The sequence below is a fragment of the Brevundimonas sp. FV1ye28 genome, from assembly GCF_058681135.1.
Window position 1 is genome coordinate 2144715 of sequence record NZ_CM178731.1, and the last position, 55837, is coordinate 2200551.

At 66.2% G+C, this 55837-nt stretch carries 53 protein-coding genes and 3 tRNA genes (2 of these 56 only partly in view); 34 read left to right on the forward strand and 22 right to left on the reverse strand.

Annotated elements, in window-relative coordinates; translation table 11 throughout:
* Together ACW171_RS10500 and ACW171_RS10505 are read right to left on the reverse strand one after the other, a co-directional pair.
* Positions 1-752: the 5' portion of a glycosyltransferase family 4 protein gene (locus ACW171_RS10500; RefSeq protein ID WP_492093128.1), read on the reverse strand. Its footprint begins 604 nt before the window's first position; the window shows 752 of its 1356 coding nt (coding positions 1-752); its start codon is at positions 750-752; its stop codon lies beyond the left edge, outside the window.
* 162 nt (positions 753-914) lie between these two features.
* Positions 915-1910 (reverse strand): KpsF/GutQ family sugar-phosphate isomerase, encoded by a 996-nt coding sequence (locus tag ACW171_RS10505; protein ID WP_492093129.1) that lies wholly within the window; start codon positions 1908-1910, stop codon positions 915-917.
* A 210-nt stretch (positions 1911-2120) separates the two neighbouring features.
* Between ACW171_RS10505 and otsB the strand changes: the two genes are divergently transcribed.
* The 4 genes from otsB to ACW171_RS10525 all read left to right on the forward strand — a co-directional run bounded on the left by otsB (position 2121) and on the right by ACW171_RS10525 (position 6393).
* Positions 2121-2888 carry a trehalose-phosphatase gene (otsB, locus tag ACW171_RS10510; RefSeq protein WP_492093130.1) on the forward strand — a complete coding sequence of 256 codons (768 nt, stop codon included), beginning with the start codon at positions 2121-2123 and terminating at the stop codon, positions 2886-2888.
* Positions 2885-4684 carry a glycoside hydrolase family 15 protein gene (locus ACW171_RS10515; RefSeq protein WP_492093131.1) on the forward strand — a complete coding sequence of 600 codons (1800 nt, stop codon included), beginning with the start codon at positions 2885-2887 and terminating at the stop codon, positions 4682-4684. The genes otsB and ACW171_RS10515 overlap by 4 nt, the downstream gene beginning before the upstream one ends.
* A gap of 93 nt (positions 4685-4777) precedes the next feature.
* The gene (locus ACW171_RS10520; protein WP_492093132.1) at positions 4778-6205 is read left to right on the forward strand and encodes an alpha,alpha-trehalose-phosphate synthase (UDP-forming); all 1428 of its coding nucleotides are present in this window, start codon (positions 4778-4780) and stop codon (positions 6203-6205) included.
* A gap of 113 nt (positions 6206-6318) precedes the next feature.
* Positions 6319-6393: transfer RNA gene (locus ACW171_RS10525), tRNA-Val, on the forward strand.
* Between the two features lie 125 nt (positions 6394-6518).
* On the opposite strand, the gene galE is transcribed toward ACW171_RS10525, so the two are convergent.
* Positions 6519-7508, reverse strand: coding sequence for a UDP-glucose 4-epimerase GalE (galE, locus tag ACW171_RS10530; RefSeq protein WP_492093133.1), 990 nt, complete (start codon positions 7506-7508; stop codon positions 6519-6521).
* A 187-nt stretch (positions 7509-7695) separates the two neighbouring features.
* On the opposite strand from galE, the gene ACW171_RS10535 reads away from it, so the two are divergent.
* The 12 genes from ACW171_RS10535 to ACW171_RS10590 all read left to right on the forward strand — a co-directional run bounded on the left by ACW171_RS10535 (position 7696) and on the right by ACW171_RS10590 (position 21372).
* Positions 7696-8118 (forward strand): TadE/TadG family type IV pilus assembly protein, encoded by a 423-nt coding sequence (locus tag ACW171_RS10535; protein WP_492093134.1) that lies wholly within the window; start codon positions 7696-7698, stop codon positions 8116-8118.
* Position 8119: 1 nt separating this feature from the next.
* On the forward strand, positions 8120-9751 hold the full coding sequence (locus ACW171_RS10540; RefSeq protein WP_492093135.1) for a TadG family pilus assembly protein: 1632 nt from the start codon (positions 8120-8122) through the stop codon (positions 9749-9751).
* A gap of 37 nt (positions 9752-9788) precedes the next feature.
* Positions 9789-10592 (forward strand): tryptophan 2,3-dioxygenase, encoded by an 804-nt coding sequence (locus tag ACW171_RS10545; RefSeq protein ID WP_492093136.1) that lies wholly within the window; start codon positions 9789-9791, stop codon positions 10590-10592.
* Between the two features lie 79 nt (positions 10593-10671).
* Entirely contained in the window at positions 10672-12087 is a 1416-nt protein-coding gene (gene uxaC / locus ACW171_RS10550) for a glucuronate isomerase (protein WP_492093137.1), read from the forward strand.
* Complete coding sequence (locus ACW171_RS10555; RefSeq protein ID WP_492093138.1) at positions 12084-13550, forward strand: mannitol dehydrogenase family protein; 1467 nt, start codon at positions 12084-12086, stop codon at positions 13548-13550. The genes uxaC and ACW171_RS10555 overlap by 4 nt, the downstream gene beginning before the upstream one ends.
* Positions 13551-13971: 421 nt before the next feature.
* A complete protein-coding gene (gmd, locus tag ACW171_RS10560) occupies positions 13972-15048 on the forward strand; it encodes a GDP-mannose 4,6-dehydratase (protein WP_492093139.1) in 1077 nt (358 codons plus the stop codon).
* On the forward strand, positions 15038-15802 hold the full coding sequence (locus ACW171_RS10565) for a class I SAM-dependent methyltransferase (protein WP_492093141.1): 765 nt from the start codon (positions 15038-15040) through the stop codon (positions 15800-15802). Before gmd ends, ACW171_RS10565 begins: the two co-directional genes overlap by 11 nt.
* Positions 15799-16755, forward strand: a complete 957-nt coding sequence (fcl, locus tag ACW171_RS10570) for a GDP-L-fucose synthase (protein WP_492093142.1) — start codon at positions 15799-15801, stop codon at positions 16753-16755. The genes ACW171_RS10565 and fcl overlap by 4 nt, the downstream gene beginning before the upstream one ends.
* 5 nt (positions 16756-16760) lie before the next feature.
* Entirely contained in the window at positions 16761-18068 is a 1308-nt protein-coding gene (locus ACW171_RS10575; RefSeq protein WP_492093144.1) for a hypothetical protein, read from the forward strand.
* Entirely contained in the window at positions 18065-19318 is a 1254-nt protein-coding gene (locus tag ACW171_RS10580) for a lipopolysaccharide biosynthesis protein (RefSeq protein ID WP_492093145.1), read from the forward strand. Before ACW171_RS10575 ends, ACW171_RS10580 begins: the two co-directional genes overlap by 4 nt.
* 37 nt (positions 19319-19355) lie before the next feature.
* Positions 19356-20285, forward strand: coding sequence for a glycosyltransferase family protein (locus tag ACW171_RS10585; RefSeq protein WP_492093146.1), 930 nt, complete (start codon positions 19356-19358; stop codon positions 20283-20285).
* 4 nt (positions 20286-20289) lie between these two features.
* Positions 20290-21372 carry a glycosyltransferase family 4 protein gene (locus tag ACW171_RS10590; protein ID WP_492093147.1) on the forward strand — a complete coding sequence of 361 codons (1083 nt, stop codon included), beginning with the start codon at positions 20290-20292 and terminating at the stop codon, positions 21370-21372.
* Between the two features lie 100 nt (positions 21373-21472).
* On the opposite strand, the gene ACW171_RS10595 is transcribed toward ACW171_RS10590, so the two are convergent.
* The 3 genes from ACW171_RS10595 to ACW171_RS10605 form a co-directional block, all read right to left on the reverse strand.
* Complete coding sequence (locus ACW171_RS10595) at positions 21473-22195, reverse strand: FkbM family methyltransferase (RefSeq protein WP_492093148.1); 723 nt, start codon at positions 22193-22195, stop codon at positions 21473-21475.
* Complete coding sequence (locus tag ACW171_RS10600) at positions 22192-23505, reverse strand: WcaI family glycosyltransferase (protein ID WP_492093150.1); 1314 nt, start codon at positions 23503-23505, stop codon at positions 22192-22194. The genes ACW171_RS10595 and ACW171_RS10600 overlap by 4 nt, the downstream gene beginning before the upstream one ends.
* 362 nt (positions 23506-23867) lie before the next feature.
* A tRNA-Arg gene (locus ACW171_RS10605) sits at positions 23868-23944 on the reverse strand.
* Between the two features lie 155 nt (positions 23945-24099).
* Between ACW171_RS10605 and ACW171_RS10610 the strand changes: the two genes are divergently transcribed.
* Positions 24100-25854: a gamma-glutamyltransferase family protein gene (locus ACW171_RS10610; protein WP_492093152.1), complete on the forward strand. Its 1755-nt coding sequence runs from the start codon at positions 24100-24102 to the stop codon at positions 25852-25854.
* Positions 25855-25914: 60 nt separating this feature from the next.
* Here the strand turns inward: ACW171_RS10610 and ACW171_RS10615 are convergent, their stop codons facing one another.
* Together ACW171_RS10615 and ACW171_RS10620 are read right to left on the reverse strand one after the other, a co-directional pair.
* Positions 25915-27372 carry a sensor histidine kinase gene (locus tag ACW171_RS10615; protein WP_492096620.1) on the reverse strand — a complete coding sequence of 486 codons (1458 nt, stop codon included), beginning with the start codon at positions 27370-27372 and terminating at the stop codon, positions 25915-25917.
* 5 nt (positions 27373-27377) lie between these two features.
* The gene (locus ACW171_RS10620; protein ID WP_492093154.1) at positions 27378-28100 is read right to left on the reverse strand and encodes a TVP38/TMEM64 family protein; all 723 of its coding nucleotides are present in this window, start codon (positions 28098-28100) and stop codon (positions 27378-27380) included.
* Between the two features lie 152 nt (positions 28101-28252).
* Here ACW171_RS10620 and rpmH point away from each other — a divergent pair, with 152 nt between their 5' ends.
* The 6 genes from rpmH to ACW171_RS10650 are packed head-to-tail and all read left to right on the forward strand — an operon-like array spanning position 28253 to position 34216.
* The gene (gene rpmH / locus ACW171_RS10625) at positions 28253-28387 is read left to right on the forward strand and encodes a 50S ribosomal protein L34 (RefSeq protein WP_013268133.1); all 135 of its coding nucleotides are present in this window, start codon (positions 28253-28255) and stop codon (positions 28385-28387) included.
* Between the two features lie 31 nt (positions 28388-28418).
* Positions 28419-28844 (forward strand): ribonuclease P protein component, encoded by a 426-nt coding sequence (rnpA, locus tag ACW171_RS10630; RefSeq protein WP_492093156.1) that lies wholly within the window; start codon positions 28419-28421, stop codon positions 28842-28844.
* Positions 28845-28849: 5 nt separating this feature from the next.
* Positions 28850-30679: a membrane protein insertase YidC gene (yidC, locus tag ACW171_RS10635; protein WP_492093158.1), complete on the forward strand. Its 1830-nt coding sequence runs from the start codon at positions 28850-28852 to the stop codon at positions 30677-30679.
* Positions 30676-31341: a ribosome biogenesis GTP-binding protein YihA/YsxC gene (gene yihA / locus ACW171_RS10640; RefSeq protein WP_492093159.1), complete on the forward strand. Its 666-nt coding sequence runs from the start codon at positions 30676-30678 to the stop codon at positions 31339-31341. The genes yidC and yihA overlap by 4 nt, the downstream gene beginning before the upstream one ends.
* A gap of 32 nt (positions 31342-31373) precedes the next feature.
* A complete protein-coding gene (gene cobT / locus ACW171_RS10645; protein ID WP_492093160.1) occupies positions 31374-33257 on the forward strand; it encodes a cobaltochelatase subunit CobT in 1884 nt (627 codons plus the stop codon).
* Positions 33257-34216, forward strand: coding sequence for an esterase-like activity of phytase family protein (locus ACW171_RS10650; RefSeq protein WP_492093161.1), 960 nt, complete (start codon positions 33257-33259; stop codon positions 34214-34216). The genes cobT and ACW171_RS10650 overlap by 1 nt, the downstream gene beginning before the upstream one ends.
* Positions 34217-34224: 8 nt before the next feature.
* On the opposite strand, the gene ACW171_RS10655 is transcribed toward ACW171_RS10650, so the two are convergent.
* Positions 34225-35460 carry a PQQ-dependent sugar dehydrogenase gene (locus ACW171_RS10655; RefSeq protein WP_492093162.1) on the reverse strand — a complete coding sequence of 412 codons (1236 nt, stop codon included), beginning with the start codon at positions 35458-35460 and terminating at the stop codon, positions 34225-34227.
* 224 nt (positions 35461-35684) lie between these two features.
* Between ACW171_RS10655 and ACW171_RS10660 the strand changes: the two genes are divergently transcribed.
* Positions 35685-35761 (forward strand) — tRNA-Met (locus tag ACW171_RS10660).
* Positions 35762-35771: 10 nt separating this feature from the next.
* Here the strand turns inward: ACW171_RS10660 and ACW171_RS10665 are convergent.
* The 3 genes from ACW171_RS10665 to ACW171_RS10675 all read right to left on the reverse strand — a co-directional run bounded on the left by ACW171_RS10665 (position 35772) and on the right by ACW171_RS10675 (position 36794).
* Positions 35772-36176 carry a MarR family transcriptional regulator gene (locus ACW171_RS10665; protein ID WP_492093164.1) on the reverse strand — a complete coding sequence of 135 codons (405 nt, stop codon included), beginning with the start codon at positions 36174-36176 and terminating at the stop codon, positions 35772-35774.
* Positions 36163-36507, reverse strand: coding sequence for a hypothetical protein (locus tag ACW171_RS10670; protein ID WP_492093165.1), 345 nt, complete (start codon positions 36505-36507; stop codon positions 36163-36165). The genes ACW171_RS10665 and ACW171_RS10670 overlap by 14 nt, the downstream gene beginning before the upstream one ends.
* A 146-nt stretch (positions 36508-36653) precedes the next feature.
* The gene (locus ACW171_RS10675) at positions 36654-36794 is read right to left on the reverse strand and encodes a hypothetical protein (RefSeq protein ID WP_492093166.1); all 141 of its coding nucleotides are present in this window, start codon (positions 36792-36794) and stop codon (positions 36654-36656) included.
* A gap of 122 nt (positions 36795-36916) precedes the next feature.
* Between ACW171_RS10675 and ACW171_RS10680 the strand changes: the two genes are divergently transcribed.
* A complete protein-coding gene (locus tag ACW171_RS10680) occupies positions 36917-37267 on the forward strand; it encodes a hypothetical protein (protein WP_492093167.1) in 351 nt (116 codons plus the stop codon).
* An 11-nt stretch (positions 37268-37278) separates the two neighbouring features.
* On the opposite strand, the gene ACW171_RS10685 is transcribed toward ACW171_RS10680, so the two are convergent.
* Complete coding sequence (locus ACW171_RS10685) at positions 37279-37917, reverse strand: TlpA family protein disulfide reductase (RefSeq protein ID WP_492093169.1); 639 nt, start codon at positions 37915-37917, stop codon at positions 37279-37281.
* Between ACW171_RS10685 and argH the strand changes: the two genes are divergently transcribed.
* From argH to lysA, 3 genes are read left to right on the forward strand one after another with little or no spacing between them, the layout of a single operon-like run.
* A complete protein-coding gene (gene argH / locus ACW171_RS10690; protein WP_492093170.1) occupies positions 37916-39340 on the forward strand; it encodes an argininosuccinate lyase in 1425 nt (474 codons plus the stop codon). The two genes, ACW171_RS10685 and argH, sit on opposite strands and share 2 nt — an antisense overlap.
* Positions 39337-39576, forward strand: a complete 240-nt coding sequence (locus tag ACW171_RS10695) for a hypothetical protein (RefSeq protein ID WP_492093171.1) — start codon at positions 39337-39339, stop codon at positions 39574-39576. The genes argH and ACW171_RS10695 overlap by 4 nt, the downstream gene beginning before the upstream one ends.
* A 3-nt stretch (positions 39577-39579) precedes the next feature.
* A complete protein-coding gene (lysA, locus tag ACW171_RS10700) occupies positions 39580-40857 on the forward strand; it encodes a diaminopimelate decarboxylase (RefSeq protein WP_492093172.1) in 1278 nt (425 codons plus the stop codon).
* Here the strand turns inward: lysA and ACW171_RS10705 are convergent.
* The gene (locus ACW171_RS10705) at positions 40849-41736 is read right to left on the reverse strand and encodes an alpha/beta fold hydrolase (protein ID WP_492093173.1); all 888 of its coding nucleotides are present in this window, start codon (positions 41734-41736) and stop codon (positions 40849-40851) included. The two genes, lysA and ACW171_RS10705, sit on opposite strands and share 9 nt — an antisense overlap.
* Before the next feature lie 106 nt (positions 41737-41842).
* Here ACW171_RS10705 and ACW171_RS10710 point away from each other — a divergent pair, with 106 nt between their 5' ends.
* Positions 41843-42349, forward strand: coding sequence for a surface-adhesin E family protein (locus tag ACW171_RS10710; protein WP_492093174.1), 507 nt, complete (start codon positions 41843-41845; stop codon positions 42347-42349).
* 57 nt (positions 42350-42406) lie between these two features.
* Here ACW171_RS10710 and gyrB read toward each other — a convergent pair whose 3' ends face one another.
* On the reverse strand, positions 42407-44854 hold the full coding sequence (gyrB, locus tag ACW171_RS10715) for a DNA topoisomerase (ATP-hydrolyzing) subunit B (RefSeq protein ID WP_492093175.1): 2448 nt from the start codon (positions 44852-44854) through the stop codon (positions 42407-42409).
* Between the two features lie 232 nt (positions 44855-45086).
* Here gyrB and ACW171_RS10720 point away from each other — a divergent pair, with 232 nt between their 5' ends.
* On the forward strand, positions 45087-46310 hold the full coding sequence (locus ACW171_RS10720) for a cation:proton antiporter domain-containing protein (protein WP_492093176.1): 1224 nt from the start codon (positions 45087-45089) through the stop codon (positions 46308-46310).
* 224 nt (positions 46311-46534) lie between these two features.
* On the opposite strand, the gene recF is transcribed toward ACW171_RS10720, so the two are convergent.
* From recF to ACW171_RS10750, 6 genes are all read right to left on the reverse strand, one after another.
* Positions 46535-47668: a DNA replication/repair protein RecF gene (gene recF / locus ACW171_RS10725; protein ID WP_492093177.1), complete on the reverse strand. Its 1134-nt coding sequence runs from the start codon at positions 47666-47668 to the stop codon at positions 46535-46537.
* Positions 47669-47693: 25 nt separating this feature from the next.
* Positions 47694-48812, reverse strand: coding sequence for a DNA polymerase III subunit beta (gene dnaN / locus ACW171_RS10730; RefSeq protein WP_492093178.1), 1119 nt, complete (start codon positions 48810-48812; stop codon positions 47694-47696).
* Between the two features lie 93 nt (positions 48813-48905).
* Complete coding sequence (locus ACW171_RS10735; protein WP_492096621.1) at positions 48906-49703, reverse strand: enoyl-ACP reductase FabI; 798 nt, start codon at positions 49701-49703, stop codon at positions 48906-48908.
* A gap of 85 nt (positions 49704-49788) precedes the next feature.
* Complete coding sequence (gene fabB / locus ACW171_RS10740; RefSeq protein WP_492093179.1) at positions 49789-51018, reverse strand: beta-ketoacyl-ACP synthase I; 1230 nt, start codon at positions 51016-51018, stop codon at positions 49789-49791.
* Positions 51019-51078: 60 nt separating this feature from the next.
* Complete coding sequence (gene fabA, locus ACW171_RS10745) at positions 51079-51621, reverse strand: 3-hydroxyacyl-[acyl-carrier-protein] dehydratase FabA (protein ID WP_492093180.1); 543 nt, start codon at positions 51619-51621, stop codon at positions 51079-51081.
* A gap of 539 nt (positions 51622-52160) precedes the next feature.
* On the reverse strand, positions 52161-52730 hold the full coding sequence (locus ACW171_RS10750; RefSeq protein WP_492093181.1) for an SH3 domain-containing protein: 570 nt from the start codon (positions 52728-52730) through the stop codon (positions 52161-52163).
* 59 nt (positions 52731-52789) lie between these two features.
* Between ACW171_RS10750 and ACW171_RS10755 the strand changes: the two genes are divergently transcribed.
* Both ACW171_RS10755 and ACW171_RS10760 read left to right on the forward strand, forming a co-directional pair.
* Positions 52790-53776, forward strand: coding sequence for a 2-hydroxyacid dehydrogenase (locus tag ACW171_RS10755; protein ID WP_492093182.1), 987 nt, complete (start codon positions 52790-52792; stop codon positions 53774-53776).
* Between the two features lie 135 nt (positions 53777-53911).
* Complete coding sequence (locus tag ACW171_RS10760; protein WP_492093184.1) at positions 53912-54406, forward strand: superoxide dismutase; 495 nt, start codon at positions 53912-53914, stop codon at positions 54404-54406.
* Positions 54407-54479: 73 nt separating this feature from the next.
* Here ACW171_RS10760 and ACW171_RS10765 read toward each other — a convergent pair whose 3' ends face one another.
* A complete protein-coding gene (locus ACW171_RS10765; protein ID WP_492093185.1) occupies positions 54480-54734 on the reverse strand; it encodes a GlsB/YeaQ/YmgE family stress response membrane protein in 255 nt (84 codons plus the stop codon).
* 192 nt (positions 54735-54926) lie between these two features.
* Between ACW171_RS10765 and ACW171_RS10770 the strand changes: the two genes are divergently transcribed.
* Together ACW171_RS10770 and hisN are read left to right on the forward strand one after the other, a co-directional pair.
* A complete protein-coding gene (locus ACW171_RS10770; protein ID WP_492093186.1) occupies positions 54927-55313 on the forward strand; it encodes a helix-turn-helix domain-containing protein in 387 nt (128 codons plus the stop codon).
* A gap of 101 nt (positions 55314-55414) precedes the next feature.
* On the forward strand, positions 55415-55837 hold the 5' portion of the coding sequence (gene hisN / locus ACW171_RS10775) for a histidinol-phosphatase (protein WP_492093187.1). 363 nt of this gene lie beyond the right edge of the window; the window shows 423 of its 786 coding nt (coding positions 1-423); its start codon is at positions 55415-55417; its stop codon lies beyond the right edge, outside the window.

Below are 55837 nucleotides of genomic sequence, written 5' to 3' on the forward strand. Positions count from 1 at the left end.
GTCAGGGTCTCAGGCAGGTTGACGGCCTGATAGGTGTTGGTGACCCGATCCTCCGATACGCCCAGAAGGCGGATCACGTCCTGACGCGTCGTCTCCGACACCACGGCGATGTGGTCGGCGCGATCAGCGAGCGCCTTGCACATCGCCATATAGATCGCCTTGTCGTCCATGGTCGTGTGCGGCAGGCGCAACGGGATCAGGTCGTGGATGGTGTAGATATTGGGCACGTCCCGCGCGTAGAGCGGCAGGGTCGCGGTCCAGTGCATGGCATCGGGTTTGGGGACATCGCCCGACGCATCGAAGGCGACCGGCGTCTCCTTGCCATAGACATCGAAAGCCCGATTGCCGATCTGGAATAGGTCCTGGGCGGCCCAATACGCGCTTGCCTGCGGGCGTCCGCCGCCCCGGCTTGGCCAGACGACTTCACCCGAAGGCGTGATCGGCCATGCGGTGCGTCCGAACCGGCTCGTGGCCGTTTTGGCGAAGCGGTCGAACCGCTTCATCTTCTTGCCCGGGCGGTCGGCATCGACCAGGGCCGTCTCGTTCACGACGTTGTTCGACGATCGCTTCGCGGCCGGGCCGTAGAGCACCTGGCCCTCCATCCCGAGGTCGGCGATGGTCGACAGAAGGTTTCGCCCGTAGGTGGCGATACCCGAGCCCTTGGCCAGGGCGATATTAAAGCCGTCGATGCAGATTGTCGCGCGCGTTTTGGACGCCGCCGTCGCGACTGGCGAGGCAGAGGCGTCGCTCACGAAAACGCCAGCAGGATCAGAGCGTACAGATCGCTCGGCGACATCAGGCGACGTATCCAAATCCAGCCTTCGGAGTGATTTTTCCGACCGGCGCAGACGTCGCGCGGTTGGGTTGCGGGGTAGACCCTTGCCCCGCAAGGGTCAACCGCGAGGCCCCCGCCGTCAGGAGATGTAACCTGCTTGCATCAGTTCGGCGACATGGACGATCGCGACCGGCCGATCCTCCAGAACGACGAACAGGTTCGAAATCTTGTTGGCCGTCAAAAGATCGACGACGTCGCTCATCCGCTGATCCGGCGTCACGGTGATCGGCGATTTGCTCATGATGTCGGCGGCGGTGATCTGACCGATGTCCTGAGCGAAGGCGCGGCGGATGTCGCCGTCGGTGATCATCCCGGCCAGTCTTCCCTCATCGTCCAGCACCGCGACAGCTCCCTTGCGACCCTCGGTGATGTGGGCGACCAGGTCGGCGAAGGCGGCGTCCAAGGGCACGGTCGGCGGCGGGGCGTGGTTGTCCCCCATCCACTCGCGCACGCTTTGCAGGCTCATGCCGAGCGATCCGCCGGGATGATGCATGCCGAAATCGGTGGCCGAGAAGCCGCGGCGGTCCATCAGCACCATGGCGAGCGCGTCGCCCAGAGCAAGGGTCATCAGGGTGGAGGTGGTCGGGGCCAGGCCGTTGGCGCAAGCCTCCGCCACGCTGGGCATCACCAGCGGCACGGCCGACATCCGGGCCAGGAAGGACGAGCCGCGTTGGGTCATCCCGATGACCGGGATGCTGTTCCTCTGGCAGAACAACAAAGGATCGCGCAGCTCTCGACTCTCGCCCGAGCTGGAGATCGCCAGCAGCGTGGTGTCGCCCCGCAGCATCCCCAGATCCCCATGGCTCATCTCGGCCGGGTGGACGAAGAAGGCGTTGGTGCCGGTGGACGCCAGGGTCGCGGCGATCTTGCCGCCGATGTGACCCGACTTGCCCATCCCGGTGACGACGACATAACCTGGGCGCGACAGGATGACATCACAGGCTCGGGCGATGCTGGAATCGATCGTCCGCTCCAGGGCCTGAAGCGCCTCGATATTCAGGCGGACAACTTCGCGCGCCCGGTCCGTCATGACCCCTACGGCTTCGGGGGGAGAGGCGGAAACGTCGTGCAGCATCGGTCGATTTTCCTGATAGGGCGCCCTTCTGCGGGCGTCTGTCGTTATCGTGGCGCGGAATTGCCCCATCCGGCAGAGTTGCACAATGGAGGGGGCGGAGAAGGATCCAAGGTGGCGACGCCGGGCCGTCACGCAAGTTCTGTACGAAACCGGTCAACCTTTGCCGGACGGGCGCGTTGAGAAGCGGGGCCGTCAACACACTGGATTTTCATGCCGTCAGACACCGGAACGATTCTCGACACTCTCGCCTCGCCTCCGGTGACGGTTGATCGCCCGCTCGCACTGTTCCTCGATATGGATGGGGTGCTGGCGCCGATGGCTCCGACGCCGGACGAGGTCTTGGCTGATCCGAGGCGGACAGCGGTTCTGACCCGGCTGGACGCGGTTCTGGGCGGGCGGATGGCGATCATCAGCGGTCGAACCCTGAAGGAAATCGATCGGATCGCCGACGGGACGGCGCTCTCGGCGGCGGGCGTTCACGGCCTCGAGCGGCGGCGTCGCGACGGAGCGGTGGATCGGCCTCAGCCCTCCGAGGGCGTGGCCGAGGCCCTGGCTGCCTTCCGACGCTTCGCGGCGGACCGCCCTGGCGTCGTGGTCGAGGACAAGATCGTCTCGGCGGGCCTGCATTTCCGCCAGTCGCCCACCGTCGCCGAAGAGGCCGTCGCGCTCGCTCGGGACCTGGCCGCGAGCACCGGGCTTCATCTTCAACCCGGCCATATGGTCGTGGAACTGCGCACGCCAGGGGCGGACAAGGGCGGGGCGGTGACGGCCTTCATGGGCGAGCCGCCGTTCGCCGGCGCCCTGCCGGTGATGCTCGGCGATGATCTCACCGACGAGGCCGGCTTCCGCGCGGCGGAGGCTCTGGGCGGGTTCGGGGTGCTGGTCGGACCGTATCGCTCAACCGCCGCGCGCTATGGATTGGCTGGAGTTCCCGAGGTGATGGACTGGCTGGAAGCCGTGGCAGAGGCGGGACGATGAGCGGGACTGTGACCAAGCCGAACCTCGACCTCGCCCCCATAGGCAACTGTGCGATCTCGGCATTGATCGACCGAAGCGGTCGGTTCGTGTGGGCGTGCGCGCCGCGCGTGGACGGCGATCCGGTCTTCTCTGCCCTGATGAACGGCGATGCGCCCGATCACGGGTTCTGGGACATCGAGTTGGAGGGGCTGAAGCACGTCAGCCAGGCCTATATCGACAACACCCCGGTGCTCCGCACCGTACTGACGGCGGAGGATGGTGCGGCGGTGGAGATCATTGATTTCGCTCCCCGTCACAAGAAACATTCGCGCACCTATCGCCCGCTGGCCTTCGCCCGCATGGTCCGACCGCTGGACGGTTCGCCGCGCATCCGTGTGCGGTTGAGGCCGTCCGCCGACTGGGGCGCGCGCCGGGCCGAGAGCACCTCGGGCTCCAACCATATCCGCTATCTGTGCAGCGACGTGACCCTGCGTCTGACGACGGACTGTCCGGTATCGCATGTGCTGGAAGAGCGGGTGTTCAGGCTGGAGAACCCGCTGGCCTTCTTCTTCGGGCCGGACGAGGGCTACGATCAGGAGGTCGGACCGGGCGTGTCGGCGACCCTGGATCGCACCGTCGCCTACTGGAAGGACTGGGTCCGCACCCTCTACATCCCTCTGGATTATCAGGAGGCGGTGATCCGCGCGGCGATTACGCTGAAGCTCTGCGCCTATGAGGAGACGGGGGCCATCGTCGCGGCCATGACGACCTCGGTTCCGGAGTTCCCAGAGAGCGGTCGCAATTGGGACTACCGCTACTGCTGGATCCGCGACGCCTATTACACGGTGCGCGCCCTCAACCGGCTGGGCGCGGTCGATATGCTGGAGAACTACCTCGTCTATCTGAGAAATCTGGTGGATTCCTCAGCCGGCGGACACGTCCAGCCGGTCTATGGCGTGGGGCTGGAGGAGGATATCGACGAACGGATCGTGACCTCGGTCGAAGGCTATCGCGGCATGAAGCCGGTGCGCGTCGGCAATCAGGCGCGCGAGCATCTTCAGCACGACGTCTACGGACAGATCGTGCTGCCGCTGGTCCAGTCCTTCTATGACCAGCGCCTGCTGCGGCCGGGCACGATCGACGACTTCTACGCGCTGGAGAAGGTCGGCGAACGCGCCTTCGCCATGCACGACCAGATCGATGCAGGACTGTGGGAGTTCCGGACGATCGCCCGGGTGCACACCTATTCCTCGGTCATGTGCTGGGCTGCCTGCGACCGCCTGGGCAAGGCGGCGGACCATCTGGGGCTGGAGCATCGCGCAACCGTCTGGCGCGAGCGGGCTCAGATCATCAGGGATCGGATCGAGAAGGAAACCTTCCTGCCTGCGGAGGGCCGCTTCGGCGCCTCGTTCGGCGGCGAGGAGCTGGACGCCTCGCTTCTGCAACTCGTCGATCTCGGCTTTCTCACCCCGGACGATCCGCGCCAGGTCGCAACCTTCAATGCCATCGAGCGCGACCTGAAGAAGGGGCCCTACCTCTTCCGCTATGTCATCCCCGACGACTTCGGCGAGCCGGAGACGGCGTTCAACTTCTGCACCTTCTGGTTCATCGAGGCCTTGCACCAGAACGGTCGGGACGAGGAGGCGCGGGAAATCTTCGAACAGATGCTCAGCCGTCGGACCCATGCGGGCCTGCTATCGGAGGACATTTCGCTGGGAGACAACGAACTGTGGGGCAATTACCCCCAGACCTACTCGCTCGTCGGCATCATCAACTGCGCCATTCTGCTCAGTCGATCGTGGACGGATGTTCGCTGAATCGGGAGCGATTTCCGGGCGCGATCGTGTCAACCCGGAGGCCATTCACGATATTGCGTTGCAGCTAAACCTTGGCCTTAACGTTGGAGCCGCATGTCTCGCCTCATCGTCGTATCCAACCGGGTCTCCGCCCCGGCCGATCCCGCCGCCGGTTCCGCCGGCGGCCTCGCCATGGCCCTCTCCGCAGCCCTGAGGAAATACGATGGCCTGTGGTTCGGCTGGTCGGGTGAAACCGTCGAGCAGTTCACCGGCGACCTGAAGATCGAGGATCGGGCCGGCGTCACCGTCGCCCTGGTCGATCTCGAGGGGCAGGACGTCGATGAATATTACAACGGCTACGCCAACAAGACGCTCTGGCCGTTGTTCCACCACCGCGTCGACCTGACCGCCTACGAGCGGTCGTATGGCGAGGGATACGAGCGGGTGAACCGTCGGTTCGCCGAGGTTCTGGCGCCGCTGATTGAGCCGGACGATGTCATCTGGATCCACGACTATCACCTGATCCCGATCGCCCGAGATCTGCGGCGGCTGGGGATCAAGAACCGGATCGGCTTCTTCCTGCACACGCCCTGGCCGGCGCGCCAGCTGCTCGTGACGCTTCCCCACCACCGGCGACTGGTTGAAAGCCTGTTCGCCTATGACCTGATCGGGTTCCAGACCCAGGAGTGGCTGGATCTGTTCCGCGACTATGTGATCTCGGAAGCGCGAGGCGAATTGGCCGGTTACGGCGGGCTGGAGGCCTTCGGCCGCCGTGTGCAGATCGGCACCTTCCCCATCGGCATCGATGTCGACGGCTTCATGCAAGCCCGCGACTCCCGCGAGGGAAACCGCACCTACGATCGCATGGCGGCGTCTTCGGCCTTCCGATCCATGATGGTCGGTGTCGATCGGCTCGACTACTCCAAGGGTTTGGAGGAGCGGATGGTCGGCTACGAACAGTTCCTCCAAGACAATATCGACATGCGTGGCGACGTCTTCCTGGTCCAGGTGACGCCCATCTCGCGCGACGACGTTGACACCTATCAGGACATTCGCGCCCGGCTCGATGCCTTGGCCGGTCGGATCAACGGCGAGTTCGCCGATATGGACTGGCAGCCGATCCGCTATCTGAACCGCTCGTACCGGCGCGATCAGCTGGCCGGCATCTATCGGGCGGCGCGGGTCGGTCTGGTGACCCCGCTTCGCGACGGCATGAACCTGGTCGCCAAGGAATATGTGGCCGCTCAGAACCCGGACGACCCCGGGGTGCTGATCCTGTCACGGTTTGCCGGCGCGGCCGAACAGATGGGCGAGGCCCTGTTGGTCAATCCATTCAGCCGCGAAGAGGTGGCCGAGGCCATCAAGCAGGCGTTGACCATGCCCAAGGCGGAGCGCATTCGTAAGTGGCAGGCCCTGATGCAGGTGGTCCGCGATACCGACGTCGGCATCTGGCGCGACAATTTCGTCGGCGCCCTGAACGCGGTGGAAATCGTCGGTGACGGCGATTCGCCCTTTCATCAGGGACGAGCAGACGCCGCCTGATCGGCGCCATGCGATTACCGACCGACGTTTGGGGATTTCACCCTTGCAGCGGCCGTAGAGGCTGGTTATAGACGCCTCCTTCCCGTTCCGGAGCCATCCGGAACCGTCTTGGCGGATGCGTAGCTCAGCGGGAGAGCACTTCGTTGACATCGAAGGGGTCACAGGTTCAATCCCTGTCGCGTCCACCATTCTCTCCCAAGACATTCAAAGCGTTGAAGTCACCGCCTCCGGGCGATGGATCACTCGCGCTGTGTCGCGACAGTGTCGCCTGTCGCTCGCCCAGCCGGTCCGAGCCCCTGAGACTGGCCGCTCGTCAGCCGCCCGATTGTTCCAGTTCGGCCGCGTGCCAGCGCCATGCGGAACGGACGATTTCGTCGAGACCGCGGGTGGGGTGCCAGCCCAACACCTCGCGAGCGCGGCTATTGTCCGCCACCAGACATGGAGCGTCGCCGGGCCTGCGCGCTACGATCTCGACCTCAAACGGCCTGTTGGTCGTGCGCCGGATCGCCTCGATCAACTCCTTCACGGTCGTGCCGGCGCCCGTGCCCAGGTTGAAGACGGTCGTCTCGCCGCCCTCGAGCAGATAGGTCAGCGCGCGCACATGGGCGTCCGCCAGATCCGCAACATGGATATAGTCGCGCACCGCCGTGCCGTCGCGGGTGTCGTAGTCGTCGCCGAACAGCTTGAAGCCCGTCCGCTGACCCAGGGCCGTCTGCAGCGCCAGCGGGATGGCGTGGGTCTCCGGCTCGTGCCGCTCCCCGATCCTGCCTTCCTCGTCGGCGCCGGCCGCGTTGAAGTAGCGCAGACAGACCGACCGGAACCCCGCATAAGTCGAATAGTCGGCCAGGGCCTGTTCGATCATCAGCTTTGACCGGCCATAGGGGTTGAGCGGTGCCTGTGGATGGGCTTCGTCCATCGGCAGACGCACGGGGTCGCCATAGGTGGCGCAGGTCGAGGAGAAGACCATGCGCTCTATGCCGCCGCGCCGGGCGGCCTCGATCAGACTGATCGTTCCGGCGACGTTGTTTTCATAGAACCGCCCCGGCTGGCGAACGGATTCGCCCACCTCGATCAGGGCCGCGAAATGCAGCAGGGCGATCGGCCTGTGGAGGGCAATCACCTCATCCAGCCGCGCGGCGTCGCGAATGTCTCCCTCCTCCAAGGGCCCCCACTGAACGAAGGCGGCATGGCCGTTCGAGAGGTTGTCATAGGCCACCGGCGTGAAACCCGCCTCGGCCAACGCCAGACAGACGTGAGACCCGACATAACCGGCCCCGCCGGCTACGAGCACAACATCGCTCATCGTCGCTCTCCCCAAGGCTCGATCCGTGATCAGCTGAGGCTCGTCACGCCTACAGCGAACGGTGGTTATGCTGCGCTAGCGAAAAGCACCAGTCCTTTCCACCATAAGGCCGCGAGGGTCGGCTGCTGCTCAAAGCCAGCATACAACCGTTCATTGTTTGAAGATGATTGTTCTCGATAATCATCTCATGATTCCTTGGTCAAAAGGAGTGGCTGCAGACCGACGGCGGGGCTCCGCCGCCGTTGAGTTCGCCCTCGTGGGCCCGCTTATGATCCTGATGCTGGTCGGTATGGTCGTCTACGGCGGCTGGATGTGGCTCGCTCAAAGCGTGCAGACCCTGGCGACCGAAAGCGCTCGGGCGGCCATCGGGGGACTGGATGAGGCCGAGCGGATCAGCCTCGCCAACGCCTTCGTAGACGCCGAGGCGCAGGGCGGCGCAGGGCTGGCGCGTGATCGGCTGACGGTCGAGGTCGAAAGCGACGCCCAGGCGATCCGCGTCTACGTCACCTTCGACGCCCACGATCATCCGATGATGATGATGGCCGGTCTTGTGCCCTCCCCGCCCTCGGTCATCCGACGGACGGCCATCGTGCGGACCGGCGGGTATTGAAATGCCCAGGCACCGCCTCATCACGGATGAGCGAGGCGGCATCGCCATCATGGCCGCCGCAGCCGGCGGCCTGTTCTGCGTTCTCGCGGCCATCGTGGTCGATGTCGGTTCGCTGGCGCTGGATGGGCGGACGTTGCAGGGGGCGGCCGATCTCGCCGCCCTGTCCGCCGCCCGCGATCTGCAACGAGCGCAACTGGCCGCCGAAGCCACCGCCGAGGCCAATCTCCGCGACGTCGCCACAGAGGTCGTCACCGGCCTCTATGTCGCCGACCCTGCGGTCGCGCCGCATCAGCGGTTCGCCCCCGTCGCCGAGGGCCCGAACGCGGCACGGGTGACCCTGTCGCGGGCCTCACCCCTGGTCTTCGGTCGCTGGATTCTGGGGCGAGACTCGATCCTTCAGACCCGCACGGCGACGGCGGCGACGGCGGTCGATCCGCCGCGCGCCATGTTCTCGATCGGCTCGCGACTGGCCTCTCTGGACGGAGGCGTGGCCAACGCCCTGCTTAGCGGACTGACAGGGTCAACGGTCTCGCTCAGCGTGTTGGACTACGACCGGCTGGCCGACGCCGAGGTCAATCTGCTCGGCTTCTCCAATGCGCTGGCGACGGAACTGGACGTCGAGGCCGGAGACTATAACTCACTTCTCGCTCACGACGTGGATGCGGGTCGGGCGCTGCGGGTGCTCAAGGATCTGGCGGGGGACCAGGCGGATTCCACCCTGTCCAAGCTGACGGGTGCCGCCGCCGCCGTCACCTTCAAGGTCGGCGACCTGATCGGCGCGGAGGCGGACGCAGGCGGTGGTCTGGCGACCGGTCTGGACGCCTCGGTCTCGGTTCTGGACCTGGTCATGGCCATGCTGGAGACGGGGGGCGCGCGTCAGGTCGCGCTGGACCTGGGAGCCAAGACCGGGATCGCCGCACTCGACGTGTCGCTGGCCATCGGCGAGCGGCCCAACAACGCGCCCTGGCTGACTGTGACGGGGACTGGCGCCCCCATAATCCGCACGGCCCAGGCCCGGCTCTACATAAAGGTTCGCACGGCTCAGACGCTTTCGGGCCTGGCCCAGGTCCGTCTGCCGATCCTGATTGAACTGGCGGCCTCGGAGGCGAGGCTGAACGCCATCGACTGCGACCCCGACGGGGTCGAGCTCGGCGTTCGTCCCGGCCTGGCCTCCGCGAAGATCGGCGAGATCGACGAAGGAAAGCTCGACGACTTCAAGCAGGCCCTCACGCCGACGCCCGCGACCCTGCTGTCCGTCCTCGGCCTCGTCCGACTGACCGGAAAAGCCGATGTCGAGATCGCCGACACGGGCTTCCAGTCCGTCCGGTTCAGCGCCGCCGACATCTCGGACCAGAGTATCAAGACCGTGACCTCCACCAGCCTCGCCTCCGGCCTGATCACCACATTGATCCAGAGACTGGATGTGACGGTCCATGTCCTGGGTCTAGGCCTCGGCCTGGGCGGGATCGTCCAGGCCTTGGGCGTCCTGCTGACCCCGCTCGGCCCGGTGCTGGACGCTACGATCAATCCGCTGCTCGACATGCTGGGCCTGCGCCTCGGTCAGGCGGACGTACGCGTGCACGGCCTGTCCTGCCCCGATGCCGACCGGTCGCGACCCGTTCTGGTCGGCTGACCTTGAGGCCGTCGGTGAAGCGGCCGATACATCCCGCATGACCGACACGCCCGCCGCCGACATGACCTATGCCCGCTATCTGGATCTGGACCGGCTGCTGGCCGCCCAGAGCCCGGTCACGGATCAGCACGACGAGATGCTGTTCGTCATCATCCACCAGACCAAGGAGCTTTGGCTCAAGCAGATCCTGCACGAGGTCGCCCTGGCCCAGTCGCTGGTCCGCGCCGGCGATCTGGTGCCCGCCTACAAGAGCCTGGCGCGGGTCAGCCGCATCCAGTCGGTGATGACCCAGAGCTGGGACATCCTGGCCACCATGACGCCCGCCGACTACCTGCACTTCCGGGGCGGGCTCGGTTCCTCGTCCGGCTTCCAGAGCGACCAGTTCCGCCGGTTCGAGACCATGCTGGGCCTAAAGGATCCGAAGTTCCTGTCGTTCCAGGAGGACCGCCCGGCCGCGCACGCCGCCCTGTCCGAAGCCCTGGCCGCTCCGAGCCTTTACGACGACGCCCTCCGGCAGATGTCGAAGGCCGGCCTGCCCATCCCGGCCGAGGTCCTGAACCGCGACGTCAGCCGGCCCTATGAGCCGTCCGAGGCCGTCGAGGCGGCCTGGCTGGCGGTCTATCGCGACACCGAGCGCTGGTGGCCCTTCTATCAACTGGCCGAGAAACTGGTCGATCTGGACGACGCCCTCCTGACCTGGCGCCACAAACATGTGGTGACGGTGGAGCGGATCATCGGGCGCCGCCGCGGCACGGGCGGCACCGACGGCGTCGGCTATCTGTCCTCGACGCTCGAGCGCCGCTGTTTCCCCGAGCTCTGGTCGCTGCGAACCAAGCTGTGAGGCCTTGCCGCTGGACGGCGCGCCCCCCCGCCCGCTATGTCCACATACTGACACCGGTTACCAGATCCGCGAGTTTCGCATGACCCAGCCGCTTCGCTTTCACCCCGATCGCCTGTTCCCCGCCGATCCCGAGACGCGCGCGGTCGCCCGGCGCCTGTATGCGGAGATCAAGGACCTCCCGATCGTCAGCCCGCACGGCCACACCGACCCCTCTTGGTTCGCGCAGAACCAGAACTGGGCCAACCCCGCCGAGCTCCTGATCACGCCGGACCACTATGTCTTCCGCATGCTGTTCAGCCAGGGCGTGGCGCTGGAGGACCTCGGCGTCCCCCGCGCCGACGGCGGGCCGGTCGAGACCGACCCCCGCAAGATCTGGCGTCTGTTCGCCGAGCGCTATCACCTGTTCCGGGGCACACCGTCGCGCATGTGGCACGACTGGGTCTATTCGGAAGTCTTCGGCATCGACGTCCGCCTGACGGCCGAGACCGCCGACCACTACTACGACATCATCGACGCGGCCCTGAAGACCGAGGCCTTCAAGCCCCGCGCCCTGTTCGAGCGCTACAATATCGAGGTCATCGCCACGACCGAGAGTCCGCTCGATCCGCTCGAGCATCACGCCGAAATCAAGGCCTCGGGCTGGTCGGGCAAGGTGGTCACCGCCTACCGGCCGGACCCGGTTCTGGATCCGGACTTCGAGGGCTTCCACGACAACCTCGTCCAGTTCGGCGCGATCACCGGCGAGGACGTCTCGACCTGGGAAGGCTACCTCGCCGCCCACCGCAAGCGTCGCGCCTATTTCGCCTCCTACGGCGCGACCTCGACCGACCACGGCCATCCGACCGCCTTCACCGCCAACCTAAATCAGGCGGACGCCGTCGCCCTCTATCAGAAGGTCGCCACCGGCCCGGTCTCGGCCAAGGAAGCCGAACTGTTCCGGGGCCAGATGCTGACCGAGATGGCCCGCATGAGCCTCGACGACGGCCTGACCATGCAGATCCACCCTGGCTCGTCGCGCAATCACAACGAGGTCGTCTTCCAGAAATTCGGTCGCGACAAGGGCGCCGACATCCCGACCCAGACCAACTATGTCGCCGACCTGAAGCCGCTGCTGGACGCCTTCGGCTCCGAGCCGTCGCTGACCATCATCCTCTTCACCCTGGACGAGACCAGCTACAGCCGCGAACTGGCCCCGCTGGCCGGCCACTATCCGGCGCTGAAGCTGGGTCCGCCCTGGTGGTTCCACGACAGCCCCGAGGGCATGCGCCGCTTCCGCGAGCAGGCGACCGAGACGGCGGGGTTCTACAACACCGTCGGCTTCAACGACGACACCCGCGCCTTCCTGTCGATTCCGGCCCGCCACGACGTCGCCCGCCGTATGGACTGCGGCTGGCTGGCCAAGCTGGTCGTCGAGCACCGGATGGAAGAGGACGAGGCCCACGAGCTGGCCCACGCCCTGACCTATGATCTGGTCAAGGCGGCCTACAAGCTGTGACGCGCCTCTCCGACGCGACTCTCGCCGATCTCCCGGCCGAGGTCGAACGCCCCGGCTATGATCGCGACGCGGTGAAGACCGGCGTCGTCCAACTCGGCATCGGCGCCTTTCACCGGGCGCACCAGGCGGTGGTGTTCGACGACGCCCTGCGCGCCGGCGACCTGCGCTGGGGTGTTCTCGGGGTGTCCTTGCGTTCACCCGGCGTCCGCGATCAGTTGAACCCTCAGGACGGCCTCTACAGCGTCGTCGTCCGCGATGGCGTCGATGACCACACCCGCATCATCGGCGCGGTCCAGGGCGTACTCGTCGCTCCGGAAGACCCCGCCGCCGTCGTCGCGGCCATGGCCTCGCCCGACGTGCATCTCGTCACCCTGACCGTTACCGAGAAGGGCTACCGCCTCGACCCGGCCTCGGGCGGTCTCCTGACCGGCGACCCTGACGTCGCCGCCGATCTCGCCGACCTGTCGAAACCCCGCACGGCACCCGGTTTTCTCGTCGCCGCCCTCGCCGAGCGTCGCCGCCAAAGCCTCGCGCCCTTCACGGTCGTTTCCTGCGACAACCTCCCGCACAACGGCGCCCGCGTGCGTTCTGCCGTGCTGGCGATGGCCGAGGCTCACGACCCGGCTCTGGCGGCATGGATCGCCGCCCGGGGCGCCTTCCCCCAGACCATGGTCGACCGCATCGTCCCGGCCACGACGCCCAAGGACATCGACGCGCAAGCCGCCACTCTGGGCGTCCGCGACGAGGGCATGGTCAAGACCGAACCCTTCACCCAGTGGGTGGTCGAAGACATTTTCGCCGGCCCTCGCCCGGACTTCGCGGCCCTAGGCGTCCAGCTGACCGCCGAGGTCGCCCCCTGGGAAGACGCCAAGCTGCGCCTCCTGAACGGTGCCCATTCCTCAATCGCCTATCTGGGCGGTCTTGCGGGCCACGCCTTCGTGCACGAGGTCGTCGCCATCCCGGCCTTCAAGGCCTTCGTCGAGCGGCTGTGGGACGAGGCCGAGGCCACGCTGAACCCGCCCCCCGGCCTCGACATTCCGGCCTACCGCGCCGACCTGATGGCCCGGTTCTCGAACCCCTCGCTGCAGCACCGCACGCGCCAAATCGCGATGGACGGCTCCCAGAAGCTGCCCCAGCGCCTGCTCGCATCCATCGCCGCCCGCCTCGACGCGGGTCAGTCCATCGATGCCCTGGCTCTCGGCGTCGCCGGCTGGATCAAATGGCAGGGCGGCGTCACCGAGACCGGCGAAACCTTCACGGTCGACGACCCCATGGCGGTCCGGATCGCCGAGGTGCTGTCAGGCGCATCGACCGCCGAGGCCCGCGTCCGCGCGGTGTCCGCCCTGTCCGAAATCGTCTCGCCCCGCCTGGCGGCCGATCCGCGCTTCATCGACACGGTCGCGCGTCACCTTGAAGGCGTCACGACGGACGGTGTCTCTGCACACCTGAACCGTCAGGCCTGACGAACGCCCCGTCGACGACGACGCCCGAAGATATCTGGACGAAGCGGGGCGCCCGGAAAGATTGGAACGTCCGACCCTCAGATTCGTAGTCTAGGATAAAATTTCCTAAGATCAGTGACTTGGTAGAAATCGCGCTGTAACGATTTTGGACCGGACTGAGCTCAGACCGTGAGGGGTTCTGGCGGTCACGCCGGCGACAGTCAGCGCCTCGCTATCAGAGGCTGCCACTACGGATATCCAACACCATAACCTACCTTGCGACAACATTCGGGCTGCAAGGGCCGTCGCAGGTCGCGCGTGGCATTCTGGCCAGTTCACCCAACTTTGTTAGGTGCGTCGCAGCAATTCGTGATGTTCGTCCCATCGCACATTGTTATAGCAGACATATCAGCCCCAGGTTGGGCTGAAGTCGGGGGACTTCATGGCGGACGAAGGCAAGGGCAAGGTTGCGCTCATCACCGGTGTGACGGGCCAGGATGGCGCCTATCTCGCCGACCTGCTGCTGGAAAAAGGCTACACCGTCCACGGCGTGAAGCGACGGTCGTCGTCGTTCAACACCGGCCGGATCGACCACATCTATCAAGACCCGCACGAGGAAAACCCGCGCTTCATCCTGCACTATGGCGATCTGACCGACTCGACCAATCTGATCCGGATCATCCAGGAAACCCAGCCGGACGAGATCTACAACCTTGCCGCCATGAGCCACGTCCAGGTTTCGTTTGCCACGCCGGAGTACACGGCCAACGCCGACGGCATCGGCACCCTGCGCATCCTGGAGGCGATCCGCATTCTGGGCCTGGAGAAGAAAACCCGCTTCTACCAGGCCTCGACGTCCGAGCTGTACGGCAAGGTGCAGGAAGTGCCGCAGTCGGAGACCACGCCCTTCTATCCGCGCAGCCCCTACGCCGTGGCCAAGATCTACGGCTACTGGATCGTGGTGAACTACCGCGAGGCCTATGGTATCCACGCCTCGAACGGCATTCTGTTCAACCACGAGAGCCCGCTGCGAGGCGAAACCTTCGTCACCCGCAAGATCACGCGCGCCGCCGCCGCCATCAAGCTGGGGTTCCAGGACAAGCTGTTCCTCGGCAACATCGACGCCAAGCGCGACTGGGGTCACGCCCGCGAATATGTGCGCGGCATGTGGCTGATGCTGCAGCAGGACGAGCCGGACGACTATGTTCTGGCCACCGGCGAGACGACGGTCATCCGCGACTTCGTTACCCACGCCTTCACCCAGATCGGCGTCACTCTTTGCTGGGAAGGCGAAGGCGTCGACGAGAAGGGCATCTGCGCCGAGACCGGCCGCGTCTATGTCGAGATCGACCCCCGCTATTTCCGTCCGACCGAGGTCGACCTGCTGATCGGCGATCCGACCAAGGCCAGGTCGAAGCTGGGCTGGACCCACGAAACCAAATGGCAGGCCCTCTGCGAAGAAATGGTCGCCGCCGATCTGGTCGCGGTGGCGCGGGAGCAACGCGGCAATGGCGAGTGAGACAACGAAATATTCGAAGGTCGATTTAAATCTGGCTCGGCGGACACCGGAACGATTGATCGGTGGGTTCACCCGGCGAGACTCGACCCACTTTCTGTACTCGCTAATCCATTCCGTTCTCCAACCGAGTGATCACGTTCTAGATCTCGGAGCGGGCCGGGGCGCCCAGGCGGAAACGCAGTGGCGCTACAAGCGTGACCTGGTGACCTTAAAAGGCAAAGTCACGCGCGTGGTGGGAATCGATGTTGATCCAGCCGTCCTCGACAATCCGCTGCTTGACGAAGCTCACGTTTTCGAGCCCGGCAAGCCAATGCCATTCGCCACGGGTGAGTTTGACCTGATCTTCAGCGACTGGGTGCTGGAGCATGTGGACGATCCCGCATCGTTCGCCGCCGAAGTGGAGCGGGTCTTGAAACCAGGCGGATGGTTTTTCGCGCGGACTCCCAACCGTTTCGGGCTCATCGCCATCGGGGCGACCATTGTTCCCAATCGCCTTCATCAGACAGTTTTGCGACGGCTCCAGCCTGATCGGGAGGCTCAGGACGTTTTCCCAACTCGCTACCGCATGAACACGCGGAATGCCGCGTTTAGGTGGTTTCCTCAGGATCGCTGGGACAACCACTCCACGACCATAGACAACGAGATGATGTACTTTGCGCGATACCCTGTCGTGTTCGAGATTGTGGAACGGCTGAGCAGGCTCTTACCTTCCCTTCTGCGCCCCATCCTCATCGTCGCAGCGCGCAAGCGATGACAGCCCCCTTAATTTTCCCCCTGGCGGGCAAGCGCGTCTGGGTCGCTGGCCATCGCGGCATGGTCGGCTCGGCCATCGTGCGCCGCCTGGCCTCCGAGGACTGCGAGATCGTCACTGCCTCCCGCGCCGAGGTCGATCTCAAGGATCCGGCCGCGGTCCTGGCCTTCGTCGGCGATCTCAAGCCGGACGCCATTTTCATGGCAGCGGCCAAGGTTGGCGGGATACTGGCCAACGACACCTATCCGGCGGACTTCCTCTACGACAACCTGATGATCGCCGCGAACGTCACCGAGGCGGCCTACCGGCACGGCGTGGGCAAGATGCTGTTCCTCGGCTCCAGCTGCATCTACCCCAAGCTGGCGCCCCAGCCGATCCCGGAAGACGCTCTGCTGACCGGCCCGCTGGAGCCGACCAACGAATGGTATGCGATCGCCAAGATCGCCGGCATCAAACTGGCCCAGGCCTATAGGAAGCAGCACGGCTGCGACTTCATCAGCGCCATGCCGACCAACCTCTATGGCCCTGGCGACAACTTCGACCTGAACTCCAGCCACGTCCTGCCGGCCCTGATCCGCAAGGCGCATGAAGCCAAGGTCGCCGGGGCCGATCACATCACCATCTGGGGCACGGGCACGCCGCGACGAGAGTTCCTGCACGCCGACGATTGCGCCGATGCCTGTGTCTTCCTGATGCAGCGCTATTCGGATTTCGAGCACGTCAACATCGGCTCGGGCGAGGACATCGCCATCCTCGACCTGGCGAAGCTGGTCTGTGACGTCGTCGGCTTCGATGGCGAGATCCGCACGGACCCCACCAAGCCGGACGGGACGATGCGAAAGCTGATGAGCGGGGAGAAGTTGAAGGCGATGGGGTGGGTGGCGAAGGTCGGGCTCCGGGACGGGATTGGGCAGACGTACAGAAAATGGCCAACTGTCTCTAAGTCGACGGGATAGCTTCCATGGCTACGCTAACAATCTTCATCATTGTCGCGCTCGAAGCCGCGATGTTATCGCTCATGTTCCGGCGCATCGACTTTCTTCCCGCGCCTCATGGCATCATGATATATATCTTAGGCGCTCAGATTTCTCTTTACGCGGTGTATACGGGCTCAGCCAATTATTCTATGTCTAACTTATACTCTAGAGGCATTGAACTAGAATCGTATTATATGACGCTGCTTGTAACGGCGCTGATGTTCTTGTGTTATTTCTCTATATCTTTGGTTGCGTCACGTAAACAATCGCCATTCGGGGCAACGATAGGTTCCGTCAAATTTATCACATTAAATGCCAAACTAACGTTAGTACTGTCGTTTGTTTTGACGTTTATTGCATTTTTACATTTCATATCTATCGATAAAGGGCTTTTAAAAAGTAATAATGTTTATTTGTACTTGAATTCACCCGCTGCGCTTACGTTAGACGGCGCCATTTTTACGGTTATACAGCAATCTAGGCATCTTATAGGTATATTTTCATGGACTTTGATGTCCTATTTGGTCGTCAAGTCGAGACTTCGTCCAATAGCTCTGATTGCGTCCGTTCCAGCAGCCTGGCTTCTTTTATTTGAGCTGGCATCTCACTCTCGCGGGGCTGCTTTGTATTTGGGCGTTTTTGCATTCGGGGTGTGGGTGTTTGGTGGCCGGAGAGGGTTGGCTCTCGCCAGTGTTTCGGCGATGGCTGCTGCCGTAACACTTATCTCTATGCTCAACGGACGTGGGCTCGGGCACCACGGGTTGAACAGCCTACCTGACTTTTTCCGTAATGCATTTACCGGCGGCGGAGGACGACCCTACGAGCCTCTACTCAATGTTTTTGAGGGCGTATTCACGCTATCAGCCGCATTCTCAAGAGATGTAGCATACTCGTTTTCATATATGTTTCTTTCTTTTTCACCTCTACCAAGTGCGATCGACGGGTTTGACCAGATCCGTCGGTCATCCGAGTATCGACTTCACAAGTACGTGCCAGCATCAGCGTTATTCGAGCTTGTTCATTTTGGACTTCCTGCTGTGATGACGTTTTTCTCTGTCCAGCTCGGCGCACTTTATGTATCGATAAAGAGTAATCTATATAACCGGGGCCCACTATCTGTCTTAATGAACTCCATTTTGCTCATGGCTATGTATGTTCAATTCACATATCCGGTAAGAAATGTTTTCAGGGCGATATTGCTTGTTTTGATTGCGTCTTTTGTTATATATGTTGTTGAGATCTCTAGAAGAAATCGTCAAGCTGGCGTTAAGACTATAGAAGTTCGTGCGTGATCAGACCGGTAGCATCTATCAGGCGCGCGCCTTTAGGTCGCGCTAGCTTTGCTTTTGCGCTGGACACTATCTTTCAGGTTCTTGTTAGCTTTTTGCTGCTCGCTTCCGCAGCCAATTTATTGACGCTTCAGCAGTTTGGAGCGTTTGCGTTCGTCACGGCGATCGCCGGCGTTCAGCAACCCGTCGTGGCTTTCGGCACCCAGTCAATCATGTATGGCCGTGCCGCTAGCCAGCCGCAGCGTCGACCATTCCTGGCCTGGTCGGCGGTCATGGTGACGGTCGCTGTGAGTGCTGTCGTCTTTCTGCTCACCCTTGGTGCGCTCTCGATCTTGAATCAGCACCAAGCTTGGCTCTACGCCCTAGCGGGCCTTCGGGTTCTGGGTGCCGCCGCCCTGCCCATGACCTCTGACGCACAAGCCCGCCACGCCCCTCAGGAGTACATTGGTCTGCGCGCTATGACGGCCGTCTTGGCAGTCGTCGCCATTGGTGCGGCATGGGTAATGCAAGCACCAGTCGAAGTTTTTGCGGCCATCTATGGACTTGAGCCCCTGCTGTACGGAGTTCTTCTAACGATTGGTGCCGCGCAAAGGCGGCGCCTCTTCCGCCCGCTTCGCCCGCGTTATCGCGCCCTACTTGCCAAGGCCTCACCTATCGCGTTTCAGAGCGTCATGATCGCCGTCTACTACCGGTTCGATCAAATCTATATTCAGTTCCGTTTCGGAGAGGCTGCCCTTGCGCTCTATGCGGCGCCGGCCCGGCTAGCCGAGGTCGGCAATATGGTCTTTGGCGTCTTGGTGCTGGTCGTCGCACCGTGGCTGATCAGGGATATGAAGGCCGGGGCCGGGTTTTCGCCGGCCGTCTTGGCCTCGCTTGTCCTCGTCACCACGCTGACGCTCGCGGCGAGCGGACTGTCGCTTCTGATCGGGGGATGGACGCTCGGCCTGCTCTTTGGTCCCGACTTCAACTCCCAGGCCGATGTGCTTGCCGTGTACGTCCTGTCGACCGCTTCGGTCGCCTATGGATTGCTCGCATCTCGCGCCTTGGCGTCCAAGGGCATCACGGGCGTCATGGCTATTGCCGGACTTGTTGGAGCCGCGGTGAACGTGGCGGCTGTCGTCTGGCTCAGCGAACATTTCGGCCCGATCGGTGCGGCTTGGGGCACTGTGGTCGCCTACTCAGCCTCGGCCGTTGTTCTTTGGCGCCGGCTCCTCAAGCCGGCTCCGGCGTCGAAGCACTCGCTGACGGCATGATGCTGGACCGCATGGCAGCTTATCAAGGATGATCTCCATGACCACCCCCATCGCCGTGTTCGCCTATCGCCGGCCAGGTCATCTGCGGGCGGCGCTGACGGCTCTCACCGCCTGTCCTGAATTCGAGGCCTCTCCGGTCTTCATCTTCATCGATGGTCCGAAGTCGTCGGCGGTGGCCGAAGCCGTCGAAGAGACGGCCGCCGTGGCCGCCACCTTCGCGGCACCCAATGTCACCGTCGTGCGTCAAGCCGCCAATCGGGGGCTGGCCACCTCGATCATCACTGAGGTGACCGCCCTGTGTGAGCGGTTCGGCCGCGTGATCGTCATTGAGGACGACCTGGTCGTTCACCCCACCACGCTGACCTGGCTCAATCAGGGCCTCGACGCCTATGCGGACGACCCCCGCGTCATGCAGATCAGCTCCTATCAGTACCGGGTCCCGGAGTTCGAGGGGCGGGCTGAGGGGAGCTTTCAACGCTTCGCCACGACCTGGGGCTGGGCGACCTGGAAGCGGGCGTGGGACCGTTTCGATCCCCTGGCCGCCGGATGGGAAGCGGTGGCTGTGCCGGGCCCCGCCAGAACCGCCTTCGACGCGGGGGGCGTCTACCCCTTCTCCGACATGCTGGTCCGACAGATGAACGGGCAACTGGACAGTTGGGGCATCCGCTGGTCGTGGTCGGTGCATCGCTCTGGCGGGCTGACCTTGATGCCACCAATGACCCTGGTCAGGAACGACGGCTTCGTAGACGGGGCGACCCACAACTCGATCGGATGGCTGAAGGCCTATGTCGCCGGCGCAACCCCGCGGGACTGGACTGGCGTCGTCGCCCCGGGAGTCCCGAATGCAGCCGAGGTCGACGGAGCCGATGAGGCGGCCTTCAGGCGGGGGCTGTTGCGAACCCATGCGAGACGCAATGCTCGGATAAAGGCCGGGCTTGTGCGCCTTGGCTTCAATCGTTTCCGATAGTCCTATGGTCGCCGCGCACATCGTCGCCGTCGTTCAACTGCCTCCGCCGGTGACGGGTTTGTCCGCTGTCAACGAACAGATGGTGGCTCGACTGGACGACGTAGGAAAGCTCAAGACGGTGGTGAACGTCGCCCCCCCGGTCGGGGCGCGGGGTATCCGCAAACATCTGGCGCGACTGGGCCTCACAGCCAGGGCGGCGCTGGTGTTGATCCGTTCGAGAGGCGAGGGGGCAAGCACGCTCTATATGCCCAGCGACGGCGGCGCCGGGATGATCTGGAACATTCTCGTGCTCGTGGTCGCCCGCACCCTCGGCTACCGCCTGTGGATGCATCACCACAGCTTTGCCTACATCAACCGGAAATCGAGGTTGATGGACCTGCAGCTTCGGTTGGCCCCGTTGGACACGCGCCATATCGCCCTGTGCCAGACGATGCTTGACCAGTTGGAAGCTCGTTACCCGTCCGCCTGGTCGCGGCGCCGTCACGCAGGGATGGTGCTCAGCAATGCATTCATGACGGAGCCGGTTTCAAACCCCACGGCGCGCCAAGGCCGTCTAACCATCGGCCATCTGGCCAATCTTACGGCGGAGAAGGGGGCCGTCCGATTCGTTGAACTGTTTCGCGCTGCGAGGGCGCATGGGCTGGATATTCAGGCGCGCATCGCGGGGCCGATCGGCGATCTGGAAACGCGTCATGCAATCGAAGCCGCCGTTGGCGAGTACGGAGGCAGATTTCAGTGGGTGGGGGCGGTTTACGGAGCGGAAAAGACACGTTTCTACCAGTCGATCGACGCGTTCGTCTTCGCTACGGACTATCAAAACGAAGCCCAGCCTCTAGTCTTGCTTGAGGCCCTTGCCGAGGGAGCGGCGGTCTTGGCGACCGAACGGGGGTGCATAGCTTGCGATCACGTTAGCTCGCCTGGGCTTGTCGCCCCTTTGGCCGATTTTCAGGACGTGGCGCTGGTCTGGTTGCGCACACACTCTGGCACCGATAGCCGACTTGACCTTACGTGCGCTGCTGCCGCAGCCTTGCGCTTGGCTCGCGAACAAGCAAGGCACCAGCTGACTAAGGTTGAAGCGCTCATTTAGGTCGCTTGGCGCCTCAGTTGCCCGGCGATCATGAATCGGTCCAACGACGACTCCGCCCCATCGGCCAGCATGCTCCGCGCTTTAGCACACGACAGCGCATCTACCGCGAAAACAGCATGTCAATTTGGACGGACGCGCCATCTGGCGTCGTGAAGGAATTGTGAACACCGGAGAGCTTGAGTCCTCTCTCCTGCAGATAGCGGATTACCTCGTCGGCCAAGGGCTGGCCTTCATAAAGTTCGACGAACGACGCTTCGAGATAAACGTAGGCCGCGCGCTTGAGTAGGAACGGCATGCCCTGCAAGGCCGATAGCTCGAAACCCTGCACATCAAGCTTCACCAGGATGGGATCGGCAAGCGCGGCGCTATCGACCACGTCATCGATCCGCACGACCTTGATATTGGCTTTGGACACCTCAGCAGTGCCTGGAAAGATGGTGTTCTGACGGGCCGAAATCGGCAGGAGAGAGGAGCTGTCCGCCCGTCCCGAGATGTGAATCTCGGTTTCACCGGGCGTATGTCCCGCTGCGACGCGATGGAGAGTGACCCTATCGTCGTCTGCGAACAGGCGATCGAAGCGGTCTGCGGCCGCCTCCAGAGGTTCGAAGGCGTGAATAAGCAGGTCTGGGTGCTGGGCACGGGCCGCCAAGGAGAACTGGCCGATATTGGCACCTACATCGATAAGGGTAGCTGGCCCTATCGTGCGTAGGGCCCCCTCGTGTTCGATAGCGGCGGCCGTGCCAAACCGTAGCCCTCGCCTGTACGTCCGGTTGCGTAACAGACGCGCCAGCTTGGCCGCGCGGCGTAGAAGACTCATGGTCATGTTCTGTATTCACCTGGAATCAGACTTGAAATCTCCCCATCAAACCCGTCGATGATCGCGCTCTTGCGCCAACGCTCCTCGGCGCGCAGGCGGCCGGCGGCACCCAGGGTTCGGCGTTGGGCCGCATCGGACGCCAGTTCGAGAACCGCCGCCGTCATGGCCTCGGCCGTCGGTTCGACCGCCAGACCGCACCCGCTCACCTCGTGTTCCAGGCCTGTGCCGCTCGCCGCCATCGCCACGACCGGGCGACCGGAGGCCAGCATGCCCGTCAACTTGGACGGCAGGACCAGATCGGCGGCTTCCGGCCGTTGAGGCAGCAGGTGGATGTCCGCCGTGCCCAGCAGTTCCGGCAGACGCTCCAATGGCTGCAATGGCAGAAAATGCACCGTGTCCAGGCCCCGGCAGGCTCGTTCGAGCTCGGCGCGGGCTGGGCCGTCGCCGCACAGCAGAAGCGACACGTTCGCCTCGGCCGCCTTCAGGCCGGCCGCGACCTGGCCGAGGGCCTCCAGCCCCTGTTTCCCGGCCATATTGCCTGAGTAGAGGGCGACGACCCGGTCTTCGGGAATAAAGAGCTCCTGGCGGTAGCGGGTGTTGGAACTGGCGAAGACCTGGACCGCATCCACATCGACCCAGTTGCGGAACTCGCTGGCGCGCGCCGGGTCCACCCCCTTGGCCGCCAGTCTTTCGACCATCGCCGGCGAGATGCTGGACACATGGTCGAACCGCTTGAGAAGCGTCCGTTCGAAGCCCAGCGCCACCCGTCGGGCGAAGTCGCTGTTCAGCACGCCGAGATCGAACGCGGCATCGACTTCGAAGTCCTGAACATGCAGCCAACTGGCGCTGCCCGAGACCCGGCTTGCCGCCAGCGCCGCCCCGGTCGCGGCCAGGGTTGGAGCGACGGCGAACACCAGGTCGGGCCTGAACCGGCGCGCCACCAGCATGGCGGTCGGCGTCGCGGCCGCCCCGAAGGAGGCCAAATGGATCACGCGTCGGAGGCCGGTGGGCTCTCGCGGCACATAAAGAGGAACGCGGTGAACCGTGACGCCGTTCAACACCTCGCTCGACCAGCCGGCGCCGGAGTATCCCGTCGGAACCGTCCAGGACGGATAATAGGGTGGCCCCGTCACCACCTCGACGGTATGGCCGCGCGCCGCCAGCTCCTCGGCCAGCTCGGTCGTATATTTGGCGCAGCCGACCAGTTCGGGGGCGTAGTTCAGCGCCACGATCAGCACGCGCTTGGGAGCCGATTGTTCTGGCTCGGCCCCAGTGTGCGGCTCATCCAGAATGGCCGGCGATACAGCCTGAGACATCGATAACTCCCCCAGGACACGCTATGGAGGACCGACGCTTTTCGCAAGTGCAGCATGATCAATGTTCGCTGTAAGTCTGGCTCTGAAGCGGATGCGCAACAGAGATCAGAGTTATGGAATGCGAGGAGCGATTTTGTTCTCGCGGCTGTCGCGACCGGCGATGTCCGGGTCGTCTGTCCTTGTGGCTTTGGCAGAGGCCGGCTTCACGCCATCGTCTGGAGCGGATCGAAGCGATCCGGCGGACGACCAACAAACCGTCCGAGATCGAGATCGCGCCAAGGCGACCCGGCGACGCGCCCTGCCTGGCGGCGGGCAATTCAGCGGCCAACCAGACGAAGTCTCTGTCGATGTTCAGGAAAGAATGGCGCGCCCGGAACGATTCGAACGTCCGACCCTCAGATTCGTAGTCTGATGCTCTATCCAGCTGAGCTACGGGCGCGCATTCGCCTTGCGGCGAGGGCGGGTATCTAGCGGGTCGGCTTTCGACGCGCAACCCGGTTTTCGATCCAAGTTGAAAACGGGCCCTTGGCGCGGCGAACGACGGGGCTTAGGTCCATCAAGTCACCGATCGACATCAGTGTTTTCCGGGTCGCCATGCCGTATTCGCCGTTCCGTCGCCTGCTCGTCGCCGCCGTGGCCCTGTCGCTGGCCGCGTGCCAGACCCAGACGACCGGAGGCGGCGCGCCCGCAAGGATTCAGGCCGCACCGACGCCGGCCGCACCGACGCCGGCCACACCCGCGCGGGGGCCGTTCGTGGCGGCCGCCAACCCGCTGGCGGTCGAGGCGGGGATGGCGGTGCTTCGTCGCGGCGGGTCGGCGGTGGATGCGGCGGTGGCGGTGCAGGCCGTTCTCGGTCTGGTCGAGCCCCAGTCCTCCGGCCTCGGCGGCGGGGCCTTCCTCATGGTGTATGACGCCGACACGAAAGAGGTCACCACCTACGACGGGCGCGAGACCGCTCCGGCCGATGCGACGCCCGAGCTGTTCTACGAGAACGGCCGTCCCCTGCCCTTCATGGACGCGGTGCTCAGCGGACGCTCCACCGGCGCGCCGGGCGCCGTGGCGGCCCTGGCGATGGCGCAGGAGGCCCATGGGATCCTCGCCTGGTCCTCGTTGTTCGGGGACGCCGAGCGGCTGGCCCGCGACGGCTTCACGGTCAGCCCGCGCCTCGCTGGCTTCATCGCCGGCGGCGGGCAGGCGCGGAGCCGCTGGGCGACCGAGTATTTCACCAAGCCCGACGGGACCCGCTACGTCGCCGGCGACACCCTGCGGAACCCGGCCTACGCCGACACCGTGGCGACGATCGCTCGCGACGGCATTCAGGCCCTGCGGACCGGCCCGATCGCCGAGGCCATCGTCGAGGCGGTCCAGGCCGAGCCGCGTCCGGGCACGCTGAGCGCCTCAGACCTGGCCGGCTATCGCCCCATCGCGCGGGACGCCCTGTGCCGTCCGTTCCGGGTCTATGTCGTCTGCATCCCGCCGCCGCCGTCCAGCGGCGTGGCCCTGCTGCAGCTGCTGGCCATGGCCGAGACCCCGACCGCCGCGCCTGTCCTGGCGCAGGGCGAGACCAGCGCCGACGCCTGGACCCTGTTCGCCCAGTTGCAGCGGCTGATGTACGCCGATCGCGACCGCTATGTCGCCGATCCGGCCTTCGTCGGGGTGCCGGTCGCGGGCCTTCTGGACCCCGACTATGTGGCGAGCCGCGCGGCGCTTGCGCCCGACCTGACCGGCGCCGCCACGGCGGGGACCCCGCCGGGAGGCGTCTTCCGCGCCCCCGACGCGACGCGCGAGCCCGCCGGCACCTCCCACCTGGTCGTGGTGGATGCGCAAGGAAACGCCGTCTCCATGACCACCACGGTCGAGAGCATCTTCGGCTCGGGCCGGATGGCGGGCGGGTTCTTTCTCAACAATCAGCTGACCGACTTTTCCTTCTCGCCGAGGACAGCGGAGGGTGCGCCGATCGCGAACGCGGTGGCGGCGGGCAAGCGACCGCGGTCGTCCATGTCGCCGGTCATCATCCTTGACCACGACGGCCGTCTTGTCGGCGCTCTCGGCTCGCCGGGCGGCCCCTCCATCCTGGCCTACAACGCCAAGGGCCTAATCGGGACCCTGGTGTGGGGACTGCCGATCCAGGCGGCGTTCGACCTGCCCAATCTGGTGGCGCGCGGCGCGGGCTTCGGGGCGGACACGGCGCGCTTCGGTCCGACCCTGACGGAGCAGTTGGCGGAACGCGGCATCGTGCTCCAGCCCAACGCCTCAGAGACGTCCGGCCTGCACGGCGGAATCTGGAAGGGCGACCACTGGGACGGCGGAGCGGATGATCGGCGCGAGGGCGTGGCCCGGACGCAGTAGCGGACGCCGAGGTTCGGACGTCGCACGCCGTCTCGATTTGCATCTTTCGATCGACCGGCCCTAGCTGGGCAACCTCAGCTCGAACGTCGTGCCCGCAGGTCCCGTCTCGACCAGCTTCAGTTCGCCCCCATGCGCGGCCGCCAGTTCGCGCGAAATGGTCAGTCCCAGCCCCGTACCGTCGGCCGATCCGCCGCTGACGAAGGGCTCGAACAGCCGCTCCGACAGGCGCGGCGGAATGCCGGGACCGTCGTCGACGATGCGGACGACACTCCAGCCGTCCTCAGTCGTGGCCTCGACCATCACCGACCCGAGCGGCCCGCCTCTCTTGCGGACCGCCCGCGCAGGGTCGCCCTCGATGGCCTGACGGGCGTTGCGCATCAGGTTGACCAGGATGCGATGCAACTGGTCGGCATCCGCCTGGATGGTGAAGCGCGCCGGCAGGGCCTTGACCAGACGCACGCCGGTCGCCTCCAGCCCCGCATCCTCGGCCGCCGAGGTCACGGCAGGCGCCAGCGAAACGCGGTCCACGACCGGCGCCGGCTCCTCGGACTTGCCATAGTCCAGCACATTGCGGGTCAGGGCGGCGGCGCGACCGAGCGCCCGTTCCAGGCGCGGCAGGGCCTTGGCGACCTGGGGATCGGCGGACGAGGCCAGACGTTCGGAGGCGATCTGGGCCGAGGTCAGCATGTTCCGGAGATCGTGGTTGATCTTGGCCACCGCCTCGCCCAGCGCCACGAGCCGGGAGCGGGAGCGCAGGGCCTGACGCACCTCCTCCTGCATGACGGCCAGTTCGCGCTCGACCCGGCCGATCTCATCATGGCGATCCGAAGGGGTCGGGGCGACCGTCTGGGGGTCGGCGGCGAAGCCTTCGATGGACCGGGTCACCCGGCGCAGCGGCTGCAGCACCAGGAAGGCGAGGCCGGTATAGAGCAGGCCGCCCGCGACCACCGAAATGACGATCGAGACCAGCAGGCTATTGAGCAGGAAGGCCCGCAGCTCGACCTTCAGCGGTTCGGCCGGGGCGACGACGTCGATGAAGTCGCCGGAACGGTATCGGGGTGCCGCACGGGCCCGGATCGAGCGGTCCTCCGGCCCGAACAAGGTGTGGATCGGGTCCATCAGACGCGCGCCCAGGCTCCGACGCCTCAGGTCGATGAAGTCGGGCGCACGGGTCAGATTCGGAGCCTGCAGGAGCTGGCGCATCACTCCCTGGTCGCTGATGGCCACCGCCGACACCCCGCCGATGCGCAACAGCTGTTCCGCCGTCTGGTCGTCCACCGCGCTATAGGGCAGGGCCTCGACCCCCACGGACGCCAGCTCCGCGGCCTGCAGCCTGTCCATCAGCCAGCGCTCGTGGAAGCTGGCGGCGTTCGGCCCCACGATGAGGGCCTGCACGGCCAGGGTGAAGGCCACGGTCAGCAGCAGGAGGCGCGACGACAGGCCGTCCGGGGCATGGGGCGTCAGCCGCTCGCGCCATTGCGCGGGCAGACGGTCGAACCGCTCGCGAAGGACCACCATGGGGCTCACGTCGTGGCGGCTCCGGGGAACCGTTTCTGAAGGCCTTTGAGGACCAGGGGCAGGACCACTGCCAGGACGAAGACACCGGCCATCGGTGCCCAGAACTGGCCGAACAGGGCCTGGATGTCGGGGTTGGGGTTCTCGGCCAGCAACTGGTTCAGACGCGCCCCGATCCAGCAGTAGATGATGTGGGCCGGCAGCAGGCCGATGACCGTGGCGATCGTATAGGGGGCCAGCCGGACCGACATGACGCCCGCCGCGATATTGATCATGTGGAAGGGAACGACGACCGCCAGCCGCGAGGCTAGCACATACCAGAAGGTGTCCTGGTCGATGGCGACGCAGACCTTCTTCAGCATCCCCTCGTCGCGCTCGGCCTTGCGACGCAGATCCTGCCCCAGGGCGGACCGGGCGACGGCATAGACGATCAGGGCGCCCACTGTGGCGGCGATGGACGTAGAGACGCCCCCGACCCAGGGCCCGAACAGATATCCGGCGGTGATGGTGACGAAAAAGACGCCCGGCACCACGCTGGCGGTGGCGACGGCGAAGATCCCCATCAGGGCCAGCAGAGCCAGTATATAATTGTCCGCCGCATAGGCCCTCAGCTCGCTGCCGTGCACGCGCAGCGTGTCCAGCGACAGATAGCGGTTCCACCCCATGCCGAAGATCAGGGCGATCACGCAGGCGAGGACGATAAGAGGCAGAAACCGTTTCAGGCGATCCATGGTATTCTCAAACGGTTCCGGGCATTCCGGCGTTTCAAAGCTATAGGACGTCGTCGTCGGCGTTGACAGCCGAAGCCCCTCCGCTTATACGCCCGCCCTTCCCGCAGAGGACGCCTTCGTTCTTTGCGCCACTCTAACCTCTGGAGCCGACCGTGAAGCGGACCTATCAGCCGTCGCGACTCGTGCGCAAGCGCCGTCACGGCTTCCGTTCGCGGATGGCCACCAAGAACGGACAGAAGATCGTTGCGCGTCGCCGCGCCAAGGGCCGCAAAAAGCTGACGGCTTAAGCGGCCTGTTCCCTCCCGAGGGAGGGGATCGATGACGATTGCCACCACAATCCATCGCCTGACCTCGCGGCCCCAGTTTCTGGCGGCCGCGAAAGGCGTTTCTCTGGCCCGCGGCGCCGTGGTCGTGCAGCGACTGGATCGCGGCGACGGGGATGCCGCGATGCGGATCGGCTTCACCGCGACCAGGAAGGTCGGCGGGGCCGTCGTGCGCAACCGCTGCAAGCGCCGCCTTCGTGAGGCCGCGAGGGCCATGGTCGTCCAGTACGGCGTCCCCGGCAGCGACTATGTCTTCATCGCCAGACAGGGCACGGCCGACCGTCCGTGGGAGCGTTTGCTTGACGATGTGAAATCGGCCCTTACAAGGCTCGCGACCCCCGTCGACGGCCCGAAGTCCGCCCGGCCGGCTCCCGTTTCCGTCGATACGACGTCTCCACCTTTCCAAGTCCTGGACCGCTGACCCGCATGAAGAACGAGAACACCCGGAATATGGTGATCTTCGCCGTGGCCACGGCGGCGATCCTGATCCTGTACCAGATCTTCGTCATGGGCCCGCAGATGGAGCGCCGTAAGGCCGCTCAGGAAGCCTTTGCGGCCTCCGCGCCGGCCTCGCCCGACGCCGCCGATCAGGTTCCGGGCACGGCGCCGGCCTCGTCGAGCGCGATCTTCGTCACCGACCGCACCCAGGCCATGGGCAACGTCGCCCGCGTGCCGGTCCGCACCGATAAACTTCAGGGCTCGCTGTCGCTCCAGGGCGGCCGCATCGACGACCTGTTCCTGACCGACTACCGAGAGACGCTGGACGCCGACGCCCCCCCGGTGGAACTGTTCCGTCCGCAGGGCATGGAGCACGCCTATTTCGCCCAGTTCGGATGGACCGGCCAGAACATCGCCGGCGGCGTTCCCGGCCCCAATACCATCTGGCGCCTGACCTCCGGTTCGACCCTCAGCCAGACCACGCCCGTCACCCTGACCTGGGACAACGGACAGGGCCTGCGCTTCACCCGCGTCGTCGCCATCGACGACCAGTATATGTTCACCGTCACCGACACGGTCGCCAACCTGGGAACCCAGGCCATCACCATCGCCCCCTATGGCCGCATCGAACGCCAGGGCGTGCCCGAGCATCTGGGCAAGACCCAGATCCTGCACGAGGGCGGCATCGGCACCTTCTCCAAGGGCGACGGCTATGCCACGACCCAGCTGAAATACGGCGACTGGGCCAAGAAGCCGCGCGAACAGTTCGAGTCGACCGGCGGCTGGCTGGGCATCACCGACAAATACTGGATGGCGGCCCTGATCCCGCCCCAGACCGAGACGGTCCAGGCCGAGTTCCGCGTGACCGACGCGAACCGCTACAACATCCATGAGGCCCGCATCCTCGGCGAGGCCCGCGTCATCAATCCGGGCCGCCAGATCGTCGAGGTCCAGCACCTGTTCGCGGGTGCCAAGCGCAATGAGATCCTTTCGACCTACGAGAAGCAGTACGACCTGCCGCGCTTCATCTACGCGATCGACTGGGGCTTCCTGTTCTTCCTGACGCGCCCGATCTTCCTCTTGGTCGAGTTCTTCTACGGCCTGGTCGGCAACTTCGGTGTCGCCATCCTGCTGCTGACCCTGACGATCAAGCTCGTCATGTTCCCGCTGGCCAACAAGAGCTACGAGAGCCTGTCCAAGATGCGGAAGCTTCAGCCGCACATGGAAAAGATCAAGGAACAGCACAAGGACGACCCGCAGGCCCAGCAGAAGGCCACGATGGAGTTGTACCAGAAGGAGAAGATCAATCCGCTGGCGGGCTGCCTGCCCATCCTGGTCCAGATCCCGGTCTTCTACGCCCTGTACAAGGTGCTCTACGTCACCATCGAGATGCGGCATGCGCCCTTCTTCGGCTGGATCCGCGACCTGTCGGCGCCGGACCCCACCAACATCTGGCAGCTGTTCGGCCTGATCCCGTGGGATCCGTCCTCGGTGCCGCTGGTCGGTAACCTGATCGGCTCGCATGCGGGTGGCTTCACCCTGGCGCTCAGCGTCCTCGCCATCATCTACGGCTTCACCATGTGGCTGCAGACGGCCATGAACCCGCCCGCGCCCGATCCCATCCAGCGCAAGATCTTCGCCTGGATGCCGGTGATCTTCACCTTCATCATGGCCGGCTTCCCGGCGGGTCTGCTGATCTACTGGGCGTGGAACAACGTCCTCTCGATCGCTCAGCAGTATTTTATCATGCACCGCTTCAAGGCCGAGAACCCGATCGACGACCTGATCGCCAAGCTGACGAAGAAGAGCCCGGCTTGACCGACGAGGGGCCGATCACCGCATCCGACTACGACGACGAAGAGATCGAGGCCGCTCGCGTTCTGTTTCAGCGCCCTGCGACCTTCGTCATGGGTGCGGCAAAGATCGAGCAATTGCCGGAGCCCAATCTGCCGGAAGTGGCCTTCGCCGGCCGCTCCAACGTCGGCAAGTCCAGCCTGATCAACGGCCTGGTCGGCATGCACAAGCTGGCCCGCGCCTCGAACGAGCCCGGCCGGACGCGCGAGGTCAATTTCTTCGACCTGGACGGCAAGCTGCGGCTGGTCGACCTACCCGGCTACGGCTGGGCCAAGGCGTCCAAATCGACGGTGAAACAGTTCCAAAATCTGGGCCGCGACTATCTGCGCGGCCGGGTGACGCTGAAGCGGGTCTATCTGTTGATCGACGCCCGCCACGGGTTGAAGCCGGTCGACACCGAGGCTCTGGACGCCCTGGACCTCGCTGCCGTCAGCTATCAGATCGTCCTCACCAAGGCCGACAAGATCAAGGCGCACGAGCGCGACACCGTCGCGGCGGCGACGCTGAAAGCCATATCCAAACGCCCCGCCGCCTTCCCGGCGGTAATCGTGACCTCGGCCGAAAAGGGCGCGGGCCTGCCGGAGCTGCGCGCCGAGATCATGCGGACGACGGGCGCGGAGCTCTAGCCTCCGCCGTCCCGACGCCTTAGGTGTCGCCCATGCCCCCCGCCGACACCCCCGCCGAGGTCTTCAAGCGCGCCCTCGCCCATGCGGCCCGCGCGCTCGCGGAACAGTCGGAGCTCGAGGTCGTGTTCGGCTCCGACGGGCCGAAGCTGACCGGCGGCGTCCTCACCCTACCCCACCCGCCGCGGACGCCGTCCGACGGCGACAGCGCCACGATCCGGGGCCAGGCCGACCGCCTCGCCCTGCGGCTCGCCAACCACGACCCGTCGATCCATTCGACCCTGCGCCCGACCGACAGCCGCGCCGCCGAGGTGTTCGAGGCCGTCGAACAGGCCCGCGTCGAGGCCCACGGCTCCACCGCCCTCGCGGGCGTCCGCAAGAACATGGACGCCGCCCTCCTGACCCGTCTGGAAAAGATGGGCGCCCTGAGGGTCACCGAGGCCGACCGTGTCCCCGTCGCCGAGGCCGTCGCCCTGCTACTCCGCGAACGCGTCACCGGCCAGCGTGCGCCCGACGGCGCCGGCGCGATGCTCGATCTAGTCCGCACAGAGCTCGAGGCAAAGGCGCACGTTCAGCTCGACAAGCTGGCCGAGACCGCCGGCGACCAGGCCGCCTTCGGCAAGGCTCTGAAGGACGTACTGCGCGCCCTTGACCTGGACCCCGGCGACGGACGCGGCGACGACGCTTCGGATGACGCGGGCGAGGATGAGCCCGATCCTCAGGAGCCTGAAGCCAGCGAAGATCAGGACGATGAGGAGGACGAAAGCGGCGGCGAAGGCGGCCAGTCGATGGACGGCGCCTCCGAGGACCCGACCTCCGAACAGGACCGCGACGCCCGCCCCGACGGCTCTCCCGCCGAACGCGACGGCGACGCCGCCGACGACGGCCCCGACGTGGCCGAAGGCGCCCTGCCGAACCGTCAGGAGAACGCCGACGACGGCCGTCAGGTCGATGTCTACAAGGTCTTCACCACCGCCTATGACGAAGTCGTGGACGCCGCTGACCTGTGCGACCCGATGGAGCTGGATCGCCTGCGGTCCCTGCTGGACCAGCAACTGACCATCCTGTCCTCCGTCGTCGCCCGCCTCGCCAACAAGCTGCAGCGCCGCCTGATGGCGCAGCAGAACCGGTCGTGGGCCTTTGACCTTGAGGAGGGCGTGCTGGACACCGCCCGCCTGACCCGTGTCATCACCGACCCGACCAGCCCACTGTCGTTCAAGATGGAGTCCGAGAGCCCGTTCCGGGACACGGTCGTCACCCTTCTGCTCGACAACTCCGGCTCGATGCGCGGACGGCCGATCATGGTCGCGGCGGTTTGCGCCGACATCCTGGCGCGGACGCTGGAACGCTGCGGCGTCAAGGTCGAGATCCTCGGCTTCACCACCCGCGCCTGGAAGGGCGGACAGGCGCGAGAGGCCTGGATCACGGCCGGCAAGCCGTCGATGCCCGGCCGCCTCAACGACCTGCGTCACATCATCTACAAGGCCGCCGACGCCCCCTGGCGCCGCGCCAAGAAGAACCTCGGCCTGATGATGCGCGAGGGCCTGCTCAAGGAAAACATCGACGGCGAGGCCCTGACCTGGGCCCACGACCGCCTCAAGGCCCGGCCCGAAAGCCGCCAGATCCTGATGGTCATCTCCGACGGCTCGCCGGTCGACGACTCGACGCAAAGCGCCAACGCCGCCCTTTACCTCGACAAACATCTGCGCGCCGTCATCGAACGGATCGAGACCCAGTCGCCCGTCGAGCTGATCGCCATCGGCATCGGCCACGACGTGACCCGCTGGTATCACCGCGCCGTCACCATCGTCGATGTCGAACAGCTGGGCGGCGTCATGATCGAGAAGCTGGCCGAGCTGTTCGACGCCGCGCCCAAGCAGGCTCAGAAGGGCGGGCGCCGCCTGAAGCGTGCGGCGTGATGCGGCTGGTCTTGCGCGCCGGCCTTTCGCTGGCCCTGATGGCGCTGGCCGCCTGCGCCGCCGTGGCCACCGCCACGCCCGGCCCGGCGACCGATCCCGACTACGTCATCCGCATGGAGGCCCGCCACGTCCCGCTCGGCATCGGCGGCGCCACCCTGGCCCCCGGCGTCAGCTATGGTGGCGGCCTGGTCCTGCGCGGCACCGAGTTGCACGGCCTTTCGGATCTGAAGATCACGGGGGCCGATCCTTCGAAGATGCAGGCCTGGGCGGTCAGCGACTTCGGCCACCTCGTCCGCTTCTCGATCCGGCTGGACCGAAACGGCCGCCTGACGTCTGCCGGCGACGCCACCAACCGCCCCCTCATCGGCCCCGACGGAGCCGTTCTCGCTCCCAAGGAAAACGCCGACGCCGAAGGTCTGGCCATCCTGCCCGACGGCGACGTCCTGGTCAGCTTCGAGCGCGACCACCGGATCTGGTCCTACGGCTCAGGCGCGAGCGAGCGGCCGAGGCTGGTTTCAACCCCGCGACACCCCTTCGGCGACAATCAGGGCATCGAAGGCCTGGCCCCTGCGCCGGACGGCAAGTGGCTGGCGCTGGGCGAGGCGGGCGGCGCATGGCTCTGCGACGACACCGATTGCGAAGCCCTGCCCCACGCCCCGACAGCCTATACTGACGGATTCCTGACCACCGGGGCGGACGTCGATCCGGCGGGAGGCTGGTTCATCGTCCAGCGCCTCTTCACCCCGCCCCTGAACATGCAGGCCCGCGTCCGCCACATGGCGCCGGACGGGACCCTGTCGGCGCCACTGATCCACCTTCGCCCGCCCGCCTCGACGGACAATTTCGAAGGTGTCGCGGCCGTGGCCACATCGACCGGCACGCGCCTCTATCTGCTCAGCGACGACAACGACAACTTTGTGCAGAAGACGTTGCTGCTGGCGTTCGACATCAGGCGCTGAAGTGGCGGCTACTCGGCTGCCGCCAGCCGCACCAGCTTGCCATCGTCTTCATCGGTGATGACCCAGACCGCGCCGTCCGACCCCACGGCCACATCGCGGATGCGCTCGCCCAGGCCCGTCATCAGCCGCTCCTCGCCGACCACCCTGTCGCCCTCCAGTACCAGCCGGGTCAGCGACTTGCCGCCCAGACCCGCGATCAGCAGATTGCCGTCCCAGGCCGGGAACATGGCACCGGAGTAGAAGGCCTGGCCGCCGGGCGCGATGACCGGATCCCAATAATAGACCGGCTGTTCCAGGCCCTCGCGAGCCGTGATCCCCTCGTTGATCGCCGCGCCGCGATACTCGACGCCATAGGCGATGATCGGCCAGCCGTAGTTCTTGCCGGCTTCCGGCCGGTTCAGCTCGTCGCCGCCGCGCGTGCCGTGTTCGATGGTCCAGATCGCGCCTGTGCCGGGTTGGGTCGCGATGCCCTGCACGTTGCGGTGGCCCGACGACCAGATCTCGGGCAGCGCACCGGCCTGACCGACGAAGGGATTGTCCTGGGGCACGCTGCCGTCGGCGTTGATGCGGATGATTTTGCCCATGTGCGAGCCCAGATCCTGGGCCTGGGGCCGCATCGGCGCGTCCGATCGCTCACCCAGGGTGATGAACAGGTGACCCGCCGGGTCGAACGCCAGGGCCGATCCGAAATGCTTGTCGCCGTCATAGATCGGCAGGGCGCGGAAGATCACGCGCACGTCCGACACGCCTGATCCGTCCTCGGACAGCACCCCGCGCGCGACGGAGGTCGCGTTGCCGCCCTCACGCGGCTCGGCATAGCTCCAGAAGATGGTGCGGTTGCTGGCGAAGTCGGGCGACAGGATGACGTCCAGCAGCCCCCCCTGGCCACGCGCATCGACGGCGGGCAGGCCGGTGATCGGCTCGCCGACCGCGCCCGCGGCGCTGACGATCCGCATACGGCCCGGCCGTTCCGTGACCAGCCAGTTTCCGTCGGGCAGCATCGCCATGCCCCAGGGATGCTCCAGCCCGGACGCCACGACCGCATGGCGCAGCGTGCCCTCGGTCGTCACACCCGGCGCACGGGTCTGGCCGGCGAAGGCGGGGGTCTGGTTCGCGCCATTGGCCGCACGCGTCTCGACCGGGGCACCCGGCGTGGCGGCGGCGGGCTGGCTCTGTCCGCTGGCTCCGCAGGCCGAGGCCAGAACGAGCATGGAAGAGGCGGCTGCGAGGGCGATCGGGCGCATGGAAACTCCGGGTCTGGTTTGGGCCTGCGGTCAACGGCCTTCAGGATAGGCCTGAAACGACCCGCAAGCGGCGCCGTTCCTGCTCTTATGGCGGCGCGACCCGGCGTCGCAGGCGGCGGTTCTCCCTGGCCATGCGCGATGCGACTTGAACCGAAGGGATGGCGTCTGTATAGGCACGCCTCTCGCGTCATCCGGCCCCGGCCGTCAGGGCGACCATTGGACTGGGCTGGGTAGCTCAGATGGTTAGAGCGGTGGATTCATAACCCACAGGTCGGCGGTTCGATCCCGCCTCCAGCCACCAGTCCAATCCTCTAGCGTCTGACCCTCAATCCCGCCGGCGCCGGTCGGACGCCGATGGGCCGTGCGCTTTCGATCAGGGCGTCCAGGCGCCCGACCAGTTCGATCCCAGCCGGGCTGAGATAGAGGTGGCGCGAAACGCCCTCGCGCTCGTTCGAGGCCATGATGAGCCAGCCGCGCCCCTGCGGACGAGCCCCAGGATCCGCCGCGTCCAGCAGGGCGCGAGAGGCGCGCGACGCCGTCGCCTCGGTCGTCTCCATCAGACCAGCCAGTTCCTTGATCCGGACACCGGGATTCTCGGCCACGTAGAGAAAGGCCAGGATTTCCGACTGGGTGATGTCGGGCGCCAGTTTCTTCAGCAGAACCAGGCCGGCCAGGAGGGTGTTGCGCCGACGTCCGCCGCCCTCAGTCATCGACATAGGGCGAGACGACCAGGGCCGGCGCTGGCGCACGGCGACCGACGCGCGGCTTTCGGCGCTGGAAGACCAGACCCGCCGAGGGGTGGGCACGCTTCATCATTTCGAACTGGCCGCGCACGGCCTCGGACTGACGTTCGGCGTCCTCTGCGTCGCGGGCGTCGATGTCGATCGTGATAGTGGCGCGAAAGCGCATGGGGGTCGCCGGGTTCGAGGATTCTGGAGTGTTCGCAGCGTCGGGTTGGGCGGCGCGAGCCAGCAGAACCCAGCCGACGCTGGCCTGGATCCACTCAAGCAACTCCGTTTGCACAGGATCGACCATTTCGAACCCCATTTCCCCCGCTCAGCCACGACGGCAGAACAGGTCGAAATCGTGTTCCGAGCATGTCGGATTTCATACTTCGCCGTAAGGTTTGCGGACCAAAATCAGGTTTGGTCAGTGCGGCACCCCAACCACTTCACGTCCAGTCGGAGTCCTGGTCAGCCCGTGCGCCGGTGACCGGCCGTCTCCGCACGGCGCTTGCGCCGCCTGCGCCAACGCCTCCCCGTCGGCTGTCCGGCCAGATCCCAGATCAACAGGGCGACCAGGATCAGGATCACCAGGCCGCCCGCAATCAGCATGATCGTCATCTCCGCCGGCAACGGCGCAGCCTATCATTTCATGCTGCACCGCACCATGACTGCAACGGATCGTGATGACCGACGTTCACGGCAAAGGTTCAACGCTGTTCGAGGGCTCCGCCATGACTATCCGTATCCCGTCCCTGCTGGCCGTATCCGCCGTCGCCGTCCTGTCTCTGGGTGCGGTCGCCTGCACGGACGCCGAACAGGAGAGGACCGAAGCCAACGCCGAGGCCGCCGGTGACAACGCCGAGGTCGCGGCCGCCGAAGCCGCCGATAAGGCCGGCGAGCTGGCCGCGCAGGCCGGCGAGGTGCTCGAGGCCGGAACGATGAAGGCGGCCCAGGCCGTCGAAACGGGTGCCGGCAACGTCGCCGATCACCTCGAAGCCAACCAGGCGGAAGCCGCCGCCGAGGGTCGCCCCGGTGCCGTCAATCCGAACACTGACCAGCGCGTCCCCGCTCCGGCCAACTAGGTCCCCGTAAACTAAGCCCCTGCGGGGACCGGCTCCGCACGAACCGCGTCGATCAAGGCTCTGGCCTCGGCGCTGTTCCAGTCGGCCTCGCCGGCGAAGGCTGCGCGGATCCGCCCCTGACGGTCCAGCAGGATCGTCTGGGGCATCTTGCCCTTGCCCGGAAACTCGAATGGCAGCTGGAATTTCGGATCGCCATAGAAGGGCAGCGGATCGTGGACGTCGATGAAGCTCTTCGCGTCTGCTACCGCGTCGTCGCCGGTATCGACATTGATCGGCATCACCACCAGATCCCCGTCCGGATAGGCTGATGCCAGGGCGGCGATGGTCGGCATCTCGGTCCGGCAGGGGGCGCACCACATGGCCCACAGGTTCACCAGAACCACCTTGCCCCTGAAGTCGGCGAAGCGGACGTCGTCCCCGTCGCGGGTCTTGAAGACATAGTCGGGTGCCGCCTCCAGCACCGCCGGTGTCTCCAGCGATGCCAACGGACCGACCGCGAACCGGACCAGTTCGCTCTTTTCGACCGCGGGAGCCTCCTCGGCTTTGAAAGGACCGGCCTGCATGGCGTATAGGGTCCCGACCGTTCCGCCGGCGATCACCGCCAGCGCGAGCACTCCCCCGATCCAGACGCCCCTTTTCGAGCCGCTCATGTCCAACCCCCAAGACCCGGCAAACACCGGGCAGTCGCCGCAATCCGGGCAGACCCTATGGGGCGGACGCTTTTCCGCCAAGCCCGCCGACATCATGCAGGCGATCAACGTCTCCATCGGCGTTGACCAACGCCTGTGGGCGCAGGACCTGCGCGGCTCTCGGGCGCATTGCCGCATGCTGATCGACCAGGGCATCGTGACGGCCGAAGACGGCGCCGCCATCCTCGGCGGGCTGGACGCGATCCAGGCCGAGATCGAGGCCGGGACCTTCACCTTCCGCGACGAATACGAAGACATCCACCTGAACGTGGAGGCCCGTCTATCCGAACTGATCGGTGAGGCCTCGGGCCGTCTGCACACGGCCCGCAGCCGCAACGACCAGGTCGCCGTCGACTTCCGCCTGTGGGTCCGCGACGCCTGCGACCGCTCGGTGGAACAGCTGAAGGCGCTGCAACACGCCCTGCTGACCCGCGCCGAACAGCATGCCGGCGACCTGATGCCCGGCTTCACCCATCTGCAGACCGCCCAGCCGGTGACCCTCGGCCACCACCTGATGGCCTATGTCGAGATGGCCGGCCGCGACGCCGGACGGTTCGCCGACGCCCGCACGCGGATGAACGAGAGCCCGCTGGGTGCTGCGGCGCTTGCCGGTTCGCCCTTCCCCATCGACCGCCATGCGACGGCGGCCGCGCTCGGCTTCGACCGCCCCATGGCCAACTCGCTGGATGCCGTGTCGGACCGCGACTTCGCGCTTGAGACCCTGGCCGCCGCCTCGATCACGGCGGGGCACCTGTCCCGTCTGGCCGAGGAGATCGTGGTCTGGATGACGCCGATGTTCGGCTTCGTGACCCTGCCCGACGACCTGACCACCGGCTCGTCGATCATGCCGCAGAAGCGCAACCCCGACGCCGCCGAACTGGTCCGCGCCAAGACAGGCCGGATCATGGGCTCGTTCGTCGCCCTGTCGACCGTGATGAAGGGCCTGCCGTTGGCCTATTCCAAGGATATGCAGGAGGACAAGCCGCCGGTGTTCGAGGCCATGGACGCGCTGGACCTGGCCCTGACCGCCATGACAGCCATGGTGTCCGCCTTCCGTCCGAACACGGAACGGATGGCCGAGGCGGCCTCCTGGGGCTTCTCGACCGCCACCGATCTGGCCGACTGGCTCGTGCGCGAGGCCGACCTGCCCTTCCGCCAGGCGCACCATGTCACCGGCGCAGCGGTCAAGCGGGCGGAGCAGCTGGGCGTGGGTCTGGCGCAACTGCCGCTCGCCGAATTGCAAGCCTTGCATCCCGGCGTCACCGAAGCCGTTTACAAGGTGCTCACCCCTGAGGCCTCCTGCGCCAGCCGCCAGAGCTTCGGGGGAACCGCGCCGGAACAGGTCCGTGCGCGCATCGCCGATTGGAAAGTCCGACTGTCATGAACAAGGTCCTCACCCTCGGCGCCCTCGCCATCCTCGCCGTCTCCACCGCTGCCTGCGGCCGGATGGCGGACCTCGAAAGCCCCGCCCCGCGCGAGACCGAGCGGGCGCCGCGCGACGCCCGCGCCCCGGCCCTTCCGGATCCGGCGACGATCAACCGTCCGTCCAGCCAGATGCCGATTGACGGCGGCCCCTCCAACCCCATCGGCGGCACCGCCGCCGGTCGCGAGCCTCAATAGACCTTGGACCATTTCGAACTGCGGGACGGCGTCCTCCACGCCGAGGGCGTCGACCTGACCACGCTGGCGGCCGAGGTCGGCACGCCGGTCTATGTCTATTCGACCGCCACCCTGACGCGGCACTACACCGTTCTGCGTCAGGCGCTCGACGCCCACCCGTCGGTGCTCGGCGACAGCCTGATCGCCTTCGCGGTCAAGTCGAACTCCAACCTCTCGGTCCTGGCGACCCTCGCCCGGCTCGGCTGCGGCGCCGACACGGTGTCCGAGGGCGAGATCCGACGCGCGCTGAAGGCGGGCATCCCCGCTGACCGCATCATCTTCTCGGGCGTGGGCAAGACCGACGCCGAACTGGCCTTCGCCCTCGAGGTCGGGGTGCGCCAGATCAATGTCGAGAGCCCGGCCGAACTGGACCGCCTCATCGCCATCGCGGCCGACAAGGGCGCCCGACCCGACATCGCCATCCGGGTGAATCCCAAGATCGGCGCCGGCGGCCACGCCAAGATCACCACCGGCGGCGAGGGCGACAAGTTCGGCGTCCCCGCCGACGAGGCCATGGCCCTCTACGCCCGCGCCGCCTCCAGTCCGCACCTGAACCCGGTCGCCCTCGCCTGCCATATCGGCAGCCAGATCACCCACCTGACACCGCTTGAGGCCGCCTTCGGCCTGATGCGCAAACTGACCGAGACCCTGCGCCAGCAGGGCCTGCCCGTGCCCCGGATCGACCTCGGCGGCGGCCTAGGCGTGCCCTATACCGGCGGAGCGAAGACCGCCTCGCCCGCCGACTACGCCGACATGGTCGCCCGCGTTCTGGACGGGCTGAACGTCGAGGCTGCGTTCGAGCCCGGCCGCCTTCTGGCCGCCAACGCCGGGGTCCTCCTGACCCGCGTCATCCAGGTCACGGAACGGGCGGACGGTCGTCGTTTCCTCGTCCTCGATGCGGCCATGAACGACCTGATGCGCCCGGCGATGTACGACGCCTTCCACGAGGTGAAGCCCGTCATGCCGCGAAAGGGCGCCGAGATCGCCTACGACATCGTCGGTCCCGTCTGCGAGACCGGCGACACCTTCGCCCGTGACCGCTCCCTGCCTCCCTTGCAGGCCGGCGACCTCGTAATCTTCACCGGCGCCGGTGCCTATGGCGCGACCATGTCGAGCGAATACAATTCCCGCCCGCTGGTGCCGGAGGTGCTGGTCGACGGCGACCGCTGGGCCGTGGTCCGGGCGCGACCGACTTATGAGGAAATGCTGGCCCGAGAGACGACGGCGGATTGGCTAGCCTAGAAACCGATCCACTGCCGCCAGGAACCGCGTCGGCTGGTCGATCATGACCATGTGCTCGGCCCCCTCGATCCGCTCGAACCGGGCGGGGGTGCGCAGGCTGCGGTAGCCGGCGGCAAACAGGGCATCCAGATGGGCGCGCGGCGAGTTGCCGTCGGCGCTCCAGCCATAGACCACCGTCACGGGCGCGGAGATGTCCGGCAGGCGGTTCCTGAGGTCCGTGGTCATCACCTCGTACAGGCCCTGCGCCAGCACCTGCCGGTCGCCGCCCTGCCAGCCGAGCGTGCCGAAGACGCTGTCGGCCGCCCCACCCAGCTGGTCGCCCAGCATCGTCCCCTGCGTCCGCAAGGCCTCGTCGCCGAGGAACAACAGGGCCTGATAGGCGATCTGGGCCAGGGGCTCGACGTCACCGACCGTGGCGCCCGGGCTGATCAGGGACGGGAAAAAAGGTGTCGCATCGACCACCATGACCCGCCCGATCTGGCCGCCTCGCCGGTCGCGTCCGGCATCCGCGGCGGCGCGCAAGGCCACCAGCCCGCCCATCGAATGGCCGATCACCGCCGGCCGATCGAGCCGCTGCGAGGCGATATAGCGACGCAGCTCCGCCGCCACGGGGGCGACCACGGCCCCGTCCTCATTCGCGCCGGCCGGGATGTTCCCAAAGCCGCGCACCGAGACCAGATGCACCCGATAGCGGTCATCCAGCCGGTTGGCCGTCCGCGACCAGACGTCGCTGGTCGAGGCCAGACCGGGGATCAGGATCACATCCGGCCCCTGTCCCCGCGTCGTGACCACGATCCGTTCCGACCGGAACGCCGCCTGCGCCTCGGCGACAGCCGGAAGCAGCATCAGGGTGAGGGAAACGATCAGGGCGCGCAGCATGTCAGGACCCTGAACGGCGAAGTGGGCGAAGGGTTGTCCGCGACCCTTGATCTTCTTGTCGCGGAGGCGCGAAATGTGTCGAGATAACGACGCCTGGGGAGGCACTATGACTGTCCTGAAATCCGCGATCGCAACGACGGTCGCCATCCTTTGGGCCGGAGCCGCCGCCGCCCAGACCACGCCGCCGCCTCCGACCGAGGTGCTGGGCGGGACGGCCGAGGCTGTGCCTCAGTCCACCGGCCCGGAATGGTGGGCCTTTTCCCGCGGCCAGCAGCGCAACTATCTGATCGACGTGAACAGCGTGGTGAAGACCGGCGACGAACTGACCGTCATGGTCGCTCGCGTGCCCAAGGACACTCCGGCCGGCGACTACAGCCACACGGTGGATCAGTTCGGCATCCAGTGCCGCACGCGCCAGTCGCACGTCGTCCTGTCCTCGGACGCCTTCGAGGACGGCGTGCCCGGCGAGGCCTTCGCCACCGACGAGCCTCTGCAAGCCATCGCCCCCGACAGCTTCGACGACGCCATCCGCGAGATCGCCTGCGACGACATGCGGCCCCAGCCGCCCTCCTACGCGAGCGTGAAGGCCTATATCGACGCGGGAAGACCGTAGGGCTTGGGGCTTAGGGTTCGCCCCTATTCCCTAAGCCATACTCACTACGACCTGTCCTCAGACGTCCACCGCCGCGTCCAGGGCGTTCTCCTGGATGAACTCGCGGCGCGGTTCGACCACGTCGCCCATCAGCTTGGCGAACAGGTCGTCGGCGTCGTCGGCGTGGTCGACCTTGACCTGCAGCAGGGTGCGGGCGTTGACGTCCAGCGTCGTCTCCCACAGCTGTTCGGGGTTCATCTCGCCCAGACCCTTGTAGCGCTGGATCGACAGGCCCTTCTTGCCCGCGTCGAGCACGGCGTTCAGCAGGTCGAGCGGCCCGCGAATGGTCGTGGACTTGTCCTTTCGGCGATAGACGGCCGGGGCCGCGAACACACCCTCGAACGCCTGCGCCCGCTCGCCCAGACGACGCGCGTCGAGCGACCGGATCAGGGCCTCTTCCAGCACGATGGTCTCCTGGACCGCGCGACGGGTGCGGCTGAACACCACCGCCCCCTGTTCGCCGGTCGCGCCGGACCATTCGCCGTCGCCCTCTTCGGCATAGAGGTTCAGGCGTGCGGCGGCAGAGGCCGAGGTCGCGGCCATGTCGGCGTCGTCGGCGAACAGACCGGCCAGGGCCGCCTGTTCGATGGCGAAGGCCGGGGCGCGCTGGCTCAGGCGATCGACGCCGGCGCCGTAAGCCTTGGCCTCACGCACAAGCGATTGCAGGTCCTGGCCCATCCGACGCTCGCCGCCGGCCAGATCCAGCTCCGCCTCCGACGAGCCCTCCTCGATCAGGTAGGAGTCCATCTCGGACTGATCCTTCAGGTAGCGCGACTGCTTGCCCTTGGAGACCTTATAAAGCGGCGGCTGGGCGATGTAGACGTGGCCGCGCGTGATCAGTTCCGGCATCTGCCGATAGAAGAAGGTCAGCAGCAGGGTCCGGATGTGTGCGCCGTCGACGTCGGCGTCGGCCATCAGGATGATCTTGTGATAGCGCAGCTTGTCGGCGTTGAAGTCGTCGCGGCCGATGCCCGTGCCCAGCGCCAGGATCAGGGTCCCGATCAGCTCGGACGACAGCATCCGGTCGAACCGGGCCCGCTCGACGTTCAGGATCTTGCCCCGCAGCGGCAGGACGGCCTGGTTCTCGCGGTTGCGGGCCTGTTTGGCCGAGCCGCCGGCGGAATCGCCCTCGACGATGAACAGTTCGGACTTGGCCGGATCGCGTTCCTGACAGTCGGCCAGCTTGCCGGGCAGGGAGCTGATATCCAGCGCCGACTTGCGCCGCGTCAGGTCGCGCGCCTTCCTCGCGGCCTCACGGGCGGAGGCCGCCTCGATGATCTTGGCGACGATCTGCTTGGCCTCGACCGGGTGTTCCTCGAACCACTGCGACAGGCCCTCGGTGCACAGGCCCTCGACGGCCGGGCGCACTTCGGACGAGACCAGCTTGTCCTTGGTCTGCGAGCTGAACTTGGGATCCGGCACCTTGACCGACAGGACGCAGGTCAGGCCCTCGCGCGCGTCCTCGCCGGTCGGCGCGACCTTCTCCTTCTTCAGCGCGCCGGAGCTCTCCATGTAGGAGCTCATGACGCGCGTCAGGCTGGTGCGGAAGGCGCTCAGGTGCGTGCCCCCGTCGCGCTGGGGGATGTTGTTGGTGAAGCACAACATCGTCTCGTGGTAGCTGTCGTTCCACCACAGGGCGAGGTCGATCTCGATATTGTCCTTCTTGCCCCGAATGACGATGACGTCCTTCAGGATCGGCGTCTTGGACTTGTCCAGGTGGCGCACGAAGGCTTCCACCCCGCCCTCGTAGTGCAGCATGATCTCGACCGGCTCGACGCCGCGAAGGTCGGCCAGCTTGATCACCACGCCCGAGTTCAGGAAGGCCAGCTCGCGCAGGCGGTGCTCCAGCGTCTTCAGGTCGAAGTCGATGTGCGAGAAGGTCGTGACCGACGGATAGAAGGTGACCTGGGTGCCCGACAGCACCTTGCCGTTGTCGCGGAGCGGCGCATCGCCGGTGACGACCAGGCTTTCGACCGTGTCGCCACGCTCGAACTTCATCTCGTGGCGCTTGCCGTTCCTGAAGATGACCAGCTTCAACCAGTCCGACAGGGCGTTCACCACGGAAACGCCCACGCCGTGCAGACCGCCGGAGACCTTGTAGGAGTTCTGGTCGAATTTCCCGCCGGCGTGCAGCTGGGTCATGATGACCTCGGCCGCCGAGACGCCTTCCTCGGCATGGATGTCGACCGGAATACCGCGACCGTTATCGGTCACCGTGACCGAGCCGTCCGAGTTCAGGATCACCTCGACCAGATCGGCGTGACCGGCCAGGGCCTCGTCGATGGCGTTGTCCACCACCTCATAGACCATGTGGTGCAGGCCCGAGCCGTCGTCGGTGTCGCCGATATACATGCCGGGGCGTTTGCGTACCGCATCCAGGCCCTTGAGAACCTTGATGGATTCCGCGCCGTAGGCGGCTTCTTCGGCCGTGTCTTCGTGGCGATCGGTCGGGGTCTGGTCGGTCATTCATTCGTCCGGAGACGCGGGCCTAGGGGACTGCGCCAGGCGCCGTCCGACCCGCTGAGAAACAGCTTTCGCCGGACCGCCGATTCAGGCCGTCCGGATGCGTCGTTTATATAGGAATTCGCACGCGAAAAGCGAGCGGCCCGGCGGTTTTGTCGCCTTGTCGCGCAACGCTTCGCCCCCCATATGTTGCGTTCACCGATCGAGAGACACCCCGCCCATCGTAGGAGCGCCGATGCCGCATGCCGACAGCCTGATTTCCACCCTGGTCGGCGGCTTCGTTCTCGCCTTCGTGTTCGGAATGCTGGCCAATCGGCTAAAGTTGTCGCCTCTCGTCGGTTACCTGGTGGCGGGCGTCGTCGTGGGACCCCACACCGCCGGTTTCGTCGCCGACACCACCCTTGCGCCCCAGTTGGCGGAAATCGGGGTGATCCTGCTGATGTTCGGTGTCGGCCTGCATTTCTCGCCGGCCGACCTGATGAAGGTTCGCCGCGTCGCCCTGCCCGGCGCCCTCGTACAGATCGCGTCCGCCACCCTGATGGGCTGGGCGCTGGGCCGTTTCGTCCTGGGCATGTCCGACCTCGAGGGCGCCCTGATGGGCTTTGCCCTTTCGGTCGCCTCCACCGTGGTCCTGATGCGGGCGCTCGAGGAGCGGCGCCAGAACAAGGGCGAGGTCGGGCGCATCGCCGTCGGCTGGCTGATCGTCGAGGATCTGGTGATCGTCATCGCCCTGGTCATGCTGCCGATGATCATCATTCAGGACGGCCAGGCGGTCGATCCCGGCGCCCTGGCCCTCAACGTCGGCTGGACGCTGGTGAAGGTCGCAGGCTTCGTCGCCGCCATGCTGTTCGTCGGCGGCAAGGTGCTGCCCTGGGTCCTGGTCCGCATCGCCCACACCCGGTCGCGTGAGCTGTTCACCCTTGGCGTCCTGGCCATCGCGCTCGGGATCGCCTGGATCGCCTATCAGCTGTTCCACTCCTTCGCCCTGGGCGCCTTCCTCGCCGGCCTGGTGTTGAACGGCACGCCTCTCGGTCACAATGCGGCGGAACGATCCCTGCCGCTGCGCGACGCCTTCGCCGTGCTATTCTTCGTTTCGGTCGGCATGCTGTTCGACCCGATGATCCTGATCGAGCGCCCCCTGTCGGTTCTGGGCGTTCTGGGAATCGTCATCGTCGGCAAGACGATCGCCGCGCTCGCCATCACAAAGCTGTTCGGCCTCGACCGCGCCACCGGCCTGACGGTCGGCGCCAGCCTGGCCCAGGTCGGGGAGTTCTCGTTCATCCTGGCCGCGCTCGGCGTCTCCCTGGGCGCTCTGCGACAGGAAACCCACGACCTGATCCTGGCGGCCGCCCTGCTGTCGATCTCGCTCAACCCCTTCGTCTTCGCCTTCATGGACCGAATGGGCGGCCAGGTTGGCGGACCGCGTGTCGAAGGCGAGAAGAACCCGGCGACCGCCTGAGCCGCGCTCACGTCTCTTTCGTCATCCTCCGGCAAGCCGCGCATTCGCGGCGCAGACCGGGCGATGACGACGGAAAGAGAAAAGGAAAATATTCTTTTCTGACCCTTGATCGCGCTCGTCGGGTGACCCACCTGTCTCTCGGGTCTTTGAACTCGTGAACCCCACGCGCTTTGTCCGTAATGTCCGTTTTGTCACCCTGTTTTGGGACCGTCAGACCGGACATTTCAGCCCGGCGTCAGCGCCCCGCCCTCGACCCGCACGAACGCCGCCCGTCCGACCAGCGGCTCGAACAGGGCCGCCTCCGTCCCGGTCATGAAGGCCTGCAGCCCCAGGGCCGTGATCTCGTCGAACAGGGCCGCCCGCCGGTTCGCGTCCAGATGCGCCGGCGCCTCATCCAGCAGAAGGATCGGTTGAGACGCCCCAGCGGCCAATCGCCCGACCTGGGCCAGGATCAGATTCAGCACCAGGGCCTTCTGCTCCCCCGAAGATCCTTCCGCCGCCGGCCGGTTCTTCTCCCGGTGCAGGGCCGTCAGATCGGCCCGGTGCGGTCCGAACAGCGATCGCCCCGCCGCCCCATCCCGGCTCCGCGCCCGCGCCATCCCTTCGCGGATCGAGGCGGCCAGTGTCTCCTCATCAGCCCCGTCCTGAGCCAGCCGTTCGGTCTCTCCCACCAGGGCCAGATCCGCCTGCGGAAAGGGCCGCTCAGCCCTCGCATCGATCGCCGACTGAAGCACGACCAGAGCCCGAGCCCTCGCCGCCGCCGCCCTGGCCCCGGCCTCGCCCAGACGGACCTCCAGCGCATCGAGCCACAGCGGATCGGCCTCGCGCCCCTCGGCCCCGTCGATCAGCAGTCGCAACCGCTCGCGCAGCGCCTTCTCGTACCCCGCCACCGCCGCCGCATGGCCGGGGTCCGCCGCGAAGACCAGCCGGTCGAAGAACTTCAGCCGCTCGGCCCTCGCATCGGAGAACAGCCGGTCCTGCTCCGGCGTCGCCCAGACGGGCCTGAGATAGTCGAGCAGCCGCCCCGGCTGGGCCGTCTCGCCGTCGATCCGCACCATCCGCCGCCCGGCCCCGGCGACCTGGACCCCGGTCCCCAGCCGCACCTCGTCGCCGTCCGCGCCGTCCAGCGTCAGGGCCACGACCCAGGCCCTTCCGCCGACCTCGCCCGGCTCCCGACGGCCCATTTCCTGCGCCGTCGCCGCCCTCAGCCCCTTGCCGGGGGTGAACAGGCTCAGCGCCTCCAGAAGATTGGTCTTCCCCGCCCCGTTCGGCCCATGCAGCACGATGGGGCCCGCCGGGATCGGCAGGCTCGCGGACGCATAGGACCGGAAATCGGTGAGGGTGAGGGAGGTGATCACGAGGGGCGAACCCGCCGCCTCGGGCTTAGACCCGCAGCGGCATCAGCACATACTGGACGCCCGGATCGCCCGGATCGAGCACCAGCGTCGGCGAGGCCGGGTCGGCGAACATGAAGGTCGCGTTCTCGCCCGTGATCTGGCCGGCGACGTCGAGCAGGTAGCGGGCGTTGAAGCCGATCTCGAACGGCGCTTCGGAATAGCCGATCTCGACCTCCTCGACGCCCTGCCCGGCCTCCATGTTGCGGACGGTCAGGGTGACGCGGTCCAGCTCGAAAGCCAGCTTCACCGAACGGCTCTTCTCGGCCGAGATGGTGGCGACGCGGTCGACGGCCGAGGCGAAGACGGCGTTGTCGATATCGGCCTGTTTGTCGTTCCCCTTGGGGATGACGCGCATGTAGTCGGGGAAGGCGCCGTCGATGACCTTGGACGTCAGGGAGGCCTGGCCGAACTCGAAGCGGATCTTCTGGGGCGAGACCTGGACCTCGACCGGACCCGAGCCGTCGTCCAGTAGGCGACGGACCTGGTCGATGGTCTTCCTCGGCACGATCACGCCAGGACCGCCCGCCGCGCCTTCGGGGGCGGGCGTCTCGGCGAGGGCCAGGCGGTGACCGTCGGTCGCCACGGCACGCAGCAGCGGAATGCCCGCCTCCGCCACCGTGTGCAGATAGAGGCCGTTCAGATAGTAGCGGGTCTCTTCGGTCGAGACCGCGAAGCGGGTCTTGTCGATCAGACGCGCCAGGTCTTCCTTCATCAGGGTGAAACGCGTCCCCGAGGTCTCGGTCGACATGACGGGGAAGTCGCCGGCCGGCAGGACCGGCAGGTTGAACTTGGACCGGCCCGCCTGAACCGTCAGACGCGGATCGTCGCCGTTGTAGATCAGGGCGACCTCGGCCCCGTCCGGGAGCTTGCGAACGATCTCGTAGAGGGTGTGGGCGGGCGCGGTGATCTGACCCTCGACCTGAACCGTGGCGTCGGCCTCATCGACCATCTCCATGTCGAGGTCGGTCGCGGCGAAGCTCAGCTTGTCGCGCCCCGCCGAGAGCAGGACGTTGGACAGGATCGGAATGGTGTTCCGGCGCTCGACCACGCTCTGAACATGGCCCAGGGCCTTCAGGAGCGCGGAACGTTCGATGGTCAGTTGCATGTCGTCTCAGGGCCCGGGGCGAAGCTGAATCAGCCGTCGCCGTAACTCGTGGTTCCCGACACTAAAGGATTGGCGGCCGGGAGCAACCAGTGGTCAGCCTTCCTCGTCGCTGCCGAGACCCATCATGTGGAAGCCCGCATCGACGTGGATGACTTCGCCCGTGGTCGAGAAGCCGAGGTCCGAGCACAGCCACAGGGCGGCGCCGGCGACCCCCTCCATCGAGGTATCCTCCTTCATCGCCGACATGGCGCGGCCCTGGGCGATCATGCCGCGACCGCCCGAGATGCCGGCGAGGCTCAGCGTGCGCATGGCGCCGGCCGAGATGGCGTTGACGCGGATGCCGCGCGGGCCCAGGTCGCGGGCGATGTAGCGGGTCGCGGCCTCCAGCGCGGCCTTGGCCACGCCCATGGTGTTGTAGTTCGGGATGGCCCGTTCCGAGCCGAGGTAGGTCATGGTGATCATCGACCCGCCGTTCGGCATCAGTTTCGACGCCCGCTTGGCCACGTCGACGAAGCTGAAGCAGGAGATGTTCATGGCCAGCAGGAAGCTGTCGCGGGTCGTGTTGTCGATGAACGAGCCTTTCAGCTCGTCCTTGTTGGCGAAGGCGACGGAGTGGACGACGAAGTCGATCGTGCCGAACTCCTTCTCCAGCTCGGCGAAGGCGGCGTCCATCGAGGCGTCGTCGGTGACGTCGGCCTGGATCAGCAGCTTGGCGCCCACGCTCTCGGCCAGGGGACGCACGCGGCGCTCCAGGCCTTCGCCGAGGTAGGTGAAGGCCAGTTCCGCACCTTGAGCCGCCAGCTGGGAGGCGATGCCCCAGGCGATGGAGTTCGAGTTCGCGACCCCCATGACCAGGCCCTTCTTGCCCTTCATGAGTTCGCCCGCGGGCATGTTCCAGCTGGATTCAGCGGCCATCGATAGTCTTCCTTCTTTGGTAGCCTAACGCTCGCTTGAGGCCGGCCGTGTGTGCGTAGGCCTAGACCTTCGAGAAGATCACCGTCCCGTTGGTGCCGCCGAAGCCGAAGCTGTTGGACATGACGGTCTCCATCTCGACGTCCTTGCGGGCGCGGAGGATCGGCATGCCTTCGAACTGGGCGTCGAGGGTCTCGATGTGGGCGCTTTCGGCGGCGAAGCCGTTCTGGAGCATCAGCAGCGAATAGATCGCTTCTTGCGCCCCGGCGGCGCCCAGCGAGTGGCCCGTCAGCGATTTGGTCGAGGAGATCATCGGCATGTCGGCGCCGAAGACGGTGCGGATCGCTTCCATCTCCTTGGAATCGCCGACCGGCGTCGAGGTGCCGTGCGGGTTCAGGTAGTCGATCTTTCGGTTGCCGGCCTGATCAAGCGCGATCTTCATGCAGCGCTGGGCGCCCTCGCCCGAGGGCGCGACCATGTCGTAGCCGTCGGAGTTGGCGCCGTAGCCGACGACCTCGCCGTAGATCTTGGCGCCGCGCGCCACGGCCCGTTCGTACTCTTCCAGCACCACGATGCCCGCGCCGCCGGCGATGACGAAGCCGTCGCGGGCGGCGTCATAGGCGCGGGACGCGACCGAAGGCGTCTCGTTGAAGTTCGACGACATGGCGCCCATGGCGTCGAACATGTTGGACATGGACCAGTCGATGTCCTCGCAGCCGCCGGCGAAGACTACGTCCTGCTTGCCCCACTGGATCTGTTCGGCGCCGGCGCCGATGCAGTGCACCGAGGTCGCGCAGGCCGAGGAGATCGAATAGTTGATGCCGCGCATCTCGAACCAGGTCGACAGGACCGCCGAGGGGCCCGACGCCATGGCCTTGGGCACCGCGAACGGGCCGATGCGCTTGGGCGCGCCCTTCTCGATCGTGGTCTGGGCCGCCTGCAGGATGACCTGGGTCGAGGGGCCGCCCTCACCGACGATCAGGCCTATACGGTCGTCCTTGATCTCCTCCGGCGTCATGCCGGAATCCTTCAGCGCCTCCTCGAAGGCGATGTGACCCCAGGCGGTGCCGTTGGCCAGGAAGCGCGCCGCGCGACGGTCCACCAGCGGGGTCCAGTCCTCGGCGGTCACGCCTAGCGACGGCGGCGCCCAGACCTGGGAGCGGAAGCCGTGGGTGATGTGATCGGGGGCCGAGACAACGCCCGACCGGGCATTGCGCAGAGAGGCCGTGACCTCCTCCTGGCCCGTGCCGATGGAGGAGACGATGCCCAGACCCGTGACGACGACACGCCGCATACTGTTTCCCTTTAGCTTGTCCGCGTTGGTCGCGGATTATCTCGAATAGCTGAGCTGGACCTATCCGCCGACCGGCTCGGACGCGGATTGGCCCGCCCCGAACAGACCGACGCGCATGTCCGTGGCCGTATAGATAGGCACGCCGTCGGCTTCCATCACCCCGTCGGCGATTCCCATCACCAGACGACGATTGATGACCCGCTTCAGGGTGATCTTGTAGGTGACCTTCTTCACGTCGGGCTGGACCTGGCCGGTGAACTTGACCTCGCCGACGCCGAGCGCGCGACCCCGGCCCGGGCCGCCGATCCAGCCGAGGTAGAATCCGACCAGCTGCCACATGGCGTCGAGGCCGAGGCAGCCCGGCATGACCGGGTCGCCGATGAAGTGGCATTGGAAGAACCAGAGCGAGGGATCGATATCCAGCTCGGCCTCGACATAGCCCTTGCCGTGCTCGCCGCCGTCGCCGTTGATCTCAGTGATCCGGTCGAACATCAGCATCGGCGGGGCCGGCAGCTGGGCGTTGCCCGGTCCGAACAGCTCGCCCCGGCCCGAGGCCAGAAGGGCGGCATGGTCGAACGACGAAGGATATTTCGAAGCGGTCAAGCGGTGGAACTCCAGCGGTGTTGCGCCGGGGTTACACGAGGGGCGCAGCCGGCTCAACTGGTGACAGACGCGAAGCTGGGCTGTGGTGAAGGCGGGTCCGGGAGGGCGCGGCTCCAAAAAAGGAGTCGATAGAGTCGACAGAGTCTACAGGGGCACGGGGTCCCAGCGGCGATGTCAGAGACCGAAGAGAGTGTCTCACGGTTTCGGAGAGCGCCAGTTCGGAGGGGTGTTAGAAGTTCGAGGTGTTGAAATCGTTGGGGGATTCGAAGTGAACTTGGGCAGACTCGATGCGTCCTTCTCCCCCTGCGGGTCGACGAAGGGTCGCATGCGACCCGAGGAGGGGTGGTTGAGCGAAGCGAAGTCGGATGAGGGGTCGTAGGGCGGCTGAAATTCGGGGCTGGCAACCCTCATCGGACACGTCAGTGTGACCCCTCACCCGCCCGCGCCAGGACGACGGCTTCGCCGCCGTGCGCGGCCTCCCCTCCTCGGGTCGCATGCGCCCCTTCGTCGACCCGCAAGAGGGAGAGGGGTGGGAAGATTCAGCGCGCCTCGCCGGCCGGGCGGGAGGCGTCGCACAGGGGGCGGTCGCCGGCGCCGAAGATGGCGGCTTCGGGGACCCAGCCGCGCAGCTTGCGGGCGCGGATCTCGCACCAGCCGTCTTCGCAGTCGTCGATCGGGACGACCGAGCGGGGCGTGAAGCGCGCCTTGACGGAGGCCGTCTCGGATCGACCCGAGTGGATCGGCACTTCTTCGAGCGAGGCGTTGAAGGCCCCGCGCCGGGCGGAGACGACGCTGCGGTGGACCCAGGCGACGGAGCCTTCGGGATCGCAGATCTTACGCCACTCGCGCGTTTCGGCGATCACCTGAACCGGCAATCCGGCGGCGCGGTATTCCCACAGGATGCGATAATCGAGCCCCGGCCCCATGCGCGCGCGAACCTCGGACGACTTCAGGGTCAGCCAGCGCGGCACCTCCAGCCCCGTGGGCGTGGGGCGGCCGTCGGGCATGGTGGAGCCGGCGCCGGCCATGATGCCGAGCACGAGAACGACGCCCACGCCGGCCATGCGACGCGAGAGGCTTTGGAAGCGGCTGCGAGACTTGCTAGACACCGGCTGAGACCCGTCCACACGGGCTGTCCTGCGACGCCCGCGAATAACCCAAGGTCCCTATGTCCAACGCCCGGCTTAAGGTCGTCTTAACCAGAAGATTGCCCGACGCGGTCGAGACGCGGATGCGGGAGTTGTTCGACGCCGAACTGAACCTGAAGGACATCCCCATGGACCGCGCGGCGCTGGAAGCCGCCGTCCAGCGCGCGGATATCCTGGTTCCCACGATCACCGACGAGATCGATGCGAGCCTGATCGCCGGGGCCGGCGCGCAGCTGAAGATGATCGCCAACTTCGGCGCCGGCGTGGACCACATCGACATCGATGCGGCGGTCGCCCGCCAGATCATCGTCACCAATACGCCGGGCGTCCTGACCGAGGACACGGCCGATCTGGGCATGGCCCTGATCCTGGCCGTCAGCCGGCGGATCGTCGAAGGCGCCCAGGTCGTGGCTGCCGGCAAGTTCGAGGGCTGGACCCCGACCTGGATGTGCGGGCGCAAGCTGTGGGGCAAGCGGCTGGGCATCGTCGGCATGGGGCGGATCGGCCAGGCCCTGGCGCGGCGGGCCAAGGCGTTCGGGATGCAGGTCCACTATCACAACCGAAAGCCCGTCTCGGAGCGGATCGCCGAGGAGCTGGGCGCCACCTACTGGGACGACCTGGACCAGATGCTGAGCCGGATGGACGTCATCTCGCTGAACTCGCCGGCGACGAAAGAGACGCATCACCTGTTGTCGGCGGACCGGCTGGCCCTGCTTCAGCCGCACGCCATCCTGATCAATACGGCGCGGGGCGAGCTGATCGACGAGGCGGCCCTGGCCGAGGTGGTGGCGCGGCGGGGGATCGCGGGCGTGGGGCTGGACGTCTACGAGAACGAGCCGGCCATCCATCCCGGCCTGATCGGCCATGCCAATGTGGTGCTGCTGCCCCACCTCGGATCGGCGACGCTGGAGGCACGGCAGGATATGGGCGACCGTGTGATCCTGAACGTAATGACGTTCCAGAATGGCCATCGTCCGCCGGATCGTGTCATCCCCGCGATGCTCTGAGGGCCGGAATCCAGCGTGATCCGGACCAACCCGGGCGGCGAAAAGGTCATTTCGGGGCGGCTGAAACAATCCGTAACGTGTGTGGTTAGGTCTGTCAGCGGGCGCTTCCGTCCCGTGTCATCAAGCGACAGAATCATGATCCGCAAGACCGTACTTCTCGCCGGTGTGACCGCCGCCCTGTTCACCGCCGCCCCCGCCCTGGCCCAGGATGCGCCGGCCGCTCCACCGGCGCCGGCCGCCCAGGCTCAGGCCTCGGGTTCCATCCAGCTTCAGCCCGGCTCCAGCGTCAAGGGTTCGGACGGCTCCGTCCTCGGCACGCTGGAAGGCGTTCAGAGCAATGCCTCCGGCGAACAGGAACTGACCGTTCGCGGCTCTGACGGCAATCTGCGTGGCGTGGGACTTGCCGGCCTGACGCAGCAGGGCGCCGACGTGGTCGTGGGTGTCTCGGCCGCCGAGTTCAACACCTCGCCCGTCGTCGAGGACGCAGCCCCCGCCACCACCGACGGCATGGCCCCGACCCCGAGCGAACCGACCGCCACCCCGGCCCCGGCCCCGGCCGAGCCGATGACCAGCGAGCCCGCGACGGACGACACCAGCGAACCGGAAGCCTCGCCGCCGCCCCAGGGCTAAGCGGCTTTCAACAGCGCAACGAAAAAGGGGCGGCCCGACGGGCCGCCCCTTCTTTGTGTCTGAAAGGAACGGATCAGGCGCGACGCTTGACCAGACCCAGAAGGAACAGCAGCAGGCAGGCGCCGAGGAAGGCGACCAGCAGGGTGATCAGGTTGAAGCCGCCGACCGCGAGGCCGAGCAGGTTGCCGGCGATGAAGCCGCCGAGCAGGGCGCCGATGACGCCGACGATCAGGTTGGTGAGCAGGCCGTGACTACGGCCCATGACTTTTTCAGCCAGCCAGCCGGCGACGATGCCGATGACGATCCAGCCGATGATTCCGAGACCCATGGTGTATTTCTCCAAAGCTAAGGTGCGACGATAATGCGCCCCCTCGGTCAAGGTTGCCTCCGGACGGCTCGCAACCTCGAAAATCGATGTTCGACCGTTATCCCCCGTCACGAGAAGTCGGCATGGTGATTGCGGCAGTTCAGGCGAGCCGTGCCGCTTTGGCACAGCCCGCTAGACCAAGGGGACTGGGCAATGGCCACCGATATCGACCTTCACCTGGGGCGCCGCCTGCGCCGTCGTCGTCGCCTGCTGGGGCTGACGCAGCAACAGCTGGCCATCCAGGTCGGCATTCGATTCCAGCAGATCCAGAAATACGAATGCGGCGCGAACCGCATCTCGGCGGCGCGCCTGTGGCAGCTGTCCGAAGCGCTGGAAACGCCGATCAGCTATTTCTACGACGGCCTGGCCGAGGCCATGGAACGCAAGGAACAGGCGGGCGCCAACGGCGGCGAGATGTTTTCCAGGAAGGAAACCCTCGACCTGATCCAGGCCTACTACCAGCTGGGCGAGCGTCCGCGCCGACGCCTGCTGGACCTGGCCAAGTCGCTGCATACGGAAGGCGACGTCGTCGCCTCCTAGGCAGTAGGCAATAGGCAATAGGCAGTAGAAGGCTGGGAGTGGTGGAACGGCGCCGTCGATCGCTTGACTACTGCCTACTGCCTACTGCCTAAGCCCTCCCTATGACCGAATTCGAATCCTTCGCCGTCGAACTGGCCGCCGAGGCCGCCAAGGTGACCCTGCCGTTCTTCCGGGGCGACTACGCCGAGGAGAACAAGGCGGGACCGGGTGCCTTCGACCCGGTGACCGAGGCGGACAAGGGTGCGGAGGCCGCGATCCGCAGGCTGATCGCCGAACGCTATCCCGACCACGGGGTCATCGGCGAGGAGTATGGCGAGGACCGGCCGGACGCCGAGCACGTCTGGATCCTGGATCCGGTGGACGGAACGCGCGCCTTCGTCGCCGGCCTGCCGCTGTGGACCACGTTGATCGCGCTGCGGGCCGGCGAAAAGCCGACAGTGGGCGTGATCGCCCAGCCCTATCTCGACGAAATCTTCTTGGGCGGGCCGTCCGGGGCCGTGCTGATCCGCCGGGGCGAGACGACG

What these genes read in the sequence shown, in the direction of transcription:
- ACW171_RS10760 (WP_492093184.1), top strand. Translation starts at nt 53,912, where the DNA reads ATGATCCGCAAGACCGTACTTCTCGCCGGTGTGACCGCCGCCCTGTTC.
- ACW171_RS10505 (WP_492093129.1), bottom strand. Translation starts at nt 1,910, where the DNA reads ATGCTGCACGACGTTTCCGCCTCTCCCCCCGAAGCCGTAGGGGTCATG.
- ACW171_RS10765 (WP_492093185.1), bottom strand. Translation starts at nt 54,734, where the DNA reads ATGGGTCTCGGAATCATCGGCTGGATCGTCATCGGCATCGTCGCCGGC.
- galE (WP_492093133.1), bottom strand. Translation starts at nt 7,508, where the DNA reads ATGAGCGATGTTGTGCTCGTAGCCGGCGGGGCCGGTTATGTCGGGTCT.
- ACW171_RS10575 (WP_492093144.1), top strand. Translation starts at nt 16,761, where the DNA reads ATGGCTACGCTAACAATCTTCATCATTGTCGCGCTCGAAGCCGCGATG.
- fabB (WP_492093179.1), bottom strand. Translation starts at nt 51,018, where the DNA reads ATGCGGCGTGTCGTCGTCACGGGTCTGGGCATCGTCTCCTCCATCGGC.
- ACW171_RS10595 (WP_492093148.1), bottom strand. Translation starts at nt 22,195, where the DNA reads ATGACCATGAGTCTTCTACGCCGCGCGGCCAAGCTGGCGCGTCTGTTA.
- cobT (WP_492093160.1), top strand. Translation starts at nt 31,374, where the DNA reads ATGCCCCCCGCCGACACCCCCGCCGAGGTCTTCAAGCGCGCCCTCGCC.
- dnaN (WP_492093178.1), bottom strand. Translation starts at nt 48,812, where the DNA reads ATGCAACTGACCATCGAACGTTCCGCGCTCCTGAAGGCCCTGGGCCAT.
- ACW171_RS10770 (WP_492093186.1), top strand. Translation starts at nt 54,927, where the DNA reads ATGGCCACCGATATCGACCTTCACCTGGGGCGCCGCCTGCGCCGTCGT.
- gmd (WP_492093139.1), top strand. Translation starts at nt 13,972, where the DNA reads ATGGCGGACGAAGGCAAGGGCAAGGTTGCGCTCATCACCGGTGTGACG.
- ACW171_RS10650 (WP_492093161.1), top strand. Translation starts at nt 33,257, where the DNA reads ATGCGGCTGGTCTTGCGCGCCGGCCTTTCGCTGGCCCTGATGGCGCTG.
- ACW171_RS10680 (WP_492093167.1), top strand. Translation starts at nt 36,917, where the DNA reads ATGACTATCCGTATCCCGTCCCTGCTGGCCGTATCCGCCGTCGCCGTC.
- ACW171_RS10535 (WP_492093134.1), top strand. Translation starts at nt 7,696, where the DNA reads ATGATTCCTTGGTCAAAAGGAGTGGCTGCAGACCGACGGCGGGGCTCC.
- ACW171_RS10675 (WP_492093166.1), bottom strand. Translation starts at nt 36,794, where the DNA reads ATGCTGATTGCGGGCGGCCTGGTGATCCTGATCCTGGTCGCCCTGTTG.
- argH (WP_492093170.1), top strand. Translation starts at nt 37,916, where the DNA reads ATGTCCAACCCCCAAGACCCGGCAAACACCGGGCAGTCGCCGCAATCC.
- ACW171_RS10620 (WP_492093154.1), bottom strand. Translation starts at nt 28,100, where the DNA reads ATGGATCGCCTGAAACGGTTTCTGCCTCTTATCGTCCTCGCCTGCGTG.
- ACW171_RS10600 (WP_492093150.1), bottom strand. Translation starts at nt 23,505, where the DNA reads ATGTCTCAGGCTGTATCGCCGGCCATTCTGGATGAGCCGCACACTGGG.
- ACW171_RS10705 (WP_492093173.1), bottom strand. Translation starts at nt 41,736, where the DNA reads ATGCTGCGCGCCCTGATCGTTTCCCTCACCCTGATGCTGCTTCCGGCT.
- ACW171_RS10590 (WP_492093147.1), top strand. Translation starts at nt 20,290, where the DNA reads ATGGTCGCCGCGCACATCGTCGCCGTCGTTCAACTGCCTCCGCCGGTG.
- ACW171_RS10720 (WP_492093176.1), top strand. Translation starts at nt 45,087, where the DNA reads ATGCCGCATGCCGACAGCCTGATTTCCACCCTGGTCGGCGGCTTCGTT.
- uxaC (WP_492093137.1), top strand. Translation starts at nt 10,672, where the DNA reads ATGACCCAGCCGCTTCGCTTTCACCCCGATCGCCTGTTCCCCGCCGAT.
- gyrB (WP_492093175.1), bottom strand. Translation starts at nt 44,854, where the DNA reads ATGACCGACCAGACCCCGACCGATCGCCACGAAGACACGGCCGAAGAA.
- ACW171_RS10710 (WP_492093174.1), top strand. Translation starts at nt 41,843, where the DNA reads ATGACTGTCCTGAAATCCGCGATCGCAACGACGGTCGCCATCCTTTGG.
- ACW171_RS10610 (WP_492093152.1), top strand. Translation starts at nt 24,100, where the DNA reads ATGCCGTATTCGCCGTTCCGTCGCCTGCTCGTCGCCGCCGTGGCCCTG.
- ACW171_RS10545 (WP_492093136.1), top strand. Translation starts at nt 9,789, where the DNA reads ATGACCGACACGCCCGCCGCCGACATGACCTATGCCCGCTATCTGGAT.
- rnpA (WP_492093156.1), top strand. Translation starts at nt 28,419, where the DNA reads ATGACGATTGCCACCACAATCCATCGCCTGACCTCGCGGCCCCAGTTT.
- fcl (WP_492093142.1), top strand. Translation starts at nt 15,799, where the DNA reads ATGACAGCCCCCTTAATTTTCCCCCTGGCGGGCAAGCGCGTCTGGGTC.
- otsB (WP_492093130.1), top strand. Translation starts at nt 2,121, where the DNA reads ATGCCGTCAGACACCGGAACGATTCTCGACACTCTCGCCTCGCCTCCG.
- ACW171_RS10615 (WP_492096620.1), bottom strand. Translation starts at nt 27,372, where the DNA reads ATGGTGGTCCTTCGCGAGCGGTTCGACCGTCTGCCCGCGCAATGGCGC.
- yidC (WP_492093158.1), top strand. Translation starts at nt 28,850, where the DNA reads ATGAAGAACGAGAACACCCGGAATATGGTGATCTTCGCCGTGGCCACG.
- ACW171_RS10520 (WP_492093132.1), top strand. Translation starts at nt 4,778, where the DNA reads ATGTCTCGCCTCATCGTCGTATCCAACCGGGTCTCCGCCCCGGCCGAT.
- ACW171_RS10540 (WP_492093135.1), top strand. Translation starts at nt 8,120, where the DNA reads ATGCCCAGGCACCGCCTCATCACGGATGAGCGAGGCGGCATCGCCATC.
- ACW171_RS10695 (WP_492093171.1), top strand. Translation starts at nt 39,337, where the DNA reads ATGAACAAGGTCCTCACCCTCGGCGCCCTCGCCATCCTCGCCGTCTCC.
- ACW171_RS10670 (WP_492093165.1), bottom strand. Translation starts at nt 36,507, where the DNA reads ATGGGGTTCGAAATGGTCGATCCTGTGCAAACGGAGTTGCTTGAGTGG.
- ACW171_RS10585 (WP_492093146.1), top strand. Translation starts at nt 19,356, where the DNA reads ATGACCACCCCCATCGCCGTGTTCGCCTATCGCCGGCCAGGTCATCTG.
- ACW171_RS10755 (WP_492093182.1), top strand. Translation starts at nt 52,790, where the DNA reads ATGTCCAACGCCCGGCTTAAGGTCGTCTTAACCAGAAGATTGCCCGAC.
- ACW171_RS10735 (WP_492096621.1), bottom strand. Translation starts at nt 49,703, where the DNA reads ATGCCCGCGGGCGAACTCATGAAGGGCAAGAAGGGCCTGGTCATGGGG.
- ACW171_RS10685 (WP_492093169.1), bottom strand. Translation starts at nt 37,917, where the DNA reads ATGAGCGGCTCGAAAAGGGGCGTCTGGATCGGGGGAGTGCTCGCGCTG.
- ACW171_RS10515 (WP_492093131.1), top strand. Translation starts at nt 2,885, where the DNA reads ATGAGCGGGACTGTGACCAAGCCGAACCTCGACCTCGCCCCCATAGGC.
- ACW171_RS10655 (WP_492093162.1), bottom strand. Translation starts at nt 35,460, where the DNA reads ATGCGCCCGATCGCCCTCGCAGCCGCCTCTTCCATGCTCGTTCTGGCC.
- ACW171_RS10665 (WP_492093164.1), bottom strand. Translation starts at nt 36,176, where the DNA reads ATGTCGATGACTGAGGGCGGCGGACGTCGGCGCAACACCCTCCTGGCC.
- ACW171_RS10565 (WP_492093141.1), top strand. Translation starts at nt 15,038, where the DNA reads ATGGCGAGTGAGACAACGAAATATTCGAAGGTCGATTTAAATCTGGCT.